60 protein-coding genes, 3 tRNA genes and 2 pseudogenes (1 of these 65 cut by a window edge) are annotated in these 54,589 nt (G+C 67.3%); 35 read left to right on the forward strand and 30 right to left on the reverse strand.

From position 1 onward, the window contains the following. Positions 1-318 (forward strand): annotated as a pseudogene (locus tag A3CU_RS53390) (IS701 family transposase); the annotation flags it as partial. A gap of 209 nt (positions 319-527) precedes the next feature. After that, on the forward strand, positions 528-1,430 hold the full coding sequence (locus tag A3CU_RS0104735) for a phosphotransferase enzyme family protein (protein ID WP_027941298.1): 903 nt from the start codon (positions 528-530) through the stop codon (positions 1,428-1,430). Here A3CU_RS0104735 and A3CU_RS0104740 read toward each other — a convergent pair. Then, positions 1,389-2,795, reverse strand: a complete 1,407-nt coding sequence (locus A3CU_RS0104740) for an NsdA family TPR-like regulatory protein (protein ID WP_245616877.1) — start codon at positions 2,793-2,795, stop codon at positions 1,389-1,391. The genes A3CU_RS0104735 and A3CU_RS0104740 overlap by 42 nt on opposite strands. A 184-nt stretch (positions 2,796-2,979) precedes the next feature. On the opposite strand from A3CU_RS0104740, the gene A3CU_RS0104745 reads away from it, so the two are divergent. Beyond that, positions 2,980-3,168: a hypothetical protein gene (locus A3CU_RS0104745; RefSeq protein ID WP_027941300.1), complete on the forward strand. Its 189-nt coding sequence runs from the start codon at positions 2,980-2,982 to the stop codon at positions 3,166-3,168. Here the strand turns inward: A3CU_RS0104745 and A3CU_RS0104750 are convergent. Beyond that, positions 3,165-3,518: a GntR family transcriptional regulator gene (locus A3CU_RS0104750; protein ID WP_027941301.1), complete on the reverse strand. Its 354-nt coding sequence runs from the start codon at positions 3,516-3,518 to the stop codon at positions 3,165-3,167. The two genes, A3CU_RS0104745 and A3CU_RS0104750, sit on opposite strands and share 4 nt — an antisense overlap. A 145-nt stretch (positions 3,519-3,663) precedes the next feature. On the opposite strand from A3CU_RS0104750, the gene A3CU_RS0104755 reads away from it, so the two are divergent. From A3CU_RS0104755 to A3CU_RS0104790, 8 genes are all read left to right on the forward strand, one after another. Further along, the gene (locus A3CU_RS0104755) at positions 3,664-3,903 is read left to right on the forward strand and encodes a hypothetical protein (protein ID WP_027941302.1); all 240 of its coding nucleotides are present in this window, start codon (positions 3,664-3,666) and stop codon (positions 3,901-3,903) included. A 91-nt stretch (positions 3,904-3,994) separates the two neighbouring features. After that, on the forward strand, positions 3,995-4,789 hold the full coding sequence (locus tag A3CU_RS0104760; RefSeq protein WP_043840640.1) for a hypothetical protein: 795 nt from the start codon (positions 3,995-3,997) through the stop codon (positions 4,787-4,789). Next, complete coding sequence (locus A3CU_RS43455; RefSeq protein WP_084143089.1) at positions 4,789-6,906, forward strand: FtsK/SpoIIIE domain-containing protein; 2,118 nt, start codon at positions 4,789-4,791, stop codon at positions 6,904-6,906. Before A3CU_RS0104760 ends, A3CU_RS43455 begins: the two co-directional genes overlap by 1 nt. Before the next feature lie 140 nt (positions 6,907-7,046). After that, positions 7,047-7,331 (forward strand): hypothetical protein, encoded by a 285-nt coding sequence (locus A3CU_RS0104770; RefSeq protein WP_027941304.1) that lies wholly within the window; start codon positions 7,047-7,049, stop codon positions 7,329-7,331. 33 nt (positions 7,332-7,364) lie between these two features. After that, positions 7,365-7,877 carry a hypothetical protein gene (locus A3CU_RS0104775; protein ID WP_027941305.1) on the forward strand — a complete coding sequence of 171 codons (513 nt, stop codon included), beginning with the start codon at positions 7,365-7,367 and terminating at the stop codon, positions 7,875-7,877. After that, complete coding sequence (locus A3CU_RS0104780; RefSeq protein WP_027941306.1) at positions 7,877-9,130, forward strand: DUF3631 domain-containing protein; 1,254 nt, start codon at positions 7,877-7,879, stop codon at positions 9,128-9,130. The genes A3CU_RS0104775 and A3CU_RS0104780 overlap by 1 nt, the downstream gene beginning before the upstream one ends. 34 nt (positions 9,131-9,164) lie before the next feature. Next, the gene (locus tag A3CU_RS0104785; RefSeq protein WP_027941307.1) at positions 9,165-9,467 is read left to right on the forward strand and encodes a helix-turn-helix domain-containing protein; all 303 of its coding nucleotides are present in this window, start codon (positions 9,165-9,167) and stop codon (positions 9,465-9,467) included. Positions 9,468-9,480: 13 nt separating this feature from the next. Beyond that, entirely contained in the window at positions 9,481-10,803 is a 1,323-nt protein-coding gene (locus A3CU_RS0104790; protein ID WP_027941308.1) for a tyrosine-type recombinase/integrase, read from the forward strand. A gap of 440 nt (positions 10,804-11,243) precedes the next feature. Here the strand turns inward: A3CU_RS0104790 and A3CU_RS0104795 are convergent. From A3CU_RS0104795 to A3CU_RS0104810, 4 genes are all read right to left on the reverse strand, one after another. Further along, positions 11,244-11,317 (reverse strand) — tRNA-Phe (locus tag A3CU_RS0104795). Between the two features lie 29 nt (positions 11,318-11,346). Then, a tRNA-Asp gene (locus A3CU_RS0104800) sits at positions 11,347-11,420 on the reverse strand. Positions 11,421-11,434: 14 nt separating this feature from the next. Continuing rightward, positions 11,435-11,507: transfer RNA gene (locus A3CU_RS0104805), tRNA-Glu, on the reverse strand. A 263-nt stretch (positions 11,508-11,770) separates the two neighbouring features. Then, positions 11,771-12,022 carry a hypothetical protein gene (locus tag A3CU_RS0104810; RefSeq protein WP_027941309.1) on the reverse strand — a complete coding sequence of 84 codons (252 nt, stop codon included), beginning with the start codon at positions 12,020-12,022 and terminating at the stop codon, positions 11,771-11,773. Between the two features lie 534 nt (positions 12,023-12,556). On the opposite strand from A3CU_RS0104810, the gene A3CU_RS0104815 reads away from it, so the two are divergent. After that, positions 12,557-12,991 carry a hypothetical protein gene (locus tag A3CU_RS0104815; RefSeq protein WP_027941310.1) on the forward strand — a complete coding sequence of 145 codons (435 nt, stop codon included), beginning with the start codon at positions 12,557-12,559 and terminating at the stop codon, positions 12,989-12,991. 69 nt (positions 12,992-13,060) lie between these two features. On the opposite strand, the gene A3CU_RS0104820 is transcribed toward A3CU_RS0104815, so the two are convergent. Further along, a complete protein-coding gene (locus A3CU_RS0104820) occupies positions 13,061-13,264 on the reverse strand; it encodes a cold-shock protein (RefSeq protein WP_027941311.1) in 204 nt (67 codons plus the stop codon). A 437-nt stretch (positions 13,265-13,701) separates the two neighbouring features. On the opposite strand from A3CU_RS0104820, the gene A3CU_RS0104825 reads away from it, so the two are divergent. Beyond that, complete coding sequence (locus A3CU_RS0104825; protein WP_052371503.1) at positions 13,702-14,880, forward strand: L,D-transpeptidase; 1,179 nt, start codon at positions 13,702-13,704, stop codon at positions 14,878-14,880. 93 nt (positions 14,881-14,973) lie between these two features. Here the strand turns inward: A3CU_RS0104825 and A3CU_RS52195 are convergent, their stop codons facing one another. Beyond that, positions 14,974-15,120 carry a hypothetical protein gene (locus A3CU_RS52195; protein WP_156960235.1) on the reverse strand — a complete coding sequence of 49 codons (147 nt, stop codon included), beginning with the start codon at positions 15,118-15,120 and terminating at the stop codon, positions 14,974-14,976. A gap of 89 nt (positions 15,121-15,209) precedes the next feature. Beyond that, entirely contained in the window at positions 15,210-16,562 is a 1,353-nt protein-coding gene (locus A3CU_RS0104835; protein WP_027941313.1) for an MFS transporter, read from the reverse strand. Between the two features lie 228 nt (positions 16,563-16,790). Here A3CU_RS0104835 and A3CU_RS0104840 point away from each other — a divergent pair, with 228 nt between their 5' ends. Then, positions 16,791-17,267, forward strand: a complete 477-nt coding sequence (locus A3CU_RS0104840) for a PaaI family thioesterase (RefSeq protein ID WP_043840642.1) — start codon at positions 16,791-16,793, stop codon at positions 17,265-17,267. Between the two features lie 130 nt (positions 17,268-17,397). On the opposite strand, the gene A3CU_RS0104845 is transcribed toward A3CU_RS0104840, so the two are convergent. From A3CU_RS0104845 to A3CU_RS0104860, 4 genes are all read right to left on the reverse strand, one after another. Next, positions 17,398-20,064, reverse strand: coding sequence for a serine/threonine-protein kinase (locus A3CU_RS0104845; protein WP_027941315.1), 2,667 nt, complete (start codon positions 20,062-20,064; stop codon positions 17,398-17,400). A 10-nt stretch (positions 20,065-20,074) separates the two neighbouring features. Next, positions 20,075-21,040, reverse strand: coding sequence for a glutamate ABC transporter substrate-binding protein (locus tag A3CU_RS0104850; protein ID WP_052371456.1), 966 nt, complete (start codon positions 21,038-21,040; stop codon positions 20,075-20,077). Next, positions 21,040-22,425, reverse strand: a complete 1,386-nt coding sequence (locus A3CU_RS0104855) for a hypothetical protein (protein ID WP_027941317.1) — start codon at positions 22,423-22,425, stop codon at positions 21,040-21,042. Before A3CU_RS0104855 ends, A3CU_RS0104850 begins: the two co-directional genes overlap by 1 nt. 399 nt (positions 22,426-22,824) lie before the next feature. After that, positions 22,825-24,441, reverse strand: a complete 1,617-nt coding sequence (locus A3CU_RS0104860) for a thiamine pyrophosphate-binding protein (RefSeq protein ID WP_245616878.1) — start codon at positions 24,439-24,441, stop codon at positions 22,825-22,827. Between the two features lie 248 nt (positions 24,442-24,689). Between A3CU_RS0104860 and A3CU_RS0104865 the strand changes: the two genes are divergently transcribed. The 5 genes and pseudogenes from A3CU_RS0104865 to A3CU_RS0104880 all read left to right on the forward strand — a co-directional run bounded on the left by A3CU_RS0104865 (position 24,690) and on the right by A3CU_RS0104880 (position 26,960). After that, positions 24,690-25,055, forward strand: coding sequence for a hypothetical protein (locus tag A3CU_RS0104865; RefSeq protein WP_027941319.1), 366 nt, complete (start codon positions 24,690-24,692; stop codon positions 25,053-25,055). Then, a complete protein-coding gene (locus tag A3CU_RS0104870) occupies positions 25,048-25,497 on the forward strand; it encodes a hypothetical protein (RefSeq protein ID WP_027941320.1) in 450 nt (149 codons plus the stop codon). The genes A3CU_RS0104865 and A3CU_RS0104870 overlap by 8 nt, the downstream gene beginning before the upstream one ends. 6 nt (positions 25,498-25,503) lie before the next feature. Continuing rightward, entirely contained in the window at positions 25,504-25,764 is a 261-nt protein-coding gene (locus A3CU_RS53850) for a hypothetical protein (RefSeq protein WP_211246348.1), read from the forward strand. A gap of 12 nt (positions 25,765-25,776) precedes the next feature. Continuing rightward, positions 25,777-26,010 (forward strand): annotated as a pseudogene (locus A3CU_RS55540) (GNAT family N-acetyltransferase); the annotation flags it as partial. 83 nt (positions 26,011-26,093) lie between these two features. After that, complete coding sequence (locus tag A3CU_RS0104880) at positions 26,094-26,960, forward strand: NAD(P)-dependent oxidoreductase (protein WP_425388222.1); 867 nt, start codon at positions 26,094-26,096, stop codon at positions 26,958-26,960. A gap of 8 nt (positions 26,961-26,968) precedes the next feature. On the opposite strand, the gene A3CU_RS0104885 is transcribed toward A3CU_RS0104880, so the two are convergent. Then, complete coding sequence (locus A3CU_RS0104885) at positions 26,969-28,957, reverse strand: esterase/lipase family protein (protein WP_027941322.1); 1,989 nt, start codon at positions 28,955-28,957, stop codon at positions 26,969-26,971. After that, on the reverse strand, positions 28,954-29,385 hold the full coding sequence (locus tag A3CU_RS0104890) for a hypothetical protein (protein WP_156960236.1): 432 nt from the start codon (positions 29,383-29,385) through the stop codon (positions 28,954-28,956). The genes A3CU_RS0104885 and A3CU_RS0104890 overlap by 4 nt, the downstream gene beginning before the upstream one ends. A gap of 143 nt (positions 29,386-29,528) precedes the next feature. Here A3CU_RS0104890 and A3CU_RS43465 point away from each other — a divergent pair, with 143 nt between their 5' ends. Further along, positions 29,529-30,647 carry a helix-turn-helix domain-containing protein gene (locus A3CU_RS43465; RefSeq protein ID WP_043840643.1) on the forward strand — a complete coding sequence of 373 codons (1,119 nt, stop codon included), beginning with the start codon at positions 29,529-29,531 and terminating at the stop codon, positions 30,645-30,647. 85 nt (positions 30,648-30,732) lie between these two features. Here the strand turns inward: A3CU_RS43465 and A3CU_RS0104900 are convergent, their stop codons facing one another. Continuing rightward, positions 30,733-31,200, reverse strand: a complete 468-nt coding sequence (locus tag A3CU_RS0104900) for a MarR family winged helix-turn-helix transcriptional regulator (RefSeq protein WP_027941324.1) — start codon at positions 31,198-31,200, stop codon at positions 30,733-30,735. Positions 31,201-31,281: 81 nt separating this feature from the next. Here A3CU_RS0104900 and A3CU_RS0104905 point away from each other — a divergent pair, with 81 nt between their 5' ends. After that, positions 31,282-31,923: an FMN-dependent NADH-azoreductase gene (locus A3CU_RS0104905; RefSeq protein WP_027941325.1), complete on the forward strand. Its 642-nt coding sequence runs from the start codon at positions 31,282-31,284 to the stop codon at positions 31,921-31,923. Between the two features lie 146 nt (positions 31,924-32,069). On the opposite strand, the gene A3CU_RS0104910 is transcribed toward A3CU_RS0104905, so the two are convergent. Further along, positions 32,070-32,732, reverse strand: a complete 663-nt coding sequence (locus A3CU_RS0104910) for a TetR/AcrR family transcriptional regulator C-terminal domain-containing protein (protein WP_027941326.1) — start codon at positions 32,730-32,732, stop codon at positions 32,070-32,072. 43 nt (positions 32,733-32,775) lie between these two features. On the opposite strand from A3CU_RS0104910, the gene A3CU_RS0104915 reads away from it, so the two are divergent. From A3CU_RS0104915 to A3CU_RS0104925, 3 genes are read left to right on the forward strand one after another with little or no spacing between them, the layout of a single operon-like run. Further along, on the forward strand, positions 32,776-34,209 hold the full coding sequence (locus tag A3CU_RS0104915) for a glycoside hydrolase family protein (RefSeq protein WP_043840644.1): 1,434 nt from the start codon (positions 32,776-32,778) through the stop codon (positions 34,207-34,209). Positions 34,210-34,257: 48 nt separating this feature from the next. Further along, a complete protein-coding gene (locus A3CU_RS0104920) occupies positions 34,258-34,578 on the forward strand; it encodes a hypothetical protein (RefSeq protein WP_027941328.1) in 321 nt (106 codons plus the stop codon). 44 nt (positions 34,579-34,622) lie between these two features. After that, positions 34,623-35,009, forward strand: coding sequence for a VOC family protein (locus A3CU_RS0104925; RefSeq protein ID WP_027941329.1), 387 nt, complete (start codon positions 34,623-34,625; stop codon positions 35,007-35,009). 49 nt (positions 35,010-35,058) lie between these two features. Here A3CU_RS0104925 and A3CU_RS0104930 read toward each other — a convergent pair whose 3' ends face one another. Continuing rightward, positions 35,059-35,757 (reverse strand): TOPRIM nucleotidyl transferase/hydrolase domain-containing protein, encoded by a 699-nt coding sequence (locus A3CU_RS0104930; RefSeq protein ID WP_211246350.1) that lies wholly within the window; start codon positions 35,755-35,757, stop codon positions 35,059-35,061. Between the two features lie 72 nt (positions 35,758-35,829). After that, positions 35,830-36,420 (reverse strand): TIGR03086 family metal-binding protein, encoded by a 591-nt coding sequence (locus A3CU_RS0104935; RefSeq protein ID WP_027941331.1) that lies wholly within the window; start codon positions 36,418-36,420, stop codon positions 35,830-35,832. A gap of 62 nt (positions 36,421-36,482) precedes the next feature. Between A3CU_RS0104935 and A3CU_RS0104940 the strand changes: the two genes are divergently transcribed. Both A3CU_RS0104940 and A3CU_RS0104945 read left to right on the forward strand, forming a co-directional pair. After that, a complete protein-coding gene (locus tag A3CU_RS0104940; RefSeq protein WP_027941332.1) occupies positions 36,483-37,226 on the forward strand; it encodes a helix-turn-helix domain-containing protein in 744 nt (247 codons plus the stop codon). Between the two features lie 146 nt (positions 37,227-37,372). After that, positions 37,373-38,044 (forward strand): VC0807 family protein, encoded by a 672-nt coding sequence (locus A3CU_RS0104945; RefSeq protein WP_043840645.1) that lies wholly within the window; start codon positions 37,373-37,375, stop codon positions 38,042-38,044. A gap of 99 nt (positions 38,045-38,143) precedes the next feature. Here the strand turns inward: A3CU_RS0104945 and A3CU_RS0104950 are convergent, their stop codons facing one another. Next, entirely contained in the window at positions 38,144-38,470 is a 327-nt protein-coding gene (locus A3CU_RS0104950) for a transcriptional regulator (RefSeq protein WP_027941334.1), read from the reverse strand. Continuing rightward, the gene (locus tag A3CU_RS0104955) at positions 38,467-38,937 is read right to left on the reverse strand and encodes a hypothetical protein (protein ID WP_156960237.1); all 471 of its coding nucleotides are present in this window, start codon (positions 38,935-38,937) and stop codon (positions 38,467-38,469) included. Before A3CU_RS0104955 ends, A3CU_RS0104950 begins: the two co-directional genes overlap by 4 nt. Before the next feature lie 141 nt (positions 38,938-39,078). Between A3CU_RS0104955 and A3CU_RS0104960 the strand changes: the two genes are divergently transcribed. After that, positions 39,079-39,693 carry a hypothetical protein gene (locus A3CU_RS0104960; RefSeq protein WP_027941336.1) on the forward strand — a complete coding sequence of 205 codons (615 nt, stop codon included), beginning with the start codon at positions 39,079-39,081 and terminating at the stop codon, positions 39,691-39,693. Between the two features lie 18 nt (positions 39,694-39,711). Here the strand turns inward: A3CU_RS0104960 and A3CU_RS0104965 are convergent, their stop codons facing one another. Next, entirely contained in the window at positions 39,712-40,305 is a 594-nt protein-coding gene (locus tag A3CU_RS0104965; RefSeq protein ID WP_027941337.1) for an NADPH-dependent FMN reductase, read from the reverse strand. A 112-nt stretch (positions 40,306-40,417) separates the two neighbouring features. On the opposite strand from A3CU_RS0104965, the gene A3CU_RS0104970 reads away from it, so the two are divergent. Continuing rightward, entirely contained in the window at positions 40,418-41,257 is an 840-nt protein-coding gene (locus A3CU_RS0104970) for a helix-turn-helix domain-containing protein (protein ID WP_027941338.1), read from the forward strand. Positions 41,258-41,330: 73 nt separating this feature from the next. On the opposite strand, the gene A3CU_RS0104975 is transcribed toward A3CU_RS0104970, so the two are convergent. Further along, the gene (locus A3CU_RS0104975; RefSeq protein ID WP_043840646.1) at positions 41,331-41,771 is read right to left on the reverse strand and encodes a MarR family winged helix-turn-helix transcriptional regulator; all 441 of its coding nucleotides are present in this window, start codon (positions 41,769-41,771) and stop codon (positions 41,331-41,333) included. 80 nt (positions 41,772-41,851) lie between these two features. On the opposite strand from A3CU_RS0104975, the gene A3CU_RS0104980 reads away from it, so the two are divergent. Continuing rightward, on the forward strand, positions 41,852-43,012 hold the full coding sequence (locus A3CU_RS0104980; protein WP_027941340.1) for an MFS transporter: 1,161 nt from the start codon (positions 41,852-41,854) through the stop codon (positions 43,010-43,012). Between the two features lie 6 nt (positions 43,013-43,018). Here the strand turns inward: A3CU_RS0104980 and A3CU_RS0104985 are convergent, their stop codons facing one another. The 3 genes from A3CU_RS0104985 to A3CU_RS0104995 form a co-directional block, all read right to left on the reverse strand. Next, positions 43,019-43,444: an IMP dehydrogenase gene (locus A3CU_RS0104985; RefSeq protein WP_027941341.1), complete on the reverse strand. Its 426-nt coding sequence runs from the start codon at positions 43,442-43,444 to the stop codon at positions 43,019-43,021. Positions 43,445-43,736: 292 nt separating this feature from the next. After that, positions 43,737-44,453 carry a class I SAM-dependent methyltransferase gene (locus tag A3CU_RS0104990; RefSeq protein ID WP_027941342.1) on the reverse strand — a complete coding sequence of 239 codons (717 nt, stop codon included), beginning with the start codon at positions 44,451-44,453 and terminating at the stop codon, positions 43,737-43,739. 387 nt (positions 44,454-44,840) lie between these two features. Next, positions 44,841-45,026, reverse strand: a complete 186-nt coding sequence (locus A3CU_RS0104995; RefSeq protein WP_027941343.1) for a DUF1737 domain-containing protein — start codon at positions 45,024-45,026, stop codon at positions 44,841-44,843. Between the two features lie 118 nt (positions 45,027-45,144). On the opposite strand from A3CU_RS0104995, the gene A3CU_RS0105000 reads away from it, so the two are divergent. Next, on the forward strand, positions 45,145-45,690 hold the full coding sequence (locus A3CU_RS0105000) for a riboflavin biosynthesis intermediates N-glycosidase (RefSeq protein WP_245616879.1): 546 nt from the start codon (positions 45,145-45,147) through the stop codon (positions 45,688-45,690). A 122-nt stretch (positions 45,691-45,812) separates the two neighbouring features. Here A3CU_RS0105000 and A3CU_RS0105005 read toward each other — a convergent pair whose 3' ends face one another. Further along, positions 45,813-47,039 (reverse strand): glycosyltransferase, encoded by a 1,227-nt coding sequence (locus A3CU_RS0105005; RefSeq protein WP_027941345.1) that lies wholly within the window; start codon positions 47,037-47,039, stop codon positions 45,813-45,815. A 487-nt stretch (positions 47,040-47,526) separates the two neighbouring features. On the opposite strand from A3CU_RS0105005, the gene A3CU_RS0105010 reads away from it, so the two are divergent. Continuing rightward, a complete protein-coding gene (locus A3CU_RS0105010) occupies positions 47,527-48,798 on the forward strand; it encodes an HNH endonuclease signature motif containing protein (protein WP_027941346.1) in 1,272 nt (423 codons plus the stop codon). Positions 48,799-48,927: 129 nt separating this feature from the next. Here the strand turns inward: A3CU_RS0105010 and A3CU_RS0105015 are convergent, their stop codons facing one another. Then, positions 48,928-49,842 (reverse strand): NADP-dependent oxidoreductase, encoded by a 915-nt coding sequence (locus A3CU_RS0105015; RefSeq protein WP_027941347.1) that lies wholly within the window; start codon positions 49,840-49,842, stop codon positions 48,928-48,930. Between the two features lie 516 nt (positions 49,843-50,358). After that, complete coding sequence (locus tag A3CU_RS0105025; protein ID WP_027941349.1) at positions 50,359-51,003, reverse strand: dihydrofolate reductase family protein; 645 nt, start codon at positions 51,001-51,003, stop codon at positions 50,359-50,361. Positions 51,004-51,309: 306 nt separating this feature from the next. Here A3CU_RS0105025 and A3CU_RS55380 point away from each other — a divergent pair, with 306 nt between their 5' ends. The 4 genes from A3CU_RS55380 to A3CU_RS0105040 all read left to right on the forward strand — a co-directional run bounded on the left by A3CU_RS55380 (position 51,310) and on the right by A3CU_RS0105040 (position 53,743). Then, a complete protein-coding gene (locus A3CU_RS55380; RefSeq protein ID WP_342668893.1) occupies positions 51,310-51,597 on the forward strand; it encodes a sigma factor in 288 nt (95 codons plus the stop codon). Further along, positions 51,594-51,815: a sigma-70 family RNA polymerase sigma factor gene (locus A3CU_RS55385; RefSeq protein ID WP_342668894.1), complete on the forward strand. Its 222-nt coding sequence runs from the start codon at positions 51,594-51,596 to the stop codon at positions 51,813-51,815. Before A3CU_RS55380 ends, A3CU_RS55385 begins: the two co-directional genes overlap by 4 nt. Then, entirely contained in the window at positions 51,812-52,642 is an 831-nt protein-coding gene (locus A3CU_RS0105035; protein WP_027941350.1) for a hypothetical protein, read from the forward strand. The genes A3CU_RS55385 and A3CU_RS0105035 overlap by 4 nt, the downstream gene beginning before the upstream one ends. Positions 52,643-52,735: 93 nt before the next feature. Beyond that, positions 52,736-53,743: a methyltransferase gene (locus A3CU_RS0105040; protein WP_027941351.1), complete on the forward strand. Its 1,008-nt coding sequence runs from the start codon at positions 52,736-52,738 to the stop codon at positions 53,741-53,743. Between the two features lie 51 nt (positions 53,744-53,794). Here A3CU_RS0105040 and A3CU_RS0105045 read toward each other — a convergent pair whose 3' ends face one another. After that, positions 53,795-54,589, reverse strand: the 3' portion of a protein-coding gene (locus tag A3CU_RS0105045; protein ID WP_156960238.1) for an ABC transporter substrate-binding protein. Its footprint extends 225 nt past the window's final position; the window shows 795 of its 1,020 coding nt (coding positions 226-1,020); its start codon lies off the right edge, out of view — the gene reads right to left on this strand; its stop codon occupies positions 53,795-53,797.

Below are 54,589 nucleotides of genomic sequence, written 5' to 3' on the forward strand. Positions count from 1 at the left end.
TTCCACACCGGCAAAGGCCTGGCCGGCCTGGATCAGCACCAAGTTCGCCGCTGGGTCTCCTGGCACCGCTGGACCATCCTGGCCATGCTCGCCCACGCCTTCCTCACCGTCGTCGCCGCGACCGAACGTGCTCGAGAAACAGCATCAACCGGCTGGATTTCCCTAACCTGCAACGAAGTCCAACACCTCTTTGCCACCCTCGCCATCACCCAGACCACCAACACCGCACATCGGCTGCGCTTCTCAAACTGGCGCAGACAACACCAACACCGAGCCCGCCAAGCCCACTACCAGCGACAATCCACCCAAGAACCATGACCATCACGATCTACGGCTGGAGTACTAGCCGTTGTGCCAACACCTGACGTTTAAGAGCAACAGACCTTGCCCGACCTGCCGTTCTTGTAGGTCCGGCCAATCTCACTGACATCCTCCGGATGCGAGGTAGGGTGCGGCCCGCCGCACGGGTGCGCGCCCTACCTCTGCACTCTGCCCTAGTCTGACGAGGGCAGACGGAGGAGAGGCGCATGGTCGACGGGCCGGAGACGTTCACGTCCCAGCGGACGCAAGCGGTGCTGAACGCCGCGTGCGAGTCCTACGGCCTGGACCCGACCGGCGCGGGGCTGCTCCGCTTCGGTGAGAACGCGATCTACGGCCTGGACCGTGCCCCGGTTGTAGTTCGCATTGGCCGCTCGGTGGATGCGGCCAACAAGGAGACTCGCGTTGCCAAGTGGCTCGAACTGCATCACTTCCCCGCTGCCCGGCTGGCTCCTGAGCACGGTGAAGTGATCATGATCGACGGTTTGCCTGTGACTTTTTGGGAACGTATCCCCGACGACTCGACGCCGATCACGCCGGCCGAGTTCGGGAAAGTCCTTCACGACTTACATGCACTGCCCGTACCAGACTGGTTGGACTTGCCAAGTTTCGAGCCCATGCCGAAGGTAGTGGGTCGCGTGAAGGCTATCCCGCCAGGCTATCTCTCAGCTTCGGATCTTGAGTTTCTGCTGCGCCGGTACGAGGAGATCTCGGCCAAGTACAACCAGCTTGATTTCGCGCTGCCGCCGGGACCGGTTCACGGGGATGCCCATCCCGGCAATGTCATGCGCGCACTCGACAGCACGTTGAAGCTGATCGACTTCGAAGACTTCGCCTACGGGCCAAGGGAATGGGACGCTTGCGTGATGGCGGTCCGATACCAAGCCTTCGGCTGGACCTCGGACGAAGAATATCGCTCGTACGTTGAAGCGTACGGGTTCGACCCGATCGAATGGTCTGGCTTCTCGGTCATCCGGGCGGCCCGCGAACTGAACATGACAACGTGGCTTGCGCAAACCGTCCACGAGTCGGAAGAAGTTGCAGTCGAGGTGCGCAAGCGTATTAGGGATCTACGCGACGACCAGGCGCCTCGACACTGGCGAGTCTTCTGAGGGCAAGACACCCCGGGCGAAGTCGAGGAATTCGCGAACCAGCGGTTCTTCCGAATGGGCACTCAGCCGGTCGCGGAAGTCGTCGAGGTAGGAGATCACACGGAACGACTTCAAGCTCATCGCTGTCTCGGCCACGGACTTCGCCACGTGTAGTGCCGCATCGAGGTCGCCGGCTTGCAGGTGGGCGGTCGCGAGCACGGTACGGCAGAACGAGAGACTGCGAACATAGGTCGACTCCGACTCTCGGATCGACTCAGCCGCGTAGTGGTTGGCCAACTCGGCGTTGCCCAGGTCGCGGTAGCAGTGCGCGAATTCCGCGTACAGCTCGGCCAAGTCGAAGTAGTGAATCCACTCGGGGTCGTTTTCGCGGCTTCCCTGGCTCAACCAGCGTTCGGCCGTCAGCAAGGCCGCAGTCACGTCTCCCTCCTTGCGTAGAGACGCGAGAGCCCGCGCTTCCATGGCGTAGAAGAGCGCCATAGTGGTGGGCGTGGCGTGACCGTTGGCGCCCTTGTATGCGGCACGCGCGAGATCGATGGCGCGTTGGTAGTGCCCGAGAAAGTTCGCCTGATGCGACATGTTGGCAAGGATGCGGCCGCAGAGTGCCTTGTCCCCGGCCGCTTTGGCGAGCCGGAAAGCCTGTGTCAGATAGCGTTGCGCAAGGCCATGGGCTCCCGTGTCGTACGCCGTCCACCCGGCAAGCCTTGTCAAAGCAGCGACTTCGCGGAAGTACTCACGCCCGACAGGGTGTTGAGGCGAAACGTGCGGGATGTTCGGCAAGACCTCTTGATCGAGGAAAGCCGCAACGAGCGTTTTCGGGCGTCCTCCGCCGTACTTGTAGTCAAAGCTGCTGAACATGGCCGTCGCTTCGCGGATCGCTTCGACGTCGACCACGGTGATCGGATGCGGTTCAGCGGGAGGGTTGGACCGGTCGTGGTCGGAGTCGGTGAGCCACCGCACGACTAGTCCGCTCCAGGCTTCAGGTACGACGGTCAGCGGCTCCGCCCGGTTCGGCATCCGCAATTCCCGGTCGGTAATCGCGCCCAGGGCCATGACGCTCTGGGCGATCTCCTCCGGGTATTCGAGGCCGGTATCGGGGTTCTGAAGCTCCGTGTAGCCGATCTCTTCGAGGCTTACATGCTCGCCAAGCAGTTCGGTCAGCACGCGCGCGATCAGCTGGCAGGTTCGCGATTGAGGGGTGGTCCCGTCCAGCCACCGCTTGACCGACACATGGTCACACCGAACAGGCTCGCCGCCATCCGACTCGCTCAGCAGACGGACACGCCGAGCCAAGCCCTTGTTGGTCGCCCCCGCCTTCTTGATTACCCCAGCTAGGAGCGTGTTCGGCTGCTTCGTTGTGTCGACCACGCATACCTCCGCAGTCATTAAAGCACCCCCCGTGCACCCCCCGGGTGCACAAATGCACTCCCCCTTGCACCCTGCCGCACCCCCACCCCTCGCCGGTTTCCTTTTCCCATGAGCGACAGCACCGGCCCGGAGCCCCGCTCCGGCCAGCCAGACAAGGCAGTCGCCCAGATGAAAGGAGACCGAAATGGCAAAGAGTCCTTACCCCGTCATCAACCCCGGCGGGGGCCCGATGGGAAAGGTGATCATCGCGTTAGTCCTGATCGCGATCGTCACCCTGGTCATCAAGTACCCGAGCGACGCCGCTCACTGGGTGCGCGGTCTGGGCAGCGTGATCGACGGCCTGGTGGACTTCTTCCGGACGCTGTTCGGCTAGCGATGGTCCAGACGACGTTCGATCTCGCTGAGTCGTCGACGGATTTCGGCGATAGCCTGCCAAAGGCGTTCGTTCCCGCCATCGTCGGCCCGGCCGGCGGACTCGGTCTCGGCGGACTGTGTCCGGACGAACGACCCCTTGCCGTGACGCGTGACGACCAAACCTTCGTCGCGCAAGAGCGTGACAGCGCTCTTAGCGGTGTTGATCGCGACGCCCCACGAGTCAGCAAGCTCCTGGTAAGTCGGCAACTGCGCCCCAGGGCCGTACTCCCCCGCCTGGATAGCGGCGCGCAAGCCCCCTGCCACTTGCAGGTACGGCGCGCGCGGGTCGTCTGGGTCCAGGGAGGCCATACCAACAAGAGTAGGCGAAGCAACTCAGTTAAGTCAGTTCAAGCAAGTCTGTTGACAGAGTTGATAGACAGATCATACGTTGGGCTCCGGCCCGAACGGGGCGCCTCCCCAACGGGAGACCTGGACACACCTTGGAGTCGATCTCATGGATGACCTCATTCCTCCGCTCAGCTACGCACCGGACGGCCTGTACGAATCGGACGTTGACGCGCTGATCGCTGAGTACTTCACGGCGGATGAGACCGCTGTCGAGCTTCACACCGCCACGGATCAGGTTGCGACCAACCGGCATGTACGGCGGCTCGGCCGCCAGACGATCAACGCCGCTTTGCGGGTGCGGTCCGTCGAGTCGCCCGGCACGGAGGAGGGCGGCGAGGCCGCTTGAGTTCGCCCCGGCCCGGCGCACGGAACCGCCAAGAACCAGCCGCCGGGCCGGGTTTCTCCCAACCACCATCAAGTACGTCAGGAGAACACCAATGGTAGGGCTCAAGATGCCCAACAACACGGGGAGCGCGTATCCGCCGTCCGTGGATGCGCTGTTGCCCCGAGTCCGCGAATGGGTCGCGGACCTGGGTTCGATCCCGTCGCGGAACCGGATCATGTCGGAGTTCCGGGTGGGTGCGCCCAAGGCGCGCGTCATCTTGGCCGCGCTCAGGGACGAGAGCGAGACCGCTCCGGTCCGTCCCCGGCAAGCAGTCGCCGAGACCGACAGGGACTCGGAAGCGGAACCAGGTTCGGGTACTCCGGTCGAGCAGGAACGTACGGGGACAGACGTAGAGGTCACCGCAGTCGCGAACTCGGACACAGATCTGACTCGGACGCGGCCGGTCAAGGTGTGGCCGCTGCTGCTTCTGGCCTTGCCCGCGTTCGTCGCGATCTGGGGCGGCTGGGTCGGTCTGGGCCGACTGACCGGGTTCGGCCCGATCGACCTGTTCCCAGGGATCTTCGATGGGGTGTCGATCAACTCGGCGATCACGTTGCCGATCGGGGTGGAGACCTACGCCGCGTTCGCGCTGCGGGTCTGGCTGTCCGGTACGACTCGCTCAGGCCGGGCACGCGAGTTCGCGAAGTGGTCGGCGTTCGGCTCGCTGGGCTTGGGGATGGCGGGTCAGGTGGCCTATCACCTGATGTCCGCCGCGGGCGTCACCCGCGCGCCGTGGTCGATCACCACACTCGTCTCGTGCCTGCCCGTGGTCGTGCTCGGGTGCGGCGCCGCTCTCGCACACCTATTGCGCAACACCATCGACAACGGCCAGGAGGTGAACGACTGATGAGCACCACCGAGGGGTTCAGCGGCGACGACGCCGAGAACGGCGGCAAGGTCATCCCCTTCCCTGCTCCCGCACCAGTCGACACCCCGGCTACCGACAGTTCGACTTGGCTGGACCGGTTGCGCTCCCAGCAGCGTCAGCCGATCCTGCCGCGGTACTTCAAGTCCTTGGCTGAGGCCAAGGAGGCGGGGAAGTGGGTGGGCAAGCACTACGCCCACAAGACCGGCTATCACGTCGCTCGGTCCCCGCTGTACGCGCTCCGGTTGGCTGTGCGTTCCCCGCGCGGGTTGCTGCTGTTGATGCTCGCCACCGGTCGGTACGTGACGGACGCGGAAGGCCGCCCGGCACGATCGGAGACCGCGACCGCGGATAAGGCCGAGCTGTACCTGAAGCTGTCCCAGCAACGGGATCGGCGGGTTGTGCTGCGCTGGATTCAGCTCGGTTTGGTCGCCACGGTGGGCGTTGTCCTGATCATGGTTCTGCCGAAAGTACTGCCGCAGTGGGTGATCTGGGCTTGCGGCGCCCTGGCTGTCGCCCTGCTCGGCAAGTTCGGCTCGACCCGGGATAACCCCGTGGTCTCGACCCATGCGGTGATGGCGCCCAAGGCCCAGAAGCTGACCAGTGACAACGTCGTCCAGGCGCTGTCCGTGCTCGGCATTGCTGGGATCACTCAGGCGTTGGCCAAGAACCCGGACGCCATCGGTTTCACCGCGCCGATTCAGCGGGACGGCCCCGGCTGGCGCGCGGATGTTGACCTCCCTCCTGGGGTCACCGTGGCCGAGGTGATCGAGCGCCGCCCGAAGCTCGCTTCGGCTCTGGGGCGTCCGTTGGGGTGCGTGTGGCCGGAAGGCAATGCCGAGGTCCATCCCGGCCGGATGGTGCTGTGGGTTGGGGATCAGGACATGTCCAAGTCGCCACAACCGGCGTGGCCGCTGCGCAAGACCGGCACTGTAGACCTGTTCAAGTCGCAGCCGTTCGGCACCGACCAGCGCGGACGCTGGGTAGAGATCACCTTGATGTTCGTCTCCATGGTGATCGGCGCGATTCCCCGCATGGGCAAAACCTTCACCTTGCGGGAGTTGCTGCTGATCGCCGGGATGGACCCGCGCGCCGAGCTGCACTGCTACGACCTCAAGGGCACCGGCGACCTCTCGCCGCTGGCTCCGATCTCGCACCGCTACAGGGCGGGAGAGGAACCGCAGGACATCGAATACGCCCTGGCCGACCTTCGCGCCCTGGCCGCCGAGTTGCGGCGGCGCGCGAAGGTGATCCGGGAACTTCCCCGGGATCTGTGCCCGGAGAACAAGGTCACTCCGGAACTAGCCGGCAAGAAGTCGTTGGGTCTGCATCCCATCGTGCTCGGGGTGGACGAGTGCCAGAAGTGGTTCGAGCACCCCGAGCACGGCGCCGAGATCGAGGAGATTGTGACCGACCTCGTGAAGCGTGGTCCCGCACTGGGGTTCGTGACCCTCCTGGCGACGCAACGACCAGACGCGAAGAGCATCCCTACCGCGATCAGCGACAACGCCGTCATGCGGTTCTGCCTCAAAGTCACCGGCCAGCCGGCGAACGACATGGTGTTGGGCACTTCCGCGCACCGCAACGGCATCAAGGCGACCACGTTTTCCTTCCGCGACAAGGGAATCGGCATCCTGCTAGGCGAGGGAGACGAACCGCGCACCACCCGCAGTGTCTACATCGACGGCCCCGACGCCGAACGCCTAGCCGCCCGCGCCCGCGCGACACGGGTGACAGCCGGGAGGTTGACCGGCTATGCCGCTGGGCTGGATCTCACACCTGAGGAAGACGAGGACACAGGCACCCTGCTGCCCGACGTGTTGACCGCCATCGGCGACGCGGACAAGGCCTGGTCGGAGTCCATTGTGGATCGGTTGGCCGAGCTACGGCCGGCCGTCTACGGGCCGTGGGCCGAGTTGCCGACCGGTGCGGCCAAGGCAACGCAGTTGTCCAGCGCACTCAAGCCCTTCGGCATCTCCCCAAAGCAGGTATGGGCCACCGACCCGGCCACCGGCAAGGGTGCCAACCGGATGGGCCTCAAGCGCGAGTGGATCGCTCACGCTATCACCGACCGTAATCCGAAGGCAGGTCACGGCTAGTCCGCCGCAGGGCTCTAGGTCTAGAGCCTCGCCCCTCTAGACCTAGAGCCCTCCCTAGACCCCCAAACCCTTCTTGATCAGCGCCCTAGCACCTAGAGGCGCCTGGTCGACCACGCCCAAAACAGCCTAGGAGACACCCTGTGAACCCCCTCAACAGCTTCACAGCCCCGTTCTTCATCGTCATGGTCTTCGTCGCTCTCGGTTACGCCTGGTCCTGCGCCGTCTTCCCCTACAGGGCATGCCGCTCCTGCCGGGGCTACGGCTACTTCCGGTCGCCGATCTTCCGCGCCATCCGACTCTGCCGCCGCTGCGACGGCACCGGCCGCACCCTCCGCGCAGGGCGCCGCGCCTACAACGCCGCCGCCCGTACCCGTCGCGCCATCCGCCGGGCACAGGACCGCAACCGCCGCGACGGCGACCGCTAAACCCCACCCATTCATTCGCCCCGAAGGTGATCAATGAACCCCGCACTGCTTGACCCCGAACGCCAGTTCCTCGGCTGCCTCATGCAACTCCCGACCACCCCAGCCCGGCGGGTGCTCTCCGGAATGCGCCCCACCGACCTCGCCGACCCCACGGCATCCTTCGTGCTGTACCTCGCTGTCCGCGCCGTCGCGCACGACCAGCCGCCTTCGCCCGCCGTGCTGTTCGAACACGCCCACGAGATCGCCGAACGGCCACGCGCCACCCGACTCCACGAAGTCGGGCTATGGATCGCCAACACCTACCAGGATGCGCCGATCGCCCCCGAGCAGCACGTGGCCTATCTCAAGGCCGTGGTGCTCAAAGCCGCATGGCGCCGCGCCGTCGCCGAACACGCACACCGGCTCCTCCAAGCCGTCGCCGAGTCACCCACCGACGAACTACACGAACTGGCCGACGACACCGCCACCGTCGACGACCTGTGGAGCCGTTATGAGGTCGCCCGTGGTCACGGCACCGTCGCGGCCCGGCTGGAGGTGGCCGCCTGATGAACACGACCCCTCACGGTGCCGAACTGCTCGACACCCTTCACCAAGCCCTGACCCGCTACGTGGTGATGCCCTCCGAGCACGCCACAAACGCAGTCGTGCTCTGGGTCGCCGCGACCCACGCTCAACCCGCCTGGGCACACGCGCCACGCCTGGTTATCCGGGCGCCCGAGCGGCGCTGCGGCAAGTCCCGCCTTCTCGACGTGGTCGAGGCCACCTGTCACGACCCGCTCATCACCGTCAACGCCAGCCCGGCGGCCGTGTACCGCTCCATCACCCCAGATCCGCCCGTGCTGCTGGTCGACGAAGCAGACACCATCTTCGGCCCGAAAGCCGACGGCAACGAAGACCTACGCGGCCTGCTCAACGCCGGACACCAACGCGGACGGCCCGCACTGCGCTACGACGCCGCCAGTTCCACCGTGGTCACCATCCCGACCTTCGCCATGGCCGCCCTCGCCGGCATCGGCGCCATGCCCGACACCATCGAAGACCGCGCCGTCGTCGTCCACATGCGACGCCGCGCCAAAGGAGAGAACGCCGCCGCCTACCGCTCCCGCCGTGACCGGGAACCACTGCGCGCCCTTGCCGGCCAGCTCACCGCGTGGCTGCGCGCCGACCTCAGCACCCTCGAACGGGCCGAGCCGGACATGCCCGTCGAAGACCGCGCCGCCGACACCTGGGAACCCCTCGTGATCGTCGCCGACCACGCCGGAGGCGACTGGCCCGAACGTGCCCGCGCCGCCGCCCTCGCCATGACCCAAGAAGCCAGTGACACCGGCGACATGTCCGACCGGATGCGGCTGCTTCTTGACTGCCGCACCGCCTTCGCCGACGAATTGGCCCTGCCCACCGCGGAACTACTGCGCCGCCTGCGCGCCATACCTGAGTCGCCTTGGGGCGAGTACGGGCCGACCGGGCTCACTGCTATGAAACTCGGCTCCCTGCTCCGCGAATACGGCATCCGCTCCGCCACCATCCGCTTTCCCCAAGCCGGGCAAGCCAAGGGCTACCAACGGGCCGAGTTCACCGACGCGTGGCAGCGCTACTGCCCCGACCCCGACGCGCCCGCAGCGGGACACGCGTCCCAGCCGTACCAGGCTCAAATCCCCAGCTCACAGCGGTACGGCTCACCGCAAGGGTACGGCTCAAGCCGTACCACCCAACAAGCCGTACCGGCCCTGACCAGCGAAAACGACGCTATTACGGCTGGGACGGCCAACCCCCTCCGACTCGTCCGCGACGACGCCTGAACCAGCCACGCTCACAGAGAAGGACACCGACCACATGGCTACCGCCGACGACATCACTGAACTCGCCACCACCCTCGCCAAACTCGCCCGAACCCTTGCCGAACGTGAGACGGAGCCCGTCGCGACGCCTGCCCGCGCCATGCCCGAGCGGATCATGCTCACCGCCGAAGAAGCCGCCGAACGGCTCGGCATCGGACGAACCCTGATGTTCAAGCTGCTCCGCGCCGGCCAGATCGAGTCCGTCCGCATCGGCCGACTCCGCCGCGTACCCGCCTCCGCAATCCAGGACTACGCCGCCCGACTCGTCAACAGCACTACCACCGACAACGCCGCCTAAGAAAGGGAACCGCGTGGCACGCAGCAAGCGCCCGGCTGGAACACGGAACCCCAACGGCGAAGGGAGCCTCTACTACAGCGAATACGACGGCTACTGGCACGCGCGGGTGACCGTCGGCGTACTCGACAACGGCAAACCGGACCGTCGCCACGTCAAGCGCAAGGACGAGGGAGAAGCGCGTGACGAGTACCGCAAGCTACTTGACGAGGTAGACAAAGGCACCGTCCGGAAGAAGGGCCGTCCATGGACAGTTGAACGGTGGCTCAGGCACTGGGTGGAGAACATCGCACCGTTGAACTGCCGCTACAAGACGCTCGCGGGCTACCGCACGGCGGTCTACCGGCACCTGATACCCGGGATAGGCACGCACCGCCTCAACCGCATTGAGCCTGAGCATTTCGAGAAGCTCTACGTAAAGATGATTCGGTCTGGTCTGAAGCCAGGCACCGCGCACCAGGTGCACAGGACCGTTCGTACGGCATTTGGCGAAGCCGAACGACGAGGGCTCGTGATGCGAAATGGCGCAGCGATCGCGAAAGCTCCTCACGTGGAAGAGGAGGAGGTAGAACCGCTCGACGCTGAGGAGATTCAGCGCCTGCTCGCTGCCGCCTTGCGATGCCGAAACGGCGTTCGGTACGTGGTCGCACTGGCGCTCGGTGCACGGCAGGGCGAAGCGCTTGGCTTCAAGTGGGAGTACCTCGACAAGAAGCGGAAGACGCTTCGAGTGCGCAAGGCGCTTCAGCGCCAAAAGTGGCAACACGGGTGCGCTGCCCCACACGCGTGCGGCGCGAAGTACCACAAGGTCGCTCCCTGCAAGGAAGGATGCAAGCGCCATACGCGGGCATGCCCTCCACCCTGTCCACCGGACTGCACCGAGCACGCTCGGATGTGCCCGAAGCGGCACAGCGGTGGCCTGGTCGAGGTAGACGTGAAGTCCCGGGCAGGCCGACGAACGTGGGCTCTCCCCAACGAATTGTTCGAGTTGCTCATGAAGCACGAGGAGGCGCAGAACCGGGAGCGCGAGCACGCCGGGACGGCGTGGCATAACGGAGGCTGGATCTTCACCCAACCAAACGGCAAGCCGTTGGACCCTCGTGCCGACTACGGCGAGTGGAGGTCACTCCTGGAGGAGGCCGGTGTACGCGAAGCACGGCTGCATGACGCGCGGCACACAGCCGCCACCGTGCTTCTAATCCTTGGCGTGCCGGACCGCACCGTCATGGACATCATGGGGTGGTCGACGGCTTCCATGAAGGCGCGGTACATGCACGTCACCGACGAGATCCGCCGAGACGTCGCCAGCCAGATCAACGGGTACTTCTGGAAAGAGAACTGAACCTCGACAAACCCTCTCGCACGCAAACGGCCCCCGCTGACCTAGGCGGCGGGCCGTTTTGCGTCGAGCTGCAAATACCGATGCTAAATCGGCTGATCGGGCTCTAAACTGACTGGTCAGCAAGTGACTTCTCCGCGCACGCGGGGGTGGTCCCTCGGGGGCCTGCTTCGCCTTGACCAGCTCTGCGACTTCCCCGCGCACGCGGGGGTGGTCCCGAGTGCGCCGGTCCGGCCGGGCCGAGCGGCGTGTCTTCCCCGCGCACGCGGGGGTGGTCCCGCGGCGCATGCTGTCGAGCAAGCACAGCGGTCGTCTTCCCCGCGCACGCTGGGGAGTCGTCCCGAGCATGCTGGGAGGGCAACTGAGACCTAAATTGAGCACCTCGGTACGCGAGACAGCCCCCGCTGATCATGGCGGGGGCTGTTTGTGCTGGTCAGAGGATGTGGCCAGGGCCGGGGTCGAACCGGCGACCTTCCGCTTTTCAGGCGGACGCTCGTACCAACTGAGCTACCTGGCCGGAAACGCCGGCGATTGCCAGACGCTTTGCGACCCTGACGGGACTCGAACCCGCGACCTTCGCCGTGACAGGGCGACGCGCTAACCAACTGCGCCACAGGGCCTTGCTTGTACTGCGTACTCCCAACGGGATTCGAACCCGCGTTGCCGCCTTGAAAGGGCGGAGTCCTAGGCCGCTGGACGATGGGAGCTCGGTCAGTTTTCGGCGAACCGACCGACCGCACTCTCAGGTCCCCCCGGGAGCGACTACAAGCATAGGGCACGCCCCCAAGGCGCTCCAAACGGGTATCCCTTTACTTCAATCAAGCCGGTGACCTGCGGTAACGACGCTGACCGCACCCGAGGATCGGGAGGTTCGCCGCGAGCGGCACAGCTGTGGTGCCGGTCACTCTTCACGTGGCGGCGACCATCCCGGCCAAAGGCTGGGTGCGGCCACAAGATCGACCGGGGATCCTCAGCGCTGCACCGGAACCTGGCCCTGGTCATCCGCCACCAGGCCCAGCATGTCCAGCAGCTGTGCGCAGTCCTCGGCGTCGGTCGCACTCGCCGCCACCGCCAGCCTGGCCCGCCGAACCTGATCGTCCGAGATCCGCGAAGCGTCCGCCTGGCCGGACCGCTGCGACGGCACACCGCCCGCCAGTCCACCCCCGGGCTCTCCGCCGTCATACCGCAGGAGGAACTGTCGAACTTCCACCGACCCGCTCATGGCTCCTCCTCATCGCCTCGTGCAAGCAACCTGGCCGCGAGGCTAGCGATCAAAAACAGGCAGCCACAGCCCCCCGCAGAGTGAACCTGCTGCTACGCGACCTGCACGCACAGCCACTACGGGGTGAACGAGCAGGGACGCGGCACCGACCGCGCCGTGGACTTTTTCGAGTCGAGTACTCGCGTATCAGCCCCGAGTCGTGTAACAATCGACTTGCTGACACACCCCCGGTCAGCGCCTGTGGAGATCCCCTCCGACCCCCGCGTTCCTCCCCCTGGCGCGGGGGTCCTCCATTTACGGCGTCACCCCACGGTCGGTTGCGACCCCTCCCGAACGACGCGCTTGCGGGCGACTTGGTTCGGCACCAACACGCTTAGTGATCAAAGGGTCGACCTGGGACGATTTCTCTCAGTAAGATCCACATTGCGCCAAGTGGGCGAGCACTAGCCCGAACGGCCTAGCGTGAACCAAACCGAGTGTGTGTCTTGGGACACAATCGGGTAGCGCCTGAGATCCAAACGTTATCGTGATCGGGTGCCTCTTCCATCGTTAGGACGTCGCAGCAACACCCGCACCGACATCCGGGCGGTCAATCCGGGGCGTCACCGGAACGCTCCGGCCAGGCCGACCAAGGAGGGCCCCACCCCCGTGGAGGACCACGAGCTGACCAGCTACCTGGCCGCCCTGGCGCCGGAAACCAGCCCGGAGAGCACGGGGACCGGCAAGCGGTTCGGCGAGGCGCAGGTCTACCAGTTGCGGATGAACCTGGTGGCCAGCGCGCAGTTGCGGGAGCTCGCGGAGCAGCGCGGAACCTCGCCACAGGCGCTCGCCCGTGACTGGGTGCTGGAGCGGCTGTCGTGGGAGGCGCAGGCCGCCTCCGACCAGCGCCGCCACTTCAAAGACGACGACAACGGAACCCTCAGCACCGACCAGCACGTGTTCAATCAGGACTGGAACGCCAAACCCTGAACCCAACCCCGAAATGAACAAGCCCCCGGCGTACTCGCCGGGGGCTTGCGACGTTCATGGCCGTAAGCGTCAGATGACGCGGACCTTCTGGGCCTGCGGACCCTTCTGGCCCTGCCCGACCTCGAACTCCACGCGCTGGTTCTCCTCGAGGGTGCGGAAGCCGCGCCCGTCGATCTCCGAGTAGTGGACGAAGACATCACCTTCGCCACCGTCCTGGGCGATAAAGCCGAAGCCCTTCTCGGCGTTGAACCACTTCACAGTGCCTTGCGCCACCGCTTTACTCCTCGTTACATCCGCATCGGCAGCCGGTGAACCGGCTCCCGGGCCGTCCCGGGCGGTTCCAACGAGACGAGCAAAGAGCGTGTGCAGCTCAGGGCTCGCGTCAGAAGTTCCGCGAGTGTGAAGCCACGAACACGCAAAACGACGGCCTACGACGCAGCCTACCGGGAACTCGCGAAATCTGAACCCCCGGCGGCAACCGTTCCGCGATGTCACCGAAACGTCGTACTGACGGCCTGGCCGGTTTGTCCGACCAACCCGATAGGCTGATCACCTAGCCGGTGAACAGGGGGCTTGCGACCCAACAGTGAGTTCGATCACTCAATTGGCGGTCAACGTGAGCGATCCGAACGGCGTCTTCCTGGGGACAACGGGGATGAAGGGGTTGGGATCACGTGACCAAACACAGGATCTCGCGGCGGCTGCCGACCATGCTGGTCTGTCTCACGCTCGCCGCCACGCTTGGGATCAGCGCCTGCAGCGGCGGCGCCACGACCACGGCGGCCACCGGCAGTGCATCGGCGGCACCGGACGGTGGTGGGCCCGCGGCCAGCGCCCCCCGGCCGGCCCAGGTGGCCGTCGAACCGGCGAACGGGGCCCGCAGCGTTTCGCCGGTCGACCCGGTCAAGGTCACCGTCACCGACGGGCGGATCGGTGACATCACGCTCGCCAAGCCGGATGGCGGGACCGTCAACGGCGAACTCGCCGCGGACAAGCAAAGCTGGACGGCCACCGAACCCCTCGGCTACGGCAAGACCTACACCTGGCACGGCACCGCGACCGGCACCGACAACAAGCCCGTCGAGATTTCCGGGTCGTTCACCACGGTGTCTCCGAACAAGCAGATTTCCGGCAGCCTGAACGTCGGCGACAACCAGACCTACGGCATCGCCATCCCGATCGCGCTCACGTTCAGCAGCAAGGTCACTGACAAGGCCGCCGTGGAGCGCCGCCTTTCGGTGGAGACCACGCCGAAGACCGAGGGTTCCTGGGCCTGGACGTCCGACACCTCGGTGCACTGGCGGCCGAAGGAGTACTACCAGCCGGGCACGCAGGTGAAGGTCGCCGCGAACATCTACGGCGTCGACTTCGGCAACGGCGCGTTCGGCAAGCAGGATCTGACGGCCGACTTCACCATCGGCCGGTCCGAGATCGTCAAGGGCAACACCCAGACCCACCACATCCAGGTGATCCGCGACGGTCAGCTGGTCGCCGACTACCCGGTGAGCTTCGGGCTGGACTCGGACCCGGGCCGGGTCACGCACAGCGGAACCCACGTGGTGATGGGGAAGTCCGCGACGTACTCGATGTGCAACCCGAAGTACAACTATTGCGACGTGAACGTGCCGTGGGCGGTGCGGATCTCCAACAACGGCGAGTTCATCCACGGCCTTGCCTCATCGGTTTGGGCGCAGGGCAAGAAGAACATCTCGCACGGATGTGTGAACCTGTCGCCGGAGCGCGCGAAGGAGTACTACGACCAGGCGCTCATCGGTGACCCGGTGGAGATCGAGGGGAGCACACAGCAGCTTTCCCCGGCCGACGGCGACTACGCGGACTGGACCTACTCCTGGCAGGACTGGACCAAGCTGTCGGCGATCAACGGCTGAAACGTCTCGGCGGCGCCGCACGGCGCGGCGCCGCCTGACGGGTGGAAGGCAGTGACGGCAAAGCGGGGCTGAGGTGGCTTCCGGCCACCGGCGTCATTCGTCTCTGACGGACGGGTTGGACGGGAGTTCGTTTTCCGAGCCACCGTCCAGCCACCCCGGTACCGGCATCAGTTGCTGGGTCTGGTCGTCAAGCAAGCGGGCGGCCTCGGCCATGCCCGGCAGATCGATCGGTTCGGTCATTTCGTCCCCGCGTTGTCGTGCCTGCGTTGGGCCCTATCTTGCCGTGGCCAGAATCGTCACATTACAGCCGGGGCATCCGCGAGCCTGGCTCAGCTCGTGCTGGCCGCATTCGTTGCGGCCGGCCCAAGCCCGTCGACCCGGGAAATCGGCACTCGCGCGGTTTCCGGGATGAGCAGAATCGGCACCAGACCGATCGCCGCGGCGATCATCAGGTAGAACGCCGGCCAGTCCTCGTTACCGGTGGAATCGATCAAAGCCGTGACGATCACGCCGCAGGTGCCGCCGAACACCGAGGTCGACACGTTGTACCCGATGGCGAAGGAACCGTAACGCACCCGGGTCGGGAACATCGCCGGGAACGTCGACCCGATCACGGCGAGCATAAGCACCAACAGCAGGGCGACCCCGCCGAAGCCGACGATCAGCAGGGCGAGATTTCCGGCCTGCATCAGCTTGATCGCCGGATAACTGAACACCAGGAACCCGATGGCCGCGGTGAGCAGAATCGGTTTTCGGCCGATCCGGTCGGACAGCAAGCCGATCGGCGCGATCAGCGCCATCTGCACCACCTCGACCCCAATGATGATCATGGTCGCGGTGTTGTCGTTGATTTTCAACGTGTTCGTGAAATATGTGGGCATCGTGGTCAGCAACATGTAGTCGGCGACGTTGAGCAGCAGCACGATGCCGATCAGGTTCAGGATCATCCGCCAGTTCCGGAACAGCGCCTCGCGCAGCGGCGCCTTTGCCGCTTTCTGGCCCGCCGCCTCCAGGCGGCGGAACTCCGGCGTGTCTTCCATCTTCGTCCGCAGGTAAAGCCCGATCAAACCCAGCGGCAGAGCGAGGAAGAAGGGAATGCGCCAGGCCCAGTTCTCCACCGCGTCGGCGGAGAACGACAGCGTCACGGTCAGCACCATGGCATTTCCGAGCACATACCCGGTAAGCGTGCCGAATTCCAGGAAACTGCCCCAGAATCCGCGTCGCCGGGTGGGCGCGTATTCCGCGATGAACGTCGCCGCGCCACCGTACTCGCCGCCCGTGGAGAACCCCTGGACCAGCCGCAGCAGCACCACCAGCACCGGCGCCGCGAACCCGATCGCGGAGTACGTCGGCAGGCAGCCGACCAGGAAGGTGCAGCCGGACATCAGCAGGATCGTCAACGCCAGGACGCGCTGCCGGCCGATCTTGTCACCGAGCGGCCCGAAGAAGGCACCGCCGAACGGGCGCACCACGAACCCGACCGCCACCAGGGCGAGCGACTTCAGCACGGCACCGCCGCCTCCGCCGGGGAAGAACACGGTACCGATGCTGGTCGCGATCGCACCGGAGGTGAACACACCGTAGTCGTACCATTCGGTCGCGTTACCCATTGCGGAGGCGAGAACGGCCCGCTTGACCGTTCTGGCGTCGACTTCCCTTGCTTGCTCCGCTGCCTCTGCCATCCGCCCCGACCTCCTCGTCATTTCCGCACCCAACGGCCTAAGTTAGTGACCTTAGTCGATTCAGGTGGAAACTTTCTCGCATAGCGTGGATTCTCGCCTCGTCAAAGCTCGATGTAACGTGTTCTAGTGAGTGAAGAACGACCCAGACAGCGGACCCCATGGCCGCCGGTACCGACAGAGCCCCCGACCCCCCATGCGCAGGCGCCCGGGCCGGGCACCAAGCTGCAGGTGCACTACGACGAGTGCTTCGGCTGCGGCGAACTCGACGGCGGCCTGCACATGCGGTCCACGGTCGGCGAGCACGCGCACGTGCACGCGGAGTTCACCGTCACCGAAGCTCATCAGGGCGCGCCCGGCCTGGCCCACGGCGGCCTGCTGGCCTGCGCGTTCGATGAGGCGCTCGGCTCAGCGGTAGGCAACCTGCTGCAGCGGCCGGCGGTCACCGGGAAGCTGGAGACGGACTTCCTGCGCCCGGTGCCGGTCGGCTCGACACTGTTCATCACCGCGAAACTGGACGGGACCGCGGGCCGCAAGATCTACGCCAGCGCGGACGGGCGGCTGGACTCCGCCGACGGACCGATCGCGGTCCGGGCCCGCGCACTGTTCGTCGAGGTGGCCTTCGAGCATTTCACCAGCCACGGCTACGCCGACGCCATGGAGAGGTTCCGGCGCACCCGCCCCCAAACCTGGGACATCAACCCCTAAGAACTGTTTGACGTGGCTTGCGTGGCGGTGCGGGTAGCGGAACCTGAGACGGTGACAAGGTGACGGCCTCACCGCAAGCGGCTTCGCCGCGTTGAAAACCACCTAGCGGAACCGGATCGGGCCGGCGTGATCAGGTCAGCGTGCGGGGGCGGATCGCGTTGGCGCGGTCCACCAGGGCGATCCGGTCCGTCGCGGTGCCGGCCAGCCGGGCCAGGGAGCGGTAGCAGCGTTCCAGGCCGAACCTGATGTCGCGTTCCGCCAGGGCACAGCCGAGCAGCGTGGCCGCCGTGCGGTAGCCGGGCGGGGCCGAGCTCACCCAGTTGAAGGCGGCTTCCAGAATCTCGATGGACAGCGCCAGCCGGCGTTCGGCGTCCAGGTTGTTGAGCCGATCCAGCCGGGCGCCGGCATCCGCGAGGTCGCGTTCCGACACCGTGCCGTTCGCCGTCGCGGTTGTCCTGATCTTGATCGCGGCCACCTGAGCGGCGGTGAAGTGCGTCGAGGACGAGGGCACCGACTCCAGCACCTCGATCGCGCTGGATCGCGCGCCCTGCGCCAGATACACCCGTGCCAGGCCGAACGCCGCGCTGACGTAGGACCGGTCGGTCCGCCACACGAGCTCGTACAGGCGCGACGCGGCGAAGTAGTCGCCGACCCCCTCCGCGCTCACCGCGAGCGCGAGCTTCGGCGCGATCTCGCCCGGCAGGTCGTCGTAGACCGCCTCGAACGCCATCTGCGCGACTCGCTGGTGCCGCCCCTCGGCCAGCTCGATCAGCCCGCGGTGCCAGTCGATCCGCCAGTCGTGCGGGTAGCCGGCGCGGATGGCCAGGTACTGCGCGGCCTGCAGTTGCCGTCTCGCCTCGGCCAGCTCGCCCAGCTCGATCCTGGCGCGGACGATCCGCAGGCGCACTTCGATCGACTGCTTGGGCGCATTGGCCAGTGCGCCGATCGCGCCCTGCGGGTCCAGCGCGGTCGTGGTGGCCAGCACGCCGGCACCGGCGTCGCTGGTGTCGACCTGCGGGATCGGCAGGCCGCTCACCACCTCGACCCGGTCCGGCACTCCAACGGCCGCCTCCGGCTTCCCGTTGCCCGCCGCGCCACGGGTTTCCGGCACGACGAGGTCCACCCCGAAGGCGTTCGACTCCGGACCGAAGACGGTGGACGCGCCCGGCCGGGGCTTTCCCGTGCCCATGGCGATGATCTCGCGCAGCACCCCGGCGAGCTGGTCGTGCATGTCCTCGGCGGTGATGAAGCGGCGGTCCGGATCGGGATGCGTGGCCCGCTTCAGGAACCGGTAGTAGGAGCCGAAAAGCTTGAACAGCGGCACCTCGTCGGGCGTGGGCAACTGCTCCTTGTACTTCGTCGTGTAGCCGTTGAACTCGAAGCTCAGCACGGCGAGCGTGCGCCCGACGGTGTAGAGGTCCGAAGCCACCGAAGCGCCCTGCCGGGCCAGTTCCGGCGCCGCGTAACCGGTGGTGAAGAACAGCGGGCTGCTGTAGTCGTCCATGTGGCGCACCGCACCCATGTCGATCAGCTTGAGCTGCTCGCGGGTCTGGATCACGTTGTCCGGCTTGAGATCGCAGTAGAGCAGGTTCTGGCTGTGCAGATAGCCCATCGCGGGCAGGATTTCCAGGCCGTAGGCGATGACCTGGCCGATCGGCAGCGGGTCGGGGCGGCCGCTCTTCCGATGGTGTTCCAGCGCGATCTGCCGCAGCGACTGCCCGCCGATGTACTCCATCACGATGTAGCCGACGGAATGGCCGGTCTTGGGATCGGGATGCTGCACGAAGTTGTAGATCTTGACGATGTTCGGGTGCTCGACCTCGGACAGGAACCGGGTCTCGTTGACCGCCGCGGCGACCGCGTTCGCATCCCCGGTGTCGATCAGTCCTTTGAGGACGACCCAGCGATTGTTGACGTTGAGGTCCTGCGCCAGGTAGATCCAGCCGAGGCCGCCGTAGGCGATCGCGCCCAGGACCTCGTACTGCCCGCCGACGAGATCGCCCCGGTGCAGCTTCGCCATGAACGAGTACGACGTGCCGCACTTCTCGCACACGCCTTCGGGTCCGGCGTCGCCCCGGCCGACCTTCGCCGAGCACTGGCCGCAGAAGCGTTTCTCCTCCGACACCATCGGATTGGCAAGCACCGCGGACGCCGGGTCGCGGTAGGGCACCGGCGGCACCTCGACCAGGCCCGCACCCAGCCGCCCGCGCCCAGAGCGACTCCGTCCGGTGCGCCGGGAGGTACCGGGAAACGAGCCGGTTCCGCTGCCGGTGCCGGTGCCGCTACCCGTGCCGGGCACGGGCACGCTGCCGCTGATGCTGTCCGGCAGCACGCTTTCGGTACCCGGATCGGGCAGTTCGACGCTCTGCGCGGGCGGCGGCGCGGGCGGCATGATGCTCTGGGTCGGCGGCGCGGGGCTGGCGAGCACACTGGTCACCTGCACCTGGTCCGCCCCGGGCGCGCCGAGCTGAGCAGCCGGAACAGGCGGAGCCGGGCGCTGCGCCGGGGCGGGCGGCCGCGCCGGCGGGACGGGCCGGCCGACCGGCTGTCCGGGCCTCGGCGGAACGGGCTGCGCCTGGCTCGCCCGGGATGGCGGGGCCTGCGGGGGCGGCGGCGACTGCGGGGCCTGCGGCGGCTGTGGGGGTGGCGAGGATTGCGGGGGTGATGGCGGCTCCTGCGAGCCGGTCAGCTCCGCGATCGACCGGGTCCAGCCGGTGCCCCTCTCCTCGTCCAGCTGACTGGAAACCGATTCGTCGTCCGGCGCCGCGTGCCGCGGCCGGCGTGGCTCTTCCGACATTTCGTCCCCCTCACCGATACGTCACGGACGGCGGCGAAGCCGAGCCGAGTTCTGAAAGCCAGGCGCTGTAGCTTTGTCGCCACGCGTTGCCGTTGCGCACGTTGTCCAGGACGTAGTTCACGTAACGGACCATGTCCTCGTGTCCCTTGGGAATCCCCACTCCATAATCTTCCTCGGTGAGCCGGGGGCCGACCACCTCGAGGTTCGGGTCCTGCCGGGCCATCCCGGCCAGGATCGTGTCGTCGGTGGAAACCGCGTCCACCTGCCCCTGCTGGAGCATGACCAGGCAGTCCGCCCAGTTCCGGACCGACACCGGAATCGGCCGCTCCGGGGCTTTCGCAAGGTTTGTCAAGGAGGTGGAATCCTGGGCCGAGCACACCTTCTTGTCGCGCAGGTCGGCCAGGCCCCGGAAGCCCTTGGACTTCTGTACCAGCACCCGCTGGCCCGCGACGTAGTAGGTCGAGGAGAAGTTGACCTTCTGCAACCGGTCGCAGGTGATGCTGTAGGTGCGAACCACGATGTCGACCTGGCCGCTGGTCAGCATGTCCTCCCGGCTGGAGGACGGGATGGCCTTCCACTGGACGTGGTCGCGCCAGTCCCCGAACAGCGCGTTCGCGATCTGCTTGACGATGTCGATGTCGAAGCCTTCGAAATCGCCCTTGGCCGGGTCGAGGAACCCGAACAGGAAGGTGCTCGAATCGACTCCGGCGATCAGGCGGCCCCGCTGCTTGATCTCGGCCATCGTGGAACCCGCCGGGATGGCCGAACTCGGCGCGAGACTGCGGGTGTCGCAGTCGGTCGCGGCCTGGCCGTTGGCAGGAGGCGGCGCGGTGTTGACACTGGCCGGCAGGGGCGCCTGCACGTTGCCGATCGACGCCGGATCCACCGGGGTGCGCGAGCTACCGCAGGCCGCGGCGAAAAAGGCGACGGCGGCGAACAGACCGAGAACTCGCGCAGTGCCGGTAACACGTCTCATCAGCGGTACTCCCTCAACCGGTCCCGGATCCCGATGGTCACGCCGCCCGCGGCGACCAACGTGAGTGCCGCAACGCCCGGAGCCAGCAGTATCAAAGCGTTCTCGCCCTCGTTGGTCTTGTCGACGAACGTCTGCCGGCCGTTATCGATCGCCTTGCCCAGCGCCGTGTCCAGGTTGGAGAACAACGTCTCCGCGTTGTTCGGCCGCGACGGGTCGACGGCATCCTTGACCGCGTCCACATAGTCGCCCCCGTCGTCCTTAGCCCGCACTTCCTTGTGCGTGGACAGCCATTTGTCGGCGTTGTCGATGGCGGTCTGCACCTGGTTGGCGGCCTCGCCGTCGAGCAGCCCCTTCGCCTCGTGGAGCATGTTGGTGAACATCGGTGCGAGCTGCTGGAAAGTCGTTTCGTACTCCGCACCACCGCCGCGGGAGACCAGGGTCAGGGTCTCGTCCCCGCGGGCCTGCACGGCCGCGCCACGGGCCTGGATCAGCACGTCGACCGGGTGGCTGCCGTCGTCCCGGCCGCTGCCCACCAGCAGGCCCTGCACGACCAGCGCGGCCGAGCCCCACAGCAGGACGAGCCCCATCGCCACGGTCGCCACCACCAGGCCGACGTTGAGCAAGCGGTTGGTGCGTCGGGTCAGGTAGCGCTGGGTGACTACGAGCGCGGCGAGCGAGGCGAGCAGCAGCACCGCCGTGAACCAGGGAATGCTGCTGGCGTCGCTCTGCTGTGCCTCCAACTCGGCGACATCGAGCTGGTACAGAGTGCCCGCGGCGTCGAGGATCTTCGTGCGCATCAGGTTCGACGCCTCCTGCAGGTAGGCCGCACCGACCGGGTAGCCCTGCAGGTTGTTGGCCCGCGCCCGCTCCACCAGGCCCGTGTAGGCCGGTAGCTGCTGGCTGATGAGGTTGACCTTGTCGGCCGCGTCGCCGGTGGCTTCCTGGGCGGCCCTGGCCAGCGCCGAGCCGGCGCGGGCGATGTCGGCGTCGTAGCGGCCACGCAGCTCGGCCGGCTCGGGCCCGGTGATCAGGAAGGCGATGGACGCGGTGGCGTCGGCGTCGGAGAGGGAGCGGTAGACCTCCTGCGCGGCGGCGGTCAGCGGCTCGCGGTGGCTGATCAGGTCCTCGGTCGTGTTCTTCTTCTGCTGGGCCATGATGGAGCCGACGACCCCGGTGAGCAGGGTGAGCGCCACCAGCCCGACCGCGATCAGGGTGAGCAGGCCCGGCGTGGTCCGCGCGGAACGGACCACCCCGCGGACCGCGGCGGCGGGCAGGTCGAGCAGGCCGGCAAGCCCCGACCGGGCGGTTTCCGGTGGTGGCGTTGGAACTCCAGGCTCCGGCGCCGGCCCGTTCGGCGCAGCCGGCCGCACCACCGTTGAAGTCATTGGTTCCACCCCTCGCGCAATCACCACTGGCAAGAAGGTATCCGAGTCCCCTTGACGAGCCAACGCCTCCTGGCCGGAACCGGACGCTCTCATTCAGAACGTTTGCGGGGGTCTGGGGGTGACATCCGTTGCCGGCCGGCGGTTGGCAACGACGGCGGCCTGCCTCCCCGCCCACGTGCGGGGGGGTCTGGGGGTTCCGCCCAGTCGGGGTGTGGGGGCAGTGCCCCCACAAGGCAGCGTCGCCGGGCATTACCTCGGGCGGTCATCTCATTTTTGAATAACGTCCCGACCGAAAGCCGGGCCACGCGGCCGCCCGCGATTCCGGACGGAAATCTTCGCGAAGGCGTTATTGACGGGTTACATCACAGAAACACGTTGTGTTCGGCAGCATCATTCGGCTCAGCCGGAACGATCGGTATGGAACAGCGCGGACAGCCGGACGTCCGGGTCGATCACGTCGGGGTCGGTGCGCACGTCGATCACGGTCGGCCGCTGGTGGTGCAGCGCCCGGCTGATCGTCGGTTCGAGCTGTTCAGGCGACTCGATGGTGTACCCCACGGCGCCGAAGGTGCGCGCCCAGGCCGCGAAGTCGACCGCGCCGAGCGAGACCCCGGACAGCCGGCCGTGGGTCCGCGCCTGGTGCATCGCGACCTCGCCGAAGAGCCCGTTCTGCACGACCACCACGATGATCGGCGCCCGGTAGCGCACCGCCGTCTCGATCTCCGGCCCGGTGATCATCATGCTGTTGTCCGCGACCATCGCGACCACCGTGCGCTTCGGCGAAGCGAGCTTCGCGGCGATCGCGGCGGGCACGGCGTAGCCCAGCGTCCGGTCGGCCGGCCCGAGCTGCGTGTTCGGCTCGGTGAAGCACCAGTAGCGCTGCACGAACCTGGCGAAGCTACCGGAATCGACGGTGACCACGGTCTTTTCCGGGACGACCTTGCGCACCGCGCGCACCACCTCGGCCGGATGCACCAGCGCGTTGCCGCGAGTGTCCGGTGGTGTCATGAAGGTGTGCGTGACCGCGTTGGCCGCCGAACTGCGCCGCGTGCGCGGCTCGGCGATCCCGCTCAGTTCACGCAGGAACGGGCCGATCTCGCAGTCGATGCGGAAGGTGAGCCCGCTGCGCAACGGCGCGGGAACGCCGGAGCCGATCAGGACCAGCGTCTGCGACGGCAGCGGATAGCGGTAGTTCTGCGTGGTGACCTCGTCGAGCTGCGCGCCGACCGACAACACCAGATCGGCCCGGTCGAGCGCGTCGAGCTGCCGGGACGGGATACCGATGCCGAGGTGACCGGCGTACCGGGCGTGGTTCTCCGGGAAGGCGTCCTGCCGCCGGAAAGCGTTGTACACCGACAGCCCGAGCTTGTCCGCCACCGCGATGAGCTCCTCTCGCGCGGGGCGGGCCCGGCTACCCGCGATCGCCACCGGGTAACGGGAATCCGCCAGCAGCGCGGCGACCTCGTCGGCCGAGCGCAGCAGCGCTCCGGCGCGGTCGGGGGTGATCGCGGGCACCGGGACCGGACCGTCGAAGGGCGCGACCCAGAAGTCCGTGGGCACGGCGAGCACGGCCGGGCCGCGGCGGCCGGTCTGCGCCTCGGCCAGTGCCTCGGCGATCAAACCGGGCGTTTCGACGGCGGTCCCGGCACGGGCGACCCACTTCGCGTACGGGCGGAACGACTCGATCAGGTCGGGTTCGTCGGGCACGCCACCGGTGAGGTTCAGCGCGGGCCGCGCGCCGAGAAGCACGACCATCGGCGTCTCGTCCTGGTACGCGGTGTGCACCCCGGCCAGCAGGCTGATCGCGCCCGGGCCGCGGGCACCCAGCAGCAGGGCGGGCACGTCGCGCAGCTTGCCCTCGGCTTCGGCCATGAACGCCGTCCCGGCCTCGCTGCGGGCGGTCACCAGGGACAGCTTCGGCTCGAACTGGCAGGCATCGAGCAACTCGAGAAAGGAGTCTCCGGGCACGGTGTATGCGCGCCTGACACCGGCCTCGACCAATACCCGGACCACCACCTGGGCGACGGTCCAACTCTCCTCGTGCGTGATGAGTCAAGGTAAGCAATGATCGTTAAGCCAGTCAAGTGACAGGTTGTATCGAACGCCGACCCCACGGTAACCAGCGCTGGTCAATTTCGATCATGCATACGAATAAGTTATCGTAAATAGACCCGGCTGAAACGGTTTTTCGTGACCGCCTATAATGCTCCGACAGTAATCGGTAATTGTCTTGGCAGCGCCGGGCGAACGCGGTCGGAGGAACGGTGATCACGGGTTTTTCGGTGGCGGTCGCGGTGAGTTCCCTGGTCGTGGCCGGCTGGAGCTTCGTGCTCGCGGCACGCGGCCGGGAACCACAGCGGGCCTTGCTGGCCGGTCTCGCGGTGGTCGAGACGCTGCTGGTCGCCCAATTGGTCATCGGGATCGTGCTGCTGATCTCCGGGCAACACCCGGGTTCGCTCGTGACCTACCTCGCCTACCTCATCGGGTCGCTGCTCGTGGTGCCGGCAGGCACGGTGTGGGCGCTGGCCGAGCGGAGCCGGTCGAGCACGGTGGTGCTCGGCATCACCTGCGTGGCGATCCCGGTGATGGTGTTGCGGCTGTACCAGGTTTGGAGCGGTACACATGCCTGACGAAACGTCCGGAGACGCCGGGGAAGACAAGGCGGACACCACACCACGAGCCACCGCGAGCGGCCCCGGCCGCGTACTGGTCGCCGTGTATGCGATCTTCGCGCTGGCCGCCACCTCGCGGGCGGGCGTGCAGATCGCCACGAATTTCCACCAGGCGCCGGTGGCCTACGCGTTGTCCGCGTTCTCCGCGGTCGTCTACGTGGTGGCGACCGTCGCGCTGGCCCGGTCCGGGCGCACCTGGTGGCGGCTCGCCGTGGCGGCCTGCACCGTCGAGTTCGTCGGCGTGCTGACCATCGGCACCCTGAGCGTGTTCGACCGGGCGGCCTTCCCGGAGGCCACCGTGTGGTCGGTGTATGGCGAGGGCTACCTGTTCATTCCGCTGGTGCTGCCGGTGATCGGCCTGTTCTGGCTGCGGCGCACCGCGCCGTCTGCGGGCCGGTAGCGGGCCATGGTCGAACTGCGCGTGCTGGGACCGGACGACTGGCGGCTGTGGCGCGAACTGCGGTTGGCGGCACTGACCGAGGCGCCGCAGGCGTTCGAGGCGACGCTGGCGGACTGGCAAGGGAATGGCGACCGGGAGGAACGCTGGCGTGCCCGGCTCGCGATCCCGGGCTCCCACAACGTCATCGCACTCGCCGGCGACCGTCCACTCGGGATGGTGAGCGGGGTGCCCATCGGCGAGGGGGTCGTGGAGCTGATCTCCCTGTGAGTCGGTCCCGCCGCCCGTGGCCGTGGGGTCGGGGACCGGTTGGTCGAGGAGATCGTGCGCTGGGCACGGCGATCCGGAGCCGCGACGCTCCGGTTGTCGGTGATGGACAGCAACCGCGCGGCCCGCGCGTTGTACGAGCGCCACGGTTTCCAGGGCAGCGAAGAGCCGGACGCACGACGTCAACTGGTCCTGGTGAAGGCTCTTCGTCGGCCGGGCGAGCCCGGCCGAAGCAGACAGTCTACATAGGACGTTCAACTTACCTCGGTGTAAGTGCCCCACTTCAAAGTGCGTACTTGTTCGTTCCCGCGCCTCGGGCAAGTCTGATGGCCATGAACAACACCGCTGAACCCGTCACCTTGCTCGGGCTCGGTGCCATGGGCACCGCCCTTGCCCGCGCGTGGCTTGCCGCCGGGCACCCGCTCACCGTATGGAACCGCACCGCCTCCCGCGCCGAGTCGCTCGCCGCCGAAGGCGCGACGGTCGCCGCCACCGCCGCGGAGGCGATCGCCGCCAAGGGCCTCACGGTGATATGCCTGCTCGACGACGCCAGCGTCCGCGACGCGTTGAGCGAGGCCGATCTCCAGGGCAAAGACCTGGTCAACCTCACCACGAGCAGCCCCGCGCAGGCCCGTGCCCTCGCCGAGTGGGCTCAGGCGCGGGGCGCTCGGTTCCTGGATGGCGGGATCATGGCCGTCCCGCCGATGATCGGCACGCCACACGGCTACGTCTTCTACAGCGGCTCGCGCGAACTGTTCGACACCCACCGGGCTGCCCTGGCCGTCCCCGCCGACACCGTCTACGTGGGCGAAGACCCCGGTTTCGCCGCCCTCCACGACGTGGCCTTGCTCAGTGCGATGTATGGCATGTTCGCCGGGGTGGCGCACGCCTTCGCGCTGATCCGCAAGGAGGACATCCGACCCACGGACCTCGCCGGCCGGCTCGTCGACTGGCTCACCGCCATGACCTCCTCCGTGCACCAGACCGCCGCGCAACTCGACAGCGGCGACTACACCGAGGGCGTCGCGTCCAACCTGGCCATGCAGGTCGCGGGGAGCCAGACCCTGCTCCGCACGGCCGAGGAGCAGGGGATCAGTCCGGAGCTGATCACCCCGTATCTCGACCTGATGGAGCGCCGTCTCGCCGGTGGCCACGGCAACGAGGACACCACCGGCGTGATCGACCTGCTCGCCCGCTGACCGCGACGTTAGCGTCGCGGTCCCCAGGCGAACGCGGTGACGTTCTTGGCGATCTCGAACGAGGCGGTGCGCCGGCTCAGCATGAGCGTGCCGGGCCGGCGCTCGCCCACCAGGGTCGCCGCCCAGCCGTTGTCGGTGTAGGCCCTGGCCAGCGCGGAGTCGGGTACCGCGGTCCAGGCGCGCCCGGCCTCCTCCCGAAACACCCGGACGCCGGAGGGCGCCGGTGGCGTGTCACACGCCTCGCTTGCGGCGAAGGACCCGTACGCGGTGCCGGACGAGTCGAACCAGGCGGAGATCGCCTGAACTTCGCGGCCACCGTCGGGCAGCACGGATTCCGCACTGTCACCGTCGTCCAGGTCGACCACCGCGGCCGAAGTCGACTCCGCACAGGCCCCGAGATGCGTGAAGGCGAGATAGGCGAGCCGCCGGCCATCCGGGCTGACCGCCAGGCCCGTCGGCGGGCCGCTGCCCTCGGCGGCAGCGAGGTAGTGCGCCTCGCCCTTGCTGTCGACTCGGTATAACGCGTCGACGCCGCCAAAGTTTCCCCCACCCAGCGCGGTGTAGGTGATGATCAATCCCTCGGGATCACCGGTGCCGCCGAGCAGGCCGACCCCGCAGGGGCCGGTGCACTGCTCGAAATCGATCGGCGGCAACCCCGTGATCCGGAACGGCACGGCCGCCCCACCGTCGTCCGGATAGGCGAGCAGGTCCATCGAGAAGTCCCCACCTCCGCTCCCCGCGGACAGCAAGGTCTCCCCGTGAAACGCGATGGGCTGGCACCACCCACAGTCCCAGGACCGGACCACGCGATCCTCGGTGTCGGCGAGGAACAGTCGCTGCCGGCCGTCCGGACGCTCGGTGACCCACGCCAGCCGCCGCCCACTGCCGGACCAGGCCAGCTGCACGGCCTGCGCGCCTGGCGGAATCGTCGCGATCTGATATTCGCCGCTGGGATGGCGCACCCGCACCTCGCCGGTGGTGGCCCAGGCCAGCGAGGGCCCGTCGACGATCCGGCGTACCCGCTCGACCACCTTGTCGATGATCGCGGGATGTTGCTGCAACTCGGTATGCGCGCACGGGCTGTTCAACGCGTCCAGGACGTTCTCCTCGCACCGCACCACGAACGGCGAGCCTGCGGTGCTGTGCGCGGTCGCCGAGTCCAGGGTGACCGCAATGTCACCCACCTCCCACGGGGCCGGCACCGCGTCACCGAGCGGCCCCCGCACCCAGATGTCGCCGGCGATCGCGAACACCGGCAGTTTCTCCGGCCACGGTGGAAGTGCCGTGATCGCGTCGGAGTCGAACTCCAGGGCTTCCGCCTGTGCACTCTCGGGCACACTGATGAGGCTGCACCTGCTGCCGTCGCCTCCGGTATCCCCCGCGCAGATGCCGAGTATCGCGTACAGACCGACCAGGACCACGGCGGAGGCCGGACCGGCCCGCAAGACAAACAGCAGCCCGGGCGAGATGGCGTGGCGCACCATGGACAGCAGGCGCGAACCCCGGAACGGCGTGCCCAGGGTGATCACTTCGGCGACCCGGTCCCCCACCTTGCCACCGCGCGGATCGTCCTCGGACACCGCCAACTGCGTGGCGAGGCCGCCCATGGAGTGCGCGACGACCACCACCCTGGCCCCGGAGGCGCGGGAAAGACAGCTGATCGCCTCGGCCAGCGCGGGACCGATGCGCTGGTCGGTCACCCAGGCCGGCTGGGCCTTGCGGTAGTCGAAGGTCCAGACCGAGGTCTCCCCGACCTTGGCCGCGATCTGGTGGGTGATCGGATTCCGCTCGGGCACGTTCCAGGTCGTCGCGTCGCTGTTGATGCCGTGCACGAACAGCACCGGGGTGCTCTCGCCGAGCGCGCCGCCGGCCACCCTCCGGACCGTCTCGGAGGCACAAGGTTCGGCGGCCGGCGCCTCCGGCGCGGTCCACGGCTGGACAACCAGCGCCGCGGTCAGGGCGAGGACGGTGAGAAGCCGGACGAGTACCCCGGTCACGACGTCACCTGCATGAAGACCACGCGCCAGGAGCCGTCCCGCTCGGCGAAGCCGACGAAGACCTTCCGCGCGGGCTTGCCCGGCACCCTCAGTTCCCCGGTCGCGTTGGCGTACCCGTTCCGCTCGTGCCAGCCGCCATCGTCCAAACGCAACACGGTCCCGACGGGAAACAGCCGTCCAGGCGGAAACACCGCGTCCGACTCGGGGAGCAGTGCCGACCGCTGGGCCCGCTCGTCGTCGGTGGTCAGCGTGTCGGCGGCCCGTGCCGCCGCAGCCGGAACCGGCCCGCCCGGTTCGTAGGCCAGTGCCGGTGCTCGCTTCTCGTGCGGCTCCGGTCGTTCCGCCGAGGGCAACCACAACACCACCGCCACCCCGACGGCGACCGCGGCCAGTGCCACCGCGGCGCGGACCAACCATTTCCGTGACAACTCCAACTCCATCCAGCCGATCAATCGACGCCAACTCGAAGGATGAGGGCGTGTTGCCAGGATCGGGCGAGATGTGAACACTGATCCAGACAGTTGCGGAATCGCGGATTATTCGCTGAACACAGGATGATCAGGAAAAACGCATGGTGAGACCGCGGGCCGGACGAACGCCGAGCCCGATCCCCGACCCCGACAGCCCGCTGGGTCGTCTCGCCGGCTACCTACGCGGGTTGCGGGAACAAGCCGGCGACCCCTCGTTCGAGGCGCTCTCCTACGAGACGAAGAGGACCGGGCGGGGATACTCCCAGAGCAGCCTGCGCTCCGCCGCCACCGGGAAGGTGTTGCCCACCCTTGATGTCGCGGAAGCCTTCGTGCGGGCCTGCGTCGACTACGCCCAGACCAACCCCGAATTGGCCCACTCCGCTACCCGTGACTGGGTGGCCAAGGAACTGGTGGGTGAGGTCGTGCGCTACTACCAGAACGCGGCCCACCACTCCGCCCTCCCCGGGCAACCCGCCCAGGCCTCCGGTACGTCCGCCCCAAAGTCGTCGACGTCTGCCGCGGCCTCGAACGACCCTACCTCTGCCGACGAGGAGCCCGGGCCCGCCACACCGGGGTCCGTCTCCCCGCTTCCCGAGCCGGAACGAAGCGGGGCGAAGGCACTCCGTCGACGTCGCCGACTGGCCCTGACCGCCATCGCGGCGGCCCTTGTGGCGGTGACCGTGCTCGCCGCGAGCAACCTTGTCGATCATGCAGACCAGGCCGGCGCCAGTCCCGGCTCATCCGCCACGCCACCGGGGCCAGAACCAGCCGCTGAAAACACCCGCCGTGCTCCGGAACCCGCCCGCACCCCCACCGACGGGGGCACCGTCCTCGCCGGGAGATCGCAATGCCGCGGGGCGAGTCCCAAAGGCCCCGCCACGATCAACCCCTGCATCTCGGTCACCGGCGACGCCCTCCACTATCTCGTCCGGGTCACCGCCCAGGAGCCCATCAGCGACCTGGCCATCCACGTCTGGCTCATCGACGTCACCACCGGCCAGCGCCTGACCAACACGTTGCGGTACTGCCAGGCCACCCTCATCGCCGTCGACCAGACTGCCGAGTGTGGCCCCGCCACCACCCGACCCGAACCCGGCCACCACTATGTCGCCGCGGCCGACATCACCGTCGGCCACGTGGAGCAACCTCCGCTGTGGAAAAACCCCGGCGCCACCGGACTCTCCACAGCCGGCGTCCTCTGGCCACCGCCAACCCGCTGAACTTTCGGTTGGGGCAGGCGAGTTCCGGGTTCCGGCGGCTGAGTTCCCGGTTCAGTAAGCGGTTGTTCTGGTGTGATCGGTACGGTCAGTCCTCGACGGGCTCGACGCAGATCACCTCGGCTCCCGCGGCCGCTCGCTGGAGCAACTCGTAGAGGGTCTCGCGCTGCTCGCGGTCGAGAGCGCAGAGCACTTCGTCCTCCACCGCCTCGAGCGCGATCTCGGCCTTGGCGAGTTGCTTCGCGCCGGCGTCGGTGAGGACGACGACATGCCGGCGACGATCCTCCGGCGAGCGCCGCCGCTCGATCAGGTTCATCGCTTCCAGGTCGTTGAGCAGCCCGACAATGTTCGTCCCGTCCATCTCCAGCATCGACGCGAGTCCCTGCTGAGTGCTGCCACCGCGGTCCCGGAGCAGGGTCAGCGCGACGAGGTGGCGTGGCCGCAGTCCCATCGGGGCCAGCACCGACTCGGCGCGAAGCCGCACTCGGCGTGCCAAATGGTCCAGCAGCGGCCCAGAGCGGCACGACGTCTGGTTGGGGACCGGCGAGGTGGCCATGACACGAGTCTAGTTCGACCCAGCTATAGACGTGGCATAGATAGCTTGTCTTACACCAATCATCTATGCCATGCTGATCGTATGACGCACTTGTTGCACATCGACTCGAGCATCAACGGTGGCCACTCGGTCAGCCGGGAACTCACCGCCCGTACGGTCCGGAACTGGCGCGCCGCACACCCCGACGGCACCATCACCTATCGCGACCTGGGCAGCGCTCCGCTCCCGCACCTGGACTCCGCCGGTGGTCTGGCTCGGCTGGTGCCGGCCGAGCAACACACTCCGGAGCAGGCCGAGTCATGGGCGCTGAGCCGGCAGATCGTCAACGAGGTCAAGCAGGCCGACACGATCGTGCTTGGCCTGCCGCTGTACAACTACGGCGCGCCGAGCAGCGTCAAGGCGTGGGTGGACCACCTCATCGCGCCCGGGCTGACGATCGACCCCGAAACGCGGGCGGGCCGGCTCGGCGGCCGGGAGTTCATCGTCATCGCGACGCGCGGCGGAGGCTACGGCGCCGGCACGCCCCGCGAAGGCTGGGACCACGCGCAAACCTGGCTGTCGCACGGAGTTTCGCCGACCGGCCTCGAGCCCCGCTTCGTCACCGCGGAACTCACGCTGGCGGAAACCAATCCCGCCATGGCCGAACTGATCCCACTGGCCAAGGAAAGGCTCGCCGCCGCCGAACGCGAAATCGACGAACTCTGGGCGCCCGCGCTGCGCTGACCGCTCCCACGCGGGACACAGCCGACCGAGGCTGTGTCCCGCTTTCGATATCTCCAAGCCGGAACTCGGCTTTCGGTGTCTCCAAGCCGGAACTCGGATGCCTGGAGCGGGGACACGCGGGCTTGAGCCGGGGACACGCCGGGACGTTAGGCCGGTAGCTGGGTGGCGATGCCGTCAAGGAGGAAGCCCAGGACCAGCTCGAACTGCTCGTCCGGGGACGGGCCGCTCGGCGCGGACAACCACTGAGCCAGGTTGGGGCAGGTGCCGGTGGCCCGTTCTCGCATCTCGGCCATGACCCCGTAATGCGCGGTGAGGTCTTCCGCGGTGGCGAAGCGGGCCTCGGTCGCCTCCTGGAGGCCGGTGCCATAAACGTGCCGGTCGAGCATCGCGGCGTGGGTCATCGCCTCCGCCAAGGTCGCGCCATGCTCGGTCAGGACCGTCAGCATGAACTCCAGCCTCCGCATCTGGTGCGGGCCCGCCGGCGGTCGCGTGTGGATCAACTCGGCATACCAGGGATGCCGCTTGATCATCGCTCGGGTCTCCCAGGCCAGGGTGTGCAGGGCGACGCGCCAACCGCCCTCGGCGAGCGGGATTTCGGCGGTCGCGGCGTCGAGCATCAGGTCGATCAGGCCGTCCTTGTGCCCCACGTGCCGGTACAACGCCATCGCCGTGCAGTCCAGGCGGTTCGCGACCGCCTTCATCGTGACCGCCGCCGCGCCCGAGTCGTCCGCGACCGCGATGGCGGCCTCGACGATCCGGCCGCGGTCGAGACCAGGCTGGCGGGGTGCGGGTTCCGTCCAGATCGACACGACCTGGAGTATATGACATATACCTGTGGTATAGGTAGTAAACATGCGGATGGGAATCGTTCGGGGGATCAGTTACGGGCTCTTCAAGGAGCCGGACGAGTTCGTGCCACAAGCCCGCGCGCTCGGCGCCGGACTGGTGCGCGCCTACATCTACTGGGGGCAGGTCGAACCGAGCCCCGGCGAGTACGACTTCCACGTCGTCGACACGCTGCTCACGCAACTCGACGACAACATCGAGGCATGGCTGACGGTCTGCTCCAGCTCACCGTGGGCCACTCGCCAGGCCAGCGACTTCCTACCCCCATCGCCCGCGAAGGACGTCGACCAGTACCGCGAGTTCGTTCGCCGGCTCGTCGAGCACTGCGCAGGCCGAATCACGTACTGGCAATGCGAAAACGAGCCCAGCAACACCGGCCTGCTGTGGGCCGGCACCGCCGAGGAGTACGTCGCCCAGCTCACGGCGTTCCACGCCGCGGTCAAGTCGGCGGACCCGAACGCGACGGTCGTTCTCGGTGGCTGCGGCTACGACGTGCTCGACAGTCCGCCGGGCAGCGAACCGCGACGCTTCTTCGCGCACCTGACCGACGCTGGCCGCGACGCGTTCGACGTGTTCGACGTCCACCTCTACGGCGACCCGGCGAACATACCGTCCTATGTGGACGACGCGCGGGCGATGATGCGTGAGTACGGGTACGGCAAACCTGTCGTGGCAGGCGAATACGCCGGGCCGGTGCTGTTCGAGTTCCCCGAGGTGGAGCCGATCCTGCAGCAGACGATGGCCGGCGCTTTCGCGGAACCGGTGAGCCAAAGCGTCGACGAGCTCGTCGAGCGCGTCGGGCAGGACACCCCGGAACGCCGGGCCATGGTCACCCTCTACGACCGTGCCGAGGAACTGCCGGACCGCCTGCGCATGTTCCTGGAGGGCTGCCCGGCCGAACTCGCGGCGAAGCGCGACCGGATCAACTGCCGGCAGCTCGTGACCCGCCTTCTGCTCACCTTTTCGACCGGAATCCGCCTCGCCTCGTACTGGAACCTCGCGCCCGAGGTGCCCGGCGAGATGGAGCCGTACCAAATGATGCACCTGCTGTTCGGCAAGCTCGTCCTGCTCGGCTACGACGGCACAAAGCTCACTCGCCGTACTCCCGCCGCCGACACTTTCACACTTCTCGCGGAAAAACTCGCCGGCGCGACTTCCGTTACCAGGAGCGAAGATGGGTACGTCTTCACCGTCGATCGGGAAGACCGGCCACGACTGCTCGTGCTGTGGGACCACCGCGACACCTTCGACGGCGAGGACCAGCCGCCGGTGCCGGTCAGCCTGCCTTGGACCGCACCCGACGCCTCCGCCGTGGACGCATTCGGTACCCCGCACAAGGTCGAGGTCCGTGGCGGGCAACTGCACACAATGCTGACCGACACCCCCGTTTTCGTTGAAGCTGTGTCCCCGGTTCCAGCAGCCGAGTTCCCGATTCAGTGAGCTGAAATCCTGGTGCGATCGGCTACCTGGTTTGGTTACGCTTTCCGGATGCCGAATCGAATCATGTACGTGCAGTTGAAATCCGGGTACGACATTGATCAGGGACCCTCCTGGATTGGCTGGGTCCGCTTCTCGAAGACCTGGCAGACCGCCTACTTTCACGGTCGCACGCTGCGTCGCTGGCGTGGGATGTCTGACGCCAACTTCTTCGACGTCGAAACGCATGAGGAGTTCTGGCTCTCCGGCCCCAAACGAGACCGGAGCGACGGTCGCTACAGCAGTCAACAACCCAGGGTCGACGAAGACGCGCGCGAAGCCTACGAGGCGTTCCTACGCGGTGAAACACTGCCGGGGCGGGAGCGCGGATAACTACCTCCACCGAAACTGTCGTACCCCGGCCATAGGCTGCGTACATGTTTGATCATCTCGGCATTCAGGTGAGCGACGTCGAGGCGTCGCTCAAGGTCTACCTCCGTGTCTTCGCTGCGCTCGGAATGCGCGAAGCGGTGCGCTTCCCCGTCGGCGACGGGTTCGTGGTCGGCCTCGCGGCCGGGCAGGGTGGGCCGCAGTTCTGGCTCAGTCAGTCGACGGGCGCGGAGACGCGGGAGCTACACGTGGCCTTCCAGGCCGAAAGCCGCGCGGTCGTCGACGCGGTCCACGAAGCCGCGGTGGCCGCGGGCGTGGAAGTGCTGCATGCGCCCCGCGAATGGCCGGAGTACCACCCCGGCTACTACGGGGTGTTCCTTCGCGATCTCGACGGCCACAACGTGGAGGCGGTATATCACGGCTCCCCGGCCTAGAGCGGCGGCCACCACTTGCCACCCGGCCAGAGCGTGACCGGGTCAAGGGTCAGACGGCGGTGAGCAGGGCGGCGAGCGGCCGCGGTATCCGGTCCAGGTCGATCGCCTCGGTCAGCAGGCGGGCGTAGCGAAGTTTGCGCTGCCCGCCTGCGCCAAGAAAGCGCCGCAACTGCGCCGCCTCGTCCTTTCCCCGCCAGGCGGGCTGCCGCTGGATGGTGCGGAACGCGCCGAGGTCCCCGTGCGCGGCGAAGACCTCCATCACCTCCGCGGGTCCGGCGGCGCGGATGAGTTCGTCCTCCAGGTCCTCGACGCAGACGAAGAAGCCCAGCCGCTCCAGGTCGGCCCGTGAGCCGGGCGCCCCGAGGCCCGCCGCAGCCAGGCCTCGCTGGACGACGTGCGCCTCACCCGCGTCGCAGAGCCCGGCGAGCCGCGCGCCGGTCCCCTCGGGGCCGAACCGCCGCAGATACCGGGCGACGCCGTGGGCGCCACCGACAGGCAGGACCACGATGCCCTCGGCCGCCAGGTCCCGGCCGCGCCGTCCGGCGAGCGTCTCGACGGCGATCTGATCGCTGATCCCCTCGACGAGCACGACGGCGCCGGCCGCGTCCGCCCGCGCCAACGCCACGGCCGTCGCCTCGGTCGCGGCCGCCGGCCCGCTCAGGTAACCGGCGAGGAGGTCCTCACCGTCGTCCGCCCGCATGGCTCCACTGTTGACCATGACCCCCGGCCGGCGCCACTCGGTTGGCACGGCCGGTTGGTGCTCGCGGTAGGCAGCGGGCCGGGTCTGAGATCAGCGGCCGGGACCGCGGGCCATGACACCTCACGCGGGGTGGGGCGCCCAGGCGGGGTCACGGCCGGTGAGCGCGAGCAATCGGTCCAGGGCGGGCGAGGACGGTGGCACGGCGACCTCCGGCGCGAACATGCCCATTTCCCTGCCTTGCTCGGCGGTCTTGGCGAGCTCCTCAAGCGCGTACTCGAGGAGGTCCTCGTCGACCTTCAGGTGCTGACCGGTCGCCCGCGCGAGATCCCAGCCGTGCACGACCCACTCGCCCACGATCATGCCGCCGACCAGCGAGGCCGGCAGCTCCGTCGGGCCACCCATGTGCGTGACGCCCTCCCATGCGTCCGGCTCACTCCAAGCGGTGGCGGTGCGCTCGACGCCGGCTTCAAGGGCGGCGGCCCAATCACCCGTGGTCAGATCCAACTCCGACTCGGCCTGAGCCGGCGGGTGCACGGTTTCCTTGCGTGCGGCGCCTTCCAGCGAGGGGACCCAGTACAGCAGGTGGTTCACCAATTTGCGCACGTCGTATTCGGTGCAGGGGGTTTGCGCGCCGAGCTGCTCCGGCTTGATGTTGCGGATGATCTCCCTCAGGGAGGTGGCAGCGCGGGCCAGCAATTTCGCGTTGGACATGGGCCCAAGCCAACCGCACCGGGAGCGGAGTGTCTTGCACAAACGCGACATAGACTCCCGTCGTGGCCAGGGACACCCGCGAGCTCGGAGGAGCGTGGAGAAGGTTTCAACGCCATGAGTTCCCCACTCCCTCGCCGGACCTGGCCCGCTACGTCGAGCGCTACTGGGTGGTCTCCTGGCACTACCGCGAGCCCTACCGGCAACTGGTCGTGCCCTACCCCTACGTGCACCTCACCTTCCGCGACGGCCAAGCGACGGTGCAGGGGGTGTCGAGCGGCTACGGAATCAAGGTGCTCGAAGGCAGCAGCGGCGTGTTCGGGGTGGCCTTCCGGCCCGGCTGTTTTCGTCCGTTCCTGGGCCGGTCCGTCTCGACGATCACCGATCGGTCCTTCGACGCGGCCGAGGTGTTCGGCCCGGACCTACCCGATCCGCTCGAAGTGCCCGCGGTCGAACAGTTCCTCCGGGCACACCTTCCCGAGCCGGACCCTCGCACCGACGAAGTGGCGGACATCGTCATGAAGATCGCGGCGAAGCCGGAGATCACCAGGGTCGACGAGTTGGCGAGCACACTCGACACCAGCGTTCGACAGTTGCAGCGCCTGTTCGCCGACTACGTCGGCATCGGGCCGAAGTGGGTGATCCGCCGCTACCGGCTCCGCGAGGTGACCGAGAGGTTGGCCCAGGGCGTGGAGATCGACTGGGCATCCCTCGCCGCGGAACTCGGCTATGCCGACCAGGCCCACTTCGTCCGGGACTTCACGAAGATGTTCGGTGAGCCACCAACCCAGTACGCCGAGCGGTACTAAAGGGAGCCGGCGGCTCCCGGAGACAGCGGCACCGGCCTGACAGATGTCATGTCGTACTCCGGATGTTCGGCCCCCTTCTCCGCGGTGATCCGGGGCGAAGCTGTTCTCAGCCAAGGAAACAGAGAACAGCCGAAGGGAAGCCGATCATGACCGTCGACCCCGCACTCCAGAACGCCGCCGGAAGTCAACTGCGTAAGGGCCTGGTGCCGCTGGTGGTCGACGTGGTCCTGCCGGTCGGCTCCTACTACCTGCTCAGCAAGGCCTTCGGCCTCAGCGAGCTGGTCTCGCTGGCCTTGAGCAGCGCCATTCCGGCCGCCCGCACGATCTGGGGGATCGTGGCCCAGCGCCAGCTCAACCCGCTGGCCGCGCTGATGCTGGTGGTCAACGTGGCCGCGTTGCTGCTCAGCCTCCTCAGCGGTGACCCACGGCTGATGCTGGCCAAGGACAGCGGGGTGAGCAGCGTGATCGGGATCTCGATCCTGGTGTCGGCCTTCCTGGGCCGCCCCATCATGAGCACGGTGATCCGGCCGATGTTCGGCCGGGGCCAGGCGGCTCGCCTGGCGGTGTGGGATCGGCTGTCCGCGGACTCGGCGGACTTCCGCCGTGCGGAGCGCACCTACTCGATCGTCTGGGGAAGCGTGCTGCTGGTCGAATGCGTGGCGCGGGTCGTCGGCGCCTACACCCTGCCCATCGACACCATGGTCTGGCTCGGCAACGTCATTCTGCTGGTGGCGCTCGTGCTCGCGTTCCGCCTCGGTCACCTCGTCGCGATGCGGCCCATGAAGACCCTGCTCATCGCCGAGCTGGCCACCAACTGACCCCAGGATCGCCCCCCAGGCGAGTCGACGTCTTCATGAGTGACCCGTTACTGCCGAAAATCGGCACGCACGGGTCACTCATCCACGAGGTCGGTGTACTCATTTTTCCGGCTGGCCGGATTCATCTTGCTGGTCAACGATTTCGCGCAGGGCCGCCACGTGTGCGCGGTAGGCGGCGCGGCCGGCCTTGGTCAGGTGCAGCCAGACACGTTGCCGGGTGTTGCGAACCGCTTTGCTCTGTTCCACGTAGCCGGCGTCCATCAGCACGCTCACATGCTTGCTGAGCACCGAAGCGCTCACCTTGAGCCGGTCCTGGACCAGGCCGAACTCGGCATACTCCACAACGTCGAGCAAGGCACAGATCCGGAGCCGGTTCGGGGCGTGGATGATCGTGTCGAAACCATCGCCGTCGTCGTGCTCGGTCATGTCGTCTTCCGTGCGTGCTGCCGGATCACCGCACCGAAAATCAAGATCAGGACACCGACCGCACCGGAACCCACGAAATAGACCCAATCCTGATGATAGCCGGCGACCAGGACGGCAGCGCCGATCATCACACCGAGAACACCGATGATCGGCCACACCACCAGACGCTTCGGCACCGCACCCAGGCGCGGGATGACGCCGGCTTTCCGCACGAACGTCCCGACCGTGATCCCCAGCAGCGCGGCCCACACCACGATCCCGACCAGGAGCAGCGTGATGCCCAGCGGGGTCGGCGGCGCGTAGTTGACCACCGGCGCGACGGCCACCATGACCGCCATCACGATGAAGTACCACCACGGCGCCGTGATGCCGGCGAGTGCGGACTGGGTTTGTTCGGCCGCACGCAGAGCGGCCCTGGCTTCTTCCATCGTGGGCCGGCCGCTCGACCCCGGCTCGTGTGTTTCCATGTTGGAAACACTAGCGCCAGACTTTCCATGTCGTCAACACAAGAGTTTCCATGCTGGAAAGTACTCGGTCGGGGCTGGTCGTGGCGGGCAGGCCGGGTACCGCCCGCCACGTCCCACCTTCGACCCGGGGAAACTTGCGCCATGCCTTCCTCCGGCCAGGCCACGCTTGTCATTCGGCTTCCAGACCGGGTCAAGCGGCGTGCGAAACTACTCGCGCTGCCGGTCGCGGCGGCCATCGTCGTCCCGGCGACGATCGCGCGGCAGCTTTCCGGCTTCTGTACGGGCGCGGTGATCGCAACGATTGTCCTGGTGCCCGTGTTCTTCTACGTTTACCGGGCGCGAATCATCGTCACCCCTACCGAAATCGGCAAAGCGGGCCTGCTGGGCCGAGTCCGGACGCGGTCTCGCGCCGAGCTGGACTCCGTCGTCCGGGCAACGCTTCCGCCACCACCCCGTGGTGATGGGCGGCCGGTCCACAATGTTTTTCTCCTCGACCGCTCCGGCCAGCGCGTCATGCGATTCACCAGCTCGCCCTACGCGCCAGGTGATCTGGACCGCGTCGTCGACGAACTAGGGTTGCCCGTCAGCACGTTGCCGGGCATCGTGACCGCCAAGCAGCTGCGCGAGCGCTATCCGAAAATCCTGCCGTGGGCCGAACGAAGACCCTTCGTCGCCGGTTTGACCTTGATCGCCGCCACGTTCGTCATCATCGCTGTCGTCGTCACGGCGGCCGGCGGTGGTCACCATGGTCCATAACGGACACTCTGGATCCGGTCAGGACGGGTACGGGGCCGCGTTGCGCGCCGCATGCAGGGCTGCGGCCCACCAGGCGAGCTGGTCCAGCAGCGCCTTGGCGTAGCCGGGTGTCTCGGGGTCCAGCGGCTGACCGTTTTCCCAGGCGGTGAAGTAGTTCGGGAACACGAGACCATCGCGGATGGTCACCGCGTGCAGTTCGGTGAAAACATTCTCCAGGTGCAAAACGGCATGGCGGCCACCGGCTGCGCCGCCGTAACTGACGAAGGCGACCGGCTTGGCCGTCCACTGGGTGAAATGCCAGTCGACGGCGGCCTTCAGGGATGCAGGATAGCTGTGGTTGTACTCCGGCGTGACCAGGATGAAAGCGTCCGCATCCGCCAGACGGGAAGTCAGGGACGCCATGCCCTCCGGGCGCGGGTAGGAGTCGCCGGCGAAACGCGGTGATTCCACCGGGAGCGACAACGGGATCTCGACGTCGGCGAGGTCGACGACATCGATGTCGAATGCGCCGTGTTCACGCGCTTGCTCGGCGACCCATGAAGCGATGACGGGTCCGAACCGGCCTTCTCGGACGCTCCCGATGACGATGACCAACTTGTGCTTCTCACTCATGCGCTCCACGGTCCATCACCGGTGGTGCTCACAACCAGGCCGAGCGCAGGCTGGCCCCCTTGGGGCCACCTTGCGGCGTTCACGGGTGCCGTCATCGCCCTAGACTTTCGGCATGGGCACGCCGTTGGGCGATTTCATCCGTGCGAAGCGCGACAGCATTCAGCCAGAGTCGTTCGGGCTGCCCGATCGCCGCCGCCGCCGGTCCCCCGGGCTCCGGCGATCCGACCTGGCGCAACGTGCTGGGGTCAGCGTCGAATACCTCACCCGCATCGAGCAAGGACGAGACCGCAACCCGTCGTTGGCCGTGGTGAATGCGCTTGCGGACGCGTTGAGCCTCGATGCGGCCGAGCGCGCTCACCTGCGCCTCCTCGCCAAGATCACCAGCGGAGCCTGCGTCATCGAGCGGCCGCCATCGCCACCCAACCGCCAGGTCCGGCCGACCGTGCATGACACCCTCCAACTTCTCGAGCCCGGGGTCGCGTTCCTCACCAACCGTCTCGGAGACCTGCTCGCGTACACGAGTGGGTTCGAGTTGGTGATGCGAGGGATCGGCCTGCTCGAGACCGAGCGGCCGAACCTGACGCGCTACGTGTTCACCGAGCCATACGCAAAGACGTTCTTCGCCGACTGGGACCAGGTGGCCGACGAACAGGCCTTCGACCTGTGGCGCGGGCCGTCCGTGGCGCAATTCCAGCAGCTCGTGGCCGAACTCGCCCACGTCGCCGGAACGGAGCTCACCCGGAGACTCGACCACCACCTACCGCCACCTCAGGTCCCGCTTCGGCTCAACCACCCCATCGCGCACGAGCTTCGGTGGCAACGAGAACGGCTGGAGCTGCCGGTAACCGACGCGCAGGAACTGGTCGTTCTCCTACCCGCCGACGAGGCGACGGCGCTGGCCATGGATCGGCTGCGGCGCCAACCCCACCACACCCTGCGCGCGGTCCCTTGACACGGAAACCGTCCGGTCCACGTTCGTGGCGGATGATCACGACGCAAGCTCCGGAAGGTCCAAACCGGACACTCTAGGCCGCGCCGCCTGGGAGGAGTGTTCGCAGCAGGTCACGTAGGTTTTCTTGCTGGGCCGGGGTGAGCGGGGTCAGCGGGGATCGCGTGCCGAGGTGGTGCAGTGCTTCGCCGCGGCGGCGTTGGCCGGCCGGGGTGAGCACGATCTGTTTGGCGCGGCGGTCGGTGGGGTGTGGTCGGCGTTGGATCAGGCCTTGTTCTTCGAGCCGGTCCAGGATGAACGTGGCGTTGGAGGCTTCGCAGGACATCCGGGTGGCGAGCTCCCGTGCGGTGATCGGTTCGGACAGTTCGCGCAGCGCGATGACCTGACTGGGGGTCAGGCCCAGCTGCTCGGCCACTCGGCGCACCTGCACGTCGAGCGTGTGTGCGAGGTGGTGGACCAGCTTGCACACGTCTCGGTCGATCTCGCTGCCCGTTGGTATCGCTGAGTCCTGCGCCATATGCCGAGTCTAGCGAACATACTTCGAACTGTGATAGTTCTAGTTCACATCATCCGAGTTCGAACTATCACGGAGGAGTCGTGCCGCTTCCCCTTTTCTCCCTGATGCTGGTCGTCTTCAGCCTCACCACCGGCGAGTTCGTGATCGCGGGCATCCTGCCCGATACCGCCACCGGCCTGTCGGTATCGGTGCCGGCAGCCGGTCTACTGGTCACCGCCTACGCGATCGGCATGATCATCGGCGGCCCCCTGGTCACCCTCGCCACCGCACGGGTGGCCCGCAAGCCGCTCATCGCGGGCCTGATCGGCGTGTCCGTGCTCGGCAACCTGGGGTCAGCCCTCGCCCCCAGCTACCCCCTCGCCCTGGTCGCGCGGTTCGTCGCCGGCCTGGTCGTGGCCACGTTCTTCGCCGTGGCACTCGCCGCCGCCATTGCGATGGCGCCGGCCGGCCGGCACGCCTCCACCGTGGCAAAGGTGACTATGGGCCTGAACCTGGGCATCGTCCTGGGCACCCCGATCGGCACCCTGATCGGTCACCACCTCGGCTGGCGAGCCACCTTCGGCGCGGTCGCCGCCCTCAGCATCATCGCCCTGCTGCTGGTGCTGCGGTTCGTCCCCGCCCAACCCACACCGGCGGCCGCATCGATACGCGGCGAACTGCGCGCACTCGCCGACCGCGACGTCTGGTTGGCGATCACCCTCACCGCGCTCGGGAACCTGGGCATCGTAACGGTCTTCACCTACATCACCCCGCTGCTCACCCAAGTCAGCGGATTCAGCAGCGAAACGATCCCGGCCCTGCTGCTCTTCTACGGTGCCGGCGCCATCGCGGGCAACCTCCTCGGCGGGCGGCTGGCCGACAAGGCCCTGCTGCCTTCACTGGTCGGCCTGCTCATCACACTCGCCGCGGCTCTCGGCCTGGCCTGGCTGGCCAGCCCGGTCAAACCCCTGATGGCCGCACTGACCCTGGTCCTCGGCGTCCTCGCCTTCGCGATCATCCCGGGCATGCAAACCCGCGTCATCACCGCCGCGAGCGCGGCGCCCACCCTGGCCGTCGCCGTCAACGCCGCCGGCTTCCAACTCGCCGCCGCGGTCGCCGGCTGGCTCGGCGGCCAGGTCATCACCAGCGGACTGGGACCACGCTGGATCTACCCCCTCGCCGCACTCCTCACCATCGCCGGCCTCGGCATCGCCCTGCACACGCTGCGGGGTGACCGCCGAACAGCCGAGACGCGCTCTTGAGGAACCTCAGTCCAGGGTGGGGGTATCGCGGACCGCGACGGTGGCGTGGCTTTCCTGGAAGCTCTGCTCGGAAACGAGTACCAGGCGTGCGGTGGACTGGAATTCGGGTAGCGTCGTCGCGCCGCAGGAGACCATCGTGGCCTTGATCTTGGCGATGGTCACCGCGAGGCCTTCGTGGAGGTCTCCGGCGTAGGGGACGTAGCCGTCGACACCCTCCTCGAAGATCAGCTGGCTGCCGCCCTGGCCATAGCGTTGCCAGTTCCGGGCGCGGTTGGAGCCTTCACCCCAGTATTCCTTGACGAAACCGTCCCGGGTCGGGAGTTTCGCGCCGGGCGCCTGGTCGAATCGAGCGAAATAGCGGCCCATCATGACGAAGTCGGCGCCCATGGCAAGCGCCAGTGCCATGTGGTAGTCGTGCACCAGCCGGTGCACAGTCCCTGCGTGTCCGGTTGGGAAGCAACAGAAACTCGTTGAATGTCCGGGACACGCCTTCGACTATTTGCACCATCGATCCACCCTAGCCGACCACGTCTTGCGGGCCATGACGTTGCCGAGAGGGCGACCGTCAGGCAGAGCACTGCGATCCGATATCGAGATATCGTGGTGTATGGGGAGTGTCTGGCGAGATAGGTGGCGCATGGCCGCGACGGCGGGCGATCCAGCCTCCTCAGATATCAGACCGATAGCGGTTTCTGTGTTGCCCCAGTGGCCGGAGTCACCATGCTCATCCATTGTGGACTGTTCCGACCGGGGTGATGGGCGGTTTGGTCGCGACATAGCGGATTCCGGTGGCCTGGATCTGGCCGGAGTCGACTGCCACGTGTTCGTCGGTTTCGCCGGCGGGGTGCAGGTCGGGGAAGAAGTACGGCGCACGGGTGAGCAGCCACGGGTGGAACCGGGCCTGGAGCGCTTGGATGATGGTGCGACCCTTGTGCAGACGCTCTCCTCGAGCCCAGGCATCGAGGTAGGTGTGCCAGGGCAGGCCCGAGGCAAGCCACCGCTCCCGGTGGGTGTGCAACCAGCCGGGCTGGCCGGTGTCGGGCAGCCGGTCGAAGCACCATCGGGCCGTTGCCTCGTCAAAGTCCTCGTGCGCCCACTCGACAACGATCAGCACGCCGCCCGGAGCCAGGGCCGCCGCACAACGGTCGAGGATGTGGTCGAGGTCGCCGACGTGGTGCAGTGAGGCGCAGGCGACGATCGCGTCGACCGGGCCCGTGGGTTCGTGGTGTTCGAACTCCGTTTGGTGGTAGCCGGGCCCGGCCGGCGCAGCCGGGTCGACGCCGATGGCGTGGTAGCCACGCTCGCGCATGGCCGGGACGAAGCCGCCTGTCGGGCCGCAGCCGATCTCCAGCACGCGGGATGGCTCCGGCGGCAGGTTGGCGCGGACGAAGGGCCAGATGGCATTGAGCCATCGCTGTTTCGCGGTTGTTGGGTCTGCCATTAGGTCATCTCGATCCAGGGGGTCATCGGTCGCACAGAGCAGGCGCGCCGAAAGCGGCACGAAGACCGCCGCCAGGACGGCGCAGGCGGCGGTCGCCAGGTGGGTGACCGACCGTGTCGGCCGTGAACCGCGTCGTCTGGATGAGGGTCATCTCCATACCCCGTCTCTAGAGTTAACTTTTAGAGTACAACTCTAGTGTTACGGTACGGGCATGCGACTGGTCAAGAGGCACCGGCAAAAAAGGCGCACAGCTCTGCGACCAGCCCGTGCCGCGACGCGGCCACCAGGTATGACAAGCTCGCCGTTCGCTACCTGTCGCAGCGACCATGGAATGGCTACGACCTTGAGATATGGACTAGACCAGTTCCGGTCGGGAGAAGCCGACGATCAGCCGGTTGCCGGCCAGAGCAGGGCTTGGGCCACGATGACCTGCGCACCGTTGAAGATCAGGGCTGGACTTCCATGTGGACGGTAGCCCAACTCGATCGCTTCGCTGACACGTCGGCAAAACGTTTCGTCGTCTGGTCCGGTCAGTACGCGGTAGATCGGGAGGCCATCCGGCGGTGTGCTCACCCCAAAACTCTACTCGAGTCTGCTTGTTCGCCGGCCGGTGTCGCTCGCCTTCGGATCACAATTCGTTCGCTCGACCGCCACCCGCGCTGCGAGACTGTGGTTCATGTCCTCAAGCCACATGGCTGACCTGATCGAAGAGATGCGTCAAGGCCGTCGAGTGAAGTTTCTCTACTTCTGGGGACATCAGCCAGAACGCGACGGCAGTATCGGGCGTGGATGCCTTAGTCAGTGGTGGCCTGCCCCGTTCACCGTCGACGGCCGGACCTTCACGACAGCGGAGCATTACATGATGTGGCGCAAGGCGATGCTGTTCGATGATCCAGGCAGCGCCGAGCAGATCTTGCGGGCCCCTCATCCTCACCGAGCCAAGCAATTGGGGCGAGGCGTGCAAGGCTTCGACCAGGATCGGTGGGAAGCCCGCCGGTACGAAATCGTGGTGACGGGCTCGGTCGCCAAGTTCGGTCAGCACCCCGAACTGCGCCGTTTCCTCCTCGGAACCGGCGAACGGGTGCTGGTGGAGGCCAGTCCGCGCGATTCCGTCTGGGGCATCGGACTGACCCAGGACGACTCACGCGCCAACGACCCCGAGCAGTGGCCGGGCCTGAACTTGCTGGGCTTCGCTTTGGCTGAAGCCCGAAAAGTCCTGTCCAGCTCAGGCAACTGACGAACGTTACCGGCCTGGGCCGTGACGCCGGGACACGTCGATGCAGTGTCGACGTGTCCCGGCACCAGGTCTGGTTGGCTGCGTCGAGGCTGCCGTTCGATCCGTCCGTGTGGTGCACGCGATTACGAACGGAATTCCTGGCTCGCTGCGTCGAGGAGCAGTTTCGCGGCCACGGTCGCCCCATCGGCTCGGATCGTGCCGGCCACGGCCCTGGCTCGAGCTTGGGTCTCGGGGGTCAGGGCCGTGGTGAGCGCGGCGGACAGGGACTCGACGGTCGGCGCCGAGCCCTCGTGTGCCACGCCGATGCCCAGTTCGGCCACTCGGGCGGCCCAGTACGGCTGGTCCGCGATCTGGGGTACCACCACCTGGGGCGCGCCGGCCCGGGCTGCCGTCGTGGTGGTGCCCGCGCCGCCGTGGTGCACGACGGCGGCCACCCTGCGGAACAGGGCCTGCTGGTTGACCTCGCCGACCACGAAACAGTCGTCGGCGTCGTCGATCGGGGCCAGGCCGGCCCAACCGCGGGCGAGGAGCACGCGGCGGCCCTGCGCGCGGCTCGCCTCGATGGCCACCCGGGCGATGTCCTTCGGGGCGTACGCGGCCATGCTGCCGAAGCCCACGTACACCGGTGGCGTGCCGGTGTCCAGGAACGCCTCCAGTTCGTCCGGGAGCGGGCGGTCGTCGGGCAGGATCCACGCTCCGGTCTGCACGACGTCGAGGTCCGTCCTGCCTTGCGACGGACACAGCGTCGGATCCGCGGCCAGCCACGGCTGGCCGGTGAGGACATGGTCGCGGACGTTGTCCACCGGGGGCAGGCCGATCGCGGCCCGATGGCTGTTGAGCGCTTCGCCGTACAAGGCGTTGACCCGCTGGGCGTCCTGCTCCCACAGCACCCGGTTGTCGGTCTCCTCCTGCGGGGACGGTGTGCCCGGCCGTCTTCCCGGAGGGAAGTGCCGCGACGGCAGCCCGAGGAGGTGGAAGCACGCGAGCACGTAACGGATGCGCAGTTTCTCCGCCACGTCCCGCGCGCCGGCCGGCATCAGGCCGGTTGCCAGCAGCGCGTGACATCCCTCGGCCGCCGCGGTGAGCGTGTCGAACCGCGCGGCGACCAGCGCGGGAGCGAGTTGGAACGCGTCTTGTGCCGTCGGTGGCTTCGGGTTGGCGACGACCGAGTGCACCGTCGGGCCGAGCGGCACCAGCGGCACGCCGACACGCTCCAGCAGCGTCGCGAACTCCTTGTCCGGAGGCGCGCACACCCGCGCCTCGGCGCCGAGTTCCCGCAATGCCACCGCCAGGGCCGCCAGCGGTTCGACGTCCCCGCGCGATCCCCACGTCGTCAACAACACACGCACTTCGCAACTCCCCATTTCCACCGATTCTGGCTTTCGGCCGGCAATTCTGGGGTACGACCCGGGCCTTGCCGCAAGCCCCCCAGTGCGCTATATATTGAAAGTGGAGGGAGTAGTTCTTCTCGCCGCCTTCGCGTCGCCAGGCCACTGCTCGTGGTCTTCGGCAAGCTCTTCCCATTCAAGGCTGCTTACCGCGGCGCCCCACGAAATCGGCCACCGGCCTTTCCGAATCGTCCTGGAACCACATCTTGCGTCAATACTTCCCCAAGGGGGCGGACCTGTCCGGCTACACTCAACAAGAACTCGACAGGGTCGCTGACAAGTTGAACAATCGTCCACGGCAGACACTTGACTGGCTCAAACCGACCGAGGTCTTCAACAACCTCTTGCCAGACTTGCCAACCCAACCTGGTGCACTCACCACTTCAACCTGCCCTCGATCACTCGAACGTGTATCGAACGTATGGCTGAAAATTGATAGTATGGTGGCATGCCCGAGCAGACTCCCGCTTCCCGGTTGTGGCAGGTTCCCGATGGGGACCTGACCGCGATCGGGGTGGCACGTGAGGAAAGGCTGCGGATCGCCTATGCGGAGATGCTCGAGTTCGTGGGCGAGAGCGAGCAGCGTGGGCTGGGGAAGTCCTTGGGATTCAAGGACACCTCCGCGTTCCTGACCGATACCTTGCGGATTTCTGCGCGGGAAGCCAAACAACGCATCGACCATGCCAGGGCAACCATGCCCTCCTCATCGCTGACCGGCGTGCCGCAACCCCCACCACAGGCCGCCACCGGCAAAGCACTCACCGCCGGGGACATCAACGCAGAACACGTCCACGCGATCACCACGACCTTTCAGGCGTGCCCAGCGGAGATCCCCGTCGAGCAGCGCGAAGCAGACGAGCGCATCCTGGTGGAGCTGGCTCGACAGGCCGGACCGGAGGCGGTGCGCAAAGCCGGTCGTCGCCTGCGCGCGATCTGGGAGCAGGAGACCGCGCCACCGGAAGACAAGGACCGCGGGCAAGCCCACCCACTGCGGCGGTTGGACATCACGCGCCGCAAAGACGGTAGCATCCGCTTCAGCGGTGAACTGGACGCCGAAACCGCCGAGGAACTCGACGGGCTACTCGGGCCACTGGCGAAACCACACAGGAACCCTGAGACCGGCGAACACGATACCCGCAGCCCAGCCGAACGCGCCGGAGACGCACTCGCCGAGATCATCGCCCTGGCCGCCCGCTGCGACGAACTCGGTACCCAGGGCGGTGAGCGCGCGGTGATGATCGTGTCGGTCACTCTCGCGGAGCTGGAGAACCGTGCCCGGCACGCCTTCCTCGACATCCCCGGGATATCGAGCGTCGACGGCCTTCGCCGCCTGGCGTGTGAGTCCAAGGTGGTGCCCGCGATCTTCGGCAACAACGCCGCACCCCTGTATGTGGGCGATGCTTCCCGGTTCGCCACCCCGGCCCAACGCCGCTATCTGGCCGCCCGAGACGGCGGATGCGCGTTTCCCGGCTGCACTCGCGGTCCTAAATGGACGACGCCGCACCATGTCGTGCCCTGGTCTGTGGACAAGCGCACCGACGCCGATAATCTCGTGCTCCTGTGCGGCCGGCATCACCGGGTGATCCACCACACGCAGTGGGAGGTAAGGATGAACGGGCATCTGCCCGAGTTCATCCCCCCACCCTGGACTGACCACGAGCGAAAACCCATGCGCAACCTCGCGCACACCACCCCGCCCAGATACCAACAAGCCGCATAACCACACAGGAACTCAGCACCCGAGAGGCAACACCGCCGCCCGGGCGCTGACCCGGCCATGCACCCGCCTCGCACCGGGCAGGATCACGCCGACTTCGAGTACTTCCGTCAACTTCTTCTGCCGCGAGGGTCAGCCGATGGTGAGGACGACTTTGCCACGACCGTGTCCGGTCTCCACCTCACGGTGCGCATCGGACGCGCGCTCCAGCGGCAATGTGCGACGAACGTGGAAGCGAAGTTTCCCTTGTGCGTAAAGGTCGGCGAGTTCAGCGAGCCGAGTTGCCGAGCGCAGGTTGGGCGCGACGCGGCGGATACCGAGTTCCTGCGCCCTGCCGTGCTCGACCAGCGTGAGAATTCGATCCCGGTCGGCAACCAGAGCCAGCGACACGGCGAGCGCGTCAGCACCGGCTCCATCCAGGGCGGCGTCCACGCCGTCCGGCGCGACCGCTCGCACACGGTCCAGCAGGCCATCACCGTAGGCGACGGGTACCGTGCCGAGCGAGCGGAGGTAGTCGTGGTTCACCTCGCGGGCCGTGCCGATAACGGTCGCGCCCCACTCCACCGCCAGCTGAACCGCGACCGTACCGACCGCACCGGCCGCCCCGTGGACGACCACGGTGTCGTCCTTACCGACGCGCAACTCCTGTAGCGCGATGTGCGCGGTCTGGGCCCCGGCACTGAACCCGCCGGCGACCTCCCACGGCATGTCGGCCGGTTTGGCGGTCACGTGCTCGGCAGGTGCCACCACGTATTCGGCGTAACCGCCCAGCAACCCGAACCCAAGTACCTCCGCACCGACCGCGACGCCGGTAACACCCTCGCCGACCTGGTCGACCACGCCGGCGAACTCGTTGCCGGGGATCTTGGGCGACCCGGCCGGGGCCCCTGGGGGCGTCCAGCCCGCTCGCACCGCACAGTCGAAGGGCTGTACTCCCGCGGCCTTGACCCGGACCCGGATCTGCCCGGCGCCGACCCGTGGTCGGTCGACTTCCATCAGACGCAACACTTCTGGACCGCCAGGCTCCGCGAAGGCGGCTGCTCTCATCTCGTCAACCCTTTCGTCTTCGACCTCAACGAGGATCGAGTCTTCAACCTCAACTTTGGTTGAGATCAAGCGAAGAACAGTGAGACGCCGGCAACCCTCGCTCATGCGATGGATGCGGGTAGCCTCCTCACGTGTGGGACGACATTTTCGGCAACCTGCTGGGTTGGCTGATCGACTCCCCTGCTGCCGATCGCGATTCCAACTTCCGGCGCGAGCGTGTTTCGCGCAAACGTCGCGCGGCTTTCAAATCAGGCGGTGAGATAACGCTTCGATGCGCGCTGCGGTGGCCGAGTGGCGGATTCCAGCGATGGCACACGGGCAAGCTGCGGCGGAGCTGCTGGGAGCGGTTCAGACTGTCTCGTATGGACGTTGTGCTGGTCTACACGCTACGAGGTAGCCGGCTTGAGCTCGCCATCCGGCATCGGGACCTGGCCGACCTCGCCCGGCTGTTCGAGATACCCCCGAACCACCCGTGATCGAAGACGACGAGGCCGACCGCGTGCCCGGACCGGGTACCTACCGCCGCCAGAAGAAGTGGTGCACGACACCGCTCGGGCTTGGTACGCGTTCCAGGTGGTAGCGGTCGGTCAGCTCGTCCGGGCTCTCCCAGAGCCGGAGACCGTCGCCGAGTTCAACCGGGGCGACGGCGACGTGCATCTCGTCGATCAGGTCCGCGTCGAGGAACTCGCGAATGGTCGTTACGCCGCCGCCGATGCGCACGTCCCGGCCGTCCGCGGCGGCCTTCGCCTGCTTCAGCGCTTCGTGCGGCGTTGTGTCGAGGAAGTGGAACGTCGTGTCACTCAGCGTGAGTGACGGTCGAACGTGGTGCGTGAGCACGAAGACCGGTGTGTGGAACGGGGGTTCGCCGCCCCACCAGCCCTGCCACTCGTAGTTCGGCCAGGGGCCACGGAACGGACCGAACTTGTTGCGCCCCATGATCTCGGCACCGATTTTTCGCGTCATATCGCGTGTGATGTAGTCGTCGAGCCCCCGCGTCCCGCCAGGTTCCGTGCGGTTGACCCAGCTGGCCGTGGCACCTGCCCAGGCCCACAGCTCGCGAGGGTCCGCAAGGCCGAATGGGTGCTCGAGGCTCTGCTCCTCGCCTGCTCCGATCCCGTCCTGGGAGACGTTGAAGCAGTGGACCCGGACCCGCTGTGTCATTGGCTTCCTCCTCGACCGTTGGAACTCGCCGATCGCGACCGCGGCGATCGCATCACGAGGTAGTCGTCACCGATGAGTCCCGCACGACAACCTCGGCGAAAATTCTTGGTCGCAGACTCAGGCCCTCGCCGGCCCCAGCCGATCGAAGGTCATTCGCAGCTCCGGCGGCAAGCCCGAGGTGACCGACGGCCCGTTCGTCGAGAGCAAGGCGTTCATGGGCGGCTTTTTGTGCGACCGATTTGGCGACGTGGGCAACCGTATTCGTGTCCGGCCTCGTTTTGTCCGGCGAGGGCAAAGGAGCAGAGGGTGGGAGTTCGCGACGACGAGTTCGTCGAGTTCGTGCAGCGGTGTTCGATGCCGCTGCGCCGGACGGCGTTCCTGGTGTGCGGGGACTGGCATCGCGCCGAGGATCTGGTGCAAACCACGCTCGCGAAGGTCTTCCGGGCGTGGTCGAGGGTGCGCGGGATGGACCGGCGGGAGGCCTATGCCCGGCAGGTCCTGATGCGCACGGTCATCGACGAGTCGCGCCGGTTCTGGCACCGGGAACGACCGTCCGACGCCTTGCCGGACCGGGCCGGGCCGGGCCGGACGTGAACAGCGACCTGTCCATGGACCTGCGGCGCGCGCTGGCCGCGTTACCCGTACGGCAACGGGCCACGTTGGTGCTGCGTCACTGGGAGGATCTCCCGGTCCACGAGGTCGCCCGATTGCTGCGGTGTACCGAGGGAACGGTCAAAAGCCAGTCTGCCAAGGCCCTCACCGCGTTGCGAACCATGATCGGCACTGATCAACTGCTGGAGGGCTACCAGTGAACATCGATGACAATGCGGACCACCGCTGGGCCAACGCACTGTTGGACCGAGCTGTTGGCACCGAACCGGAACTGGGCTTCCGGGCCGAGGACGTGCTGGCCAGAGCTCGTCGCCAGGTCGCCAGGCGGCGTGCCGCGCTGACCGGCGCCCTCACCGCAACGGCGGTGCTGGGAACCGGCCTGCTGGTCGGCCACGGCGGCTCGCCGCCATCGGGGGTGGAGGCCGGCAACGGTGGTTCGACAGTCCCGAGTCCAGTCGCCCCCAGTTCTGCGGCCCCTACCACCGTCTACGGAGTGGAGGGCCCGCTCGTCCTCGATGCGCACGGCAGGGCGTTGACCGCGAAACTCGCCGACGCGCACCTCATCCCGCCCGGTGTGCAGGAAAGCACGGACAAGTACTACGGCGGCGAACCACTCGTCTTCTACAAGCTGATCAACGGCCAGAACGTGGACAGCTACGTCGCCCAGGCGACGCTCACCGACTCCCACGGGGCGGGTCACCTGGTTGTGCAATTGCTCAAATATCAGCGGGGAATCAACTGCGTCGCAGTAGAGAATCCACAGGCGTGCCGCGTGCAGACCCTGCCCGACGGCAGCCGAATCACCGTCCTCCGATACACCCCCGAGCCTTCGCCGGGTGAGCCGACCATCCAGTGGATTGTGGAGCTGGTGCGCCCGGACGGCACCGCGGTGGACGCCATGAGCGGCAACTGGAGCATGGACGGCGACAAGAACACGGGCGGCATCGACCATGCGACCGGGGCCGAACCACCCCTGAACGACGACGCGCTCGTTCGGCTGGTCCAGCTGCCCGGCCTGACCCTCTGATACCGGTCAAGCGAGCACAGCCGTGCCGGGGTGCCACCCCGGCACGGCTTCAGGACCGAATTCCCGTTGACAGGCCGGGAATAGTGGGTCTTCGTGGGCAACGACGAAAACCGGAACTCGATCCGTCGCATGGCCGGGCTGGCCACGCCGATGGCGCTGCGGGTCGCGGTGACCCTGGGCCTGCCGGATCGGCTACTCGACAACGGCGCTTCCGTCGACGAACTCGCGGTCGAGCTCAACGTAGCCGCGGTCGCGCTCGAACTTCTACTCGACCACCTCGCGACCCTTGGCATCGTCGAACGTACCTCCACCGATTACCGGACTACCGAATACGGTGCGAATCTCTGCGTCGATTCCGGCGATGACCTGACCAACGTCCTCCTGCGCCTCGACACGGCCGGCGGCCGCGCCGAATTGGCGTTCGTCGACCTCGCCCACAGCATCGCCACCGGCCAAGCCGCCTATCCACGCCGCTACGGGCGGGACTTCTGGGCCGACCTGGCGGAAAACCCGCACCTGCGGAAAACGTTCGACCAGCAGATGACGTACCGGATCCGCGCACAGATTCCACAGATCGTCGACGGCTTCGACTGGTCCCGGTTTTCCCGCATCGTCGACGTCGGTGGCGGCCGAGGCGACGTGCTCGCGGCGATCTTGGCAGCCCACCCCCGGACACACGGTCACCTGGTCGATCTCGACCCGACCGCCACCGAGGCCCGCCGCACCTTCAGCGCTCACGATGTCGATGAGCGGACGCAGGTCACACCGGGCAGCTTCTTCGATCCGCTCCCGGCAGGGGCGGACGCCTACTTGTTGGTCGACATCCTCCACGACTGGGATGACGACCACGCCCATCGCATCCTGAGCCGGTGCGTCGAAGCCGCCCACCCGGCCGGGCGCGTGCTGGTCGTCGAGCCGGTCGGGGGCCGGCGGGCCCAGAGCGAAATCAACCTGGCCATGCTCGTGATGTTCGGCGGCCGCGAGCGCCGAATCGACGAGTTCCGCGCGCTCGGCTCGCCGCACGGCATGGTTCTGGACACGGTGACCGACCTGACCGATGAACGCTGCCTTCTCGAATTCCGGCTCGCTGCCGGCCGATGAGACAACGCTCGTGGCCGGCCGGTGCCACGCCCCAGCCGGCCACCGGCGTGCTCAGCCGAGGTACTTCTGCAGGTCGTCGAGCACCTTCATGGCACCGATCGGGCCGAGGCCGAGGAACCACACCTCGTCGTCGACCCGGATGGCGTGGTTCGTTTTCACCGCGTTCAGCCCGGACCACAGCCCGCTGCTGGTCACGGCCTGCTCGTCTGGGCTCGGGCCCGCGCCGTAGTTGGAGTAGAAGACCCAGTCGGCGTCGGCTTCGTCGATGCGTTCCTTGGAGATCTGCGCGGCGAGCTCGTTGATGTCCTGGTTGGCCGGCCGCTGCAGTCCGACGTCGGAGAGGATCACGCCGATGAAGGAAAGCTTGCCGTACAGCCGAATGTTGCCGTTCAGGAAGCGCAGCAGCGAGATCTTCGGCGTGCCCTGGACTCCCGCCTTCACCCCGTCGGCCTTGCGCTGGTAGTCGTTCAGGATCCCGACCGCCTCGTTCTCCGCGCCGAGCGCCGCGGCCACGAGCCGGAAGTTCTCCTTCCACGGGAAGCCGGGCCGGATGCTGAACACCGTCGGCCCGATCTTCGACAGCTGCGGATACAGGTCGTTGGCGCGCAGTTTGCTGCCCAGGATGAGGTCCGGGTTCAGCGAGGCGATCTTCTCGAGGTTCAGGTTGTTGAGATCGCCGACCGTGGTGATCCCCTGGACGCGGTCGGCGAGATAGGACGGCACGCCGGTCTGGCCGGCGGTGGTGGCCATGCCGACGGGGACGACGCCGAGTGCGAGCACATCGTCGAGTTCACCGCTGTCGAGCACGACGACCCGGGTGGGCTTCTTCTCGATCCTGGTCTTGTC

The organism is Amycolatopsis taiwanensis DSM 45107 (genome assembly GCF_000519205.1).
GTDB lineage: Bacteria > Actinomycetota > Actinomycetes > Mycobacteriales > Pseudonocardiaceae > Amycolatopsis_E > Amycolatopsis_E taiwanensis.

Bases quoted from the DNA above. Each gene is read 5' to 3' on its own strand.
- A3CU_RS0104850 (WP_052371456.1), bottom strand. From the start codon at position 21,040: ATGAGACGTGTTACCGGCACTGCGCGAGTTCTCGGTCTGTTCGCCGCC.
- A3CU_RS0104935 (WP_027941331.1), bottom strand. From the start codon at position 36,420: ATGTCCAACGCGAAATTGCTGGCCCGCGCTGCCACCTCCCTGAGGGAG.
- A3CU_RS0104915 (WP_043840644.1), top strand. From the start codon at position 32,776: ATGCGGATGGGAATCGTTCGGGGGATCAGTTACGGGCTCTTCAAGGAG.
- A3CU_RS0104745 (WP_027941300.1), top strand. From the start codon at position 2,980: ATGGCAAAGAGTCCTTACCCCGTCATCAACCCCGGCGGGGGCCCGATG.
- A3CU_RS43455 (WP_084143089.1), top strand. From the start codon at position 4,789: ATGAGCACCACCGAGGGGTTCAGCGGCGACGACGCCGAGAACGGCGGC.
- A3CU_RS0104955 (WP_156960237.1), bottom strand. From the start codon at position 38,937: ATGGAAACACACGAGCCGGGGTCGAGCGGCCGGCCCACGATGGAAGAA.
- A3CU_RS0104945 (WP_043840645.1), top strand. From the start codon at position 37,373: ATGACCGTCGACCCCGCACTCCAGAACGCCGCCGGAAGTCAACTGCGT.
- A3CU_RS0104870 (WP_027941320.1), top strand. From the start codon at position 25,048: ATGCCTGACGAAACGTCCGGAGACGCCGGGGAAGACAAGGCGGACACC.
- A3CU_RS52195 (WP_156960235.1), bottom strand. From the start codon at position 15,120: ATGACCGAACCGATCGATCTGCCGGGCATGGCCGAGGCCGCCCGCTTG.
- A3CU_RS0104785 (WP_027941307.1), top strand. From the start codon at position 9,165: ATGGCTACCGCCGACGACATCACTGAACTCGCCACCACCCTCGCCAAA.
- A3CU_RS0104810 (WP_027941309.1), bottom strand. From the start codon at position 12,022: ATGAGCGGGTCGGTGGAAGTTCGACAGTTCCTCCTGCGGTATGACGGC.
- A3CU_RS0104835 (WP_027941313.1), bottom strand. From the start codon at position 16,562: ATGGCAGAGGCAGCGGAGCAAGCAAGGGAAGTCGACGCCAGAACGGTC.
- A3CU_RS0104900 (WP_027941324.1), bottom strand. From the start codon at position 31,200: ATGGCCACCTCGCCGGTCCCCAACCAGACGTCGTGCCGCTCTGGGCCG.
- A3CU_RS0105010 (WP_027941346.1), top strand. From the start codon at position 47,527: ATGCCCGAGCAGACTCCCGCTTCCCGGTTGTGGCAGGTTCCCGATGGG.
- A3CU_RS43465 (WP_043840643.1), top strand. From the start codon at position 29,529: ATGGTGAGACCGCGGGCCGGACGAACGCCGAGCCCGATCCCCGACCCC.
- A3CU_RS0104760 (WP_043840640.1), top strand. From the start codon at position 3,995: ATGGTAGGGCTCAAGATGCCCAACAACACGGGGAGCGCGTATCCGCCG.
- A3CU_RS0104775 (WP_027941305.1), top strand. From the start codon at position 7,365: ATGAACCCCGCACTGCTTGACCCCGAACGCCAGTTCCTCGGCTGCCTC.
- A3CU_RS0104755 (WP_027941302.1), top strand. From the start codon at position 3,664: ATGGATGACCTCATTCCTCCGCTCAGCTACGCACCGGACGGCCTGTAC.
- A3CU_RS0104970 (WP_027941338.1), top strand. From the start codon at position 40,418: ATGGGCACGCCGTTGGGCGATTTCATCCGTGCGAAGCGCGACAGCATT.
- A3CU_RS0104925 (WP_027941329.1), top strand. From the start codon at position 34,623: ATGTTTGATCATCTCGGCATTCAGGTGAGCGACGTCGAGGCGTCGCTC.
- A3CU_RS0104855 (WP_027941317.1), bottom strand. From the start codon at position 22,425: ATGACTTCAACGGTGGTGCGGCCGGCTGCGCCGAACGGGCCGGCGCCG.
- A3CU_RS0105025 (WP_027941349.1), bottom strand. From the start codon at position 51,003: ATGACACAGCGGGTCCGGGTCCACTGCTTCAACGTCTCCCAGGACGGG.
- A3CU_RS0104735 (WP_027941298.1), top strand. From the start codon at position 528: ATGGTCGACGGGCCGGAGACGTTCACGTCCCAGCGGACGCAAGCGGTG.
- A3CU_RS0105000 (WP_245616879.1), top strand. From the start codon at position 45,145: ATGGCTGACCTGATCGAAGAGATGCGTCAAGGCCGTCGAGTGAAGTTT.
- A3CU_RS0104750 (WP_027941301.1), bottom strand. From the start codon at position 3,518: ATGGCCTCCCTGGACCCAGACGACCCGCGCGCGCCGTACCTGCAAGTG.
- A3CU_RS0104975 (WP_043840646.1), bottom strand. From the start codon at position 41,771: ATGGCGCAGGACTCAGCGATACCAACGGGCAGCGAGATCGACCGAGAC.
- A3CU_RS0104880 (WP_425388222.1), top strand. From the start codon at position 26,094: ATGAACAACACCGCTGAACCCGTCACCTTGCTCGGGCTCGGTGCCATG.
- A3CU_RS0104780 (WP_027941306.1), top strand. From the start codon at position 7,877: ATGAACACGACCCCTCACGGTGCCGAACTGCTCGACACCCTTCACCAA.
- A3CU_RS0104990 (WP_027941342.1), bottom strand. From the start codon at position 44,453: ATGGCAGACCCAACAACCGCGAAACAGCGATGGCTCAATGCCATCTGG.
- A3CU_RS0104905 (WP_027941325.1), top strand. From the start codon at position 31,282: ATGACGCACTTGTTGCACATCGACTCGAGCATCAACGGTGGCCACTCG.
- A3CU_RS0104920 (WP_027941328.1), top strand. From the start codon at position 34,258: ATGCCGAATCGAATCATGTACGTGCAGTTGAAATCCGGGTACGACATT.
- A3CU_RS0104965 (WP_027941337.1), bottom strand. From the start codon at position 40,305: ATGAGTGAGAAGCACAAGTTGGTCATCGTCATCGGGAGCGTCCGAGAA.
- A3CU_RS0105015 (WP_027941347.1), bottom strand. From the start codon at position 49,842: ATGAGAGCAGCCGCCTTCGCGGAGCCTGGCGGTCCAGAAGTGTTGCGT.
- A3CU_RS53850 (WP_211246348.1), top strand. From the start codon at position 25,504: ATGGTCGAACTGCGCGTGCTGGGACCGGACGACTGGCGGCTGTGGCGC.
- A3CU_RS0104950 (WP_027941334.1), bottom strand. From the start codon at position 38,470: ATGACCGAGCACGACGACGGCGATGGTTTCGACACGATCATCCACGCC.
- A3CU_RS0104845 (WP_027941315.1), bottom strand. From the start codon at position 20,064: ATGTCGGAAGAGCCACGCCGGCCGCGGCACGCGGCGCCGGACGACGAA.
- A3CU_RS0104825 (WP_052371503.1), top strand. From the start codon at position 13,702: ATGCTGGTCTGTCTCACGCTCGCCGCCACGCTTGGGATCAGCGCCTGC.
- A3CU_RS0104960 (WP_027941336.1), top strand. From the start codon at position 39,079: ATGCCTTCCTCCGGCCAGGCCACGCTTGTCATTCGGCTTCCAGACCGG.